Annotated in this window: 38 protein-coding genes and 1 pseudogene (1 of these 39 only partly in view); 18 read left to right on the top strand and 21 right to left on the bottom strand. The window is 58.1% G+C overall.

Annotated features, from left to right (window positions below; translation table 11 throughout):
• Both ACOTXI_RS08925 and ACOTXI_RS08920 read right to left on the bottom strand, forming a co-directional pair.
• Positions 1-531 carry the start of an oxidoreductase gene (locus tag ACOTXI_RS08925; protein ID WP_103786767.1) on the bottom strand. Its footprint begins 537 nt before the window's first position, so only the first 531 of its 1,068 coding nucleotides appear in the window; it begins with the start codon at positions 529-531; its stop codon lies off the left edge, out of view.
• 13 nt (positions 532-544) lie between these two features.
• The gene (locus ACOTXI_RS08920) at positions 545-1,288 is read right to left on the bottom strand and encodes a DeoR/GlpR family DNA-binding transcription regulator (RefSeq protein ID WP_058653744.1); all 744 of its coding nucleotides are present in this window, start codon (positions 1,286-1,288) and stop codon (positions 545-547) included.
• Positions 1,289-2,026: 738 nt separating this feature from the next.
• Between ACOTXI_RS08920 and ACOTXI_RS08915 the strand changes: the two genes are divergently transcribed.
• The 4 genes from ACOTXI_RS08915 (at position 2,027) to ACOTXI_RS08900 (ending at position 24,916) form a co-directional block, all read left to right on the top strand.
• On the top strand, positions 2,027-3,364 hold the full coding sequence (locus ACOTXI_RS08915; protein ID WP_008502300.1) for a TolC family outer membrane protein: 1,338 nt from the start codon (positions 2,027-2,029) through the stop codon (positions 3,362-3,364).
• Positions 3,365-3,485: 121 nt separating this feature from the next.
• Positions 3,486-21,491 (top strand): Ig-like domain-containing protein, encoded by an 18,006-nt coding sequence (locus tag ACOTXI_RS08910; protein ID WP_058653743.1) that lies wholly within the window; start codon positions 3,486-3,488, stop codon positions 21,489-21,491.
• A 72-nt stretch (positions 21,492-21,563) separates the two neighbouring features.
• Positions 21,564-23,744, top strand: coding sequence for a type I secretion system permease/ATPase (locus ACOTXI_RS08905; RefSeq protein WP_058653742.1), 2,181 nt, complete (start codon positions 21,564-21,566; stop codon positions 23,742-23,744).
• Positions 23,741-24,916, top strand: coding sequence for an HlyD family type I secretion periplasmic adaptor subunit (locus ACOTXI_RS08900; protein WP_008502297.1), 1,176 nt, complete (start codon positions 23,741-23,743; stop codon positions 24,914-24,916). The genes ACOTXI_RS08905 and ACOTXI_RS08900 overlap by 4 nt, the downstream gene beginning before the upstream one ends.
• 35 nt (positions 24,917-24,951) lie before the next feature.
• Here ACOTXI_RS08900 and ACOTXI_RS08895 read toward each other — a convergent pair whose 3' ends face one another.
• On the bottom strand, positions 24,952-25,836 hold the full coding sequence (locus tag ACOTXI_RS08895) for a hypothetical protein (protein WP_032663545.1): 885 nt from the start codon (positions 25,834-25,836) through the stop codon (positions 24,952-24,954).
• A 276-nt stretch (positions 25,837-26,112) separates the two neighbouring features.
• On the opposite strand from ACOTXI_RS08895, the gene ACOTXI_RS08890 reads away from it, so the two are divergent.
• A complete protein-coding gene (locus ACOTXI_RS08890) occupies positions 26,113-27,576 on the top strand; it encodes an EAL domain-containing protein (RefSeq protein ID WP_058653741.1) in 1,464 nt (487 codons plus the stop codon).
• Between the two features lie 29 nt (positions 27,577-27,605).
• On the opposite strand, the gene ACOTXI_RS08885 is transcribed toward ACOTXI_RS08890, so the two are convergent.
• From ACOTXI_RS08885 to ACOTXI_RS08875, 3 genes are all read right to left on the bottom strand, one after another.
• The gene (locus ACOTXI_RS08885; RefSeq protein WP_008502294.1) at positions 27,606-27,878 is read right to left on the bottom strand and encodes a DUF883 family protein; all 273 of its coding nucleotides are present in this window, start codon (positions 27,876-27,878) and stop codon (positions 27,606-27,608) included.
• 119 nt (positions 27,879-27,997) lie between these two features.
• Entirely contained in the window at positions 27,998-28,666 is a 669-nt protein-coding gene (locus tag ACOTXI_RS08880) for an epoxyqueuosine reductase QueH (protein ID WP_008502293.1), read from the bottom strand.
• Between the two features lie 124 nt (positions 28,667-28,790).
• Complete coding sequence (locus ACOTXI_RS08875) at positions 28,791-29,267, bottom strand: GNAT family N-acetyltransferase (protein ID WP_008502292.1); 477 nt, start codon at positions 29,265-29,267, stop codon at positions 28,791-28,793.
• Between the two features lie 90 nt (positions 29,268-29,357).
• Between ACOTXI_RS08875 and ACOTXI_RS08870 the strand changes: the two genes are divergently transcribed.
• A complete protein-coding gene (locus tag ACOTXI_RS08870; protein ID WP_032622995.1) occupies positions 29,358-30,287 on the top strand; it encodes a LysR family transcriptional regulator in 930 nt (309 codons plus the stop codon).
• A gap of 149 nt (positions 30,288-30,436) precedes the next feature.
• Here ACOTXI_RS08870 and ACOTXI_RS08865 read toward each other — a convergent pair whose 3' ends face one another.
• Together ACOTXI_RS08865 and ACOTXI_RS08860 are read right to left on the bottom strand one after the other, a co-directional pair.
• Positions 30,437-30,934: a surface-adhesin E family protein gene (locus tag ACOTXI_RS08865; RefSeq protein WP_008502290.1), complete on the bottom strand. Its 498-nt coding sequence runs from the start codon at positions 30,932-30,934 to the stop codon at positions 30,437-30,439.
• On the bottom strand, positions 30,931-31,554 hold the full coding sequence (locus ACOTXI_RS08860) for a hypothetical protein (protein ID WP_008502289.1): 624 nt from the start codon (positions 31,552-31,554) through the stop codon (positions 30,931-30,933). Before ACOTXI_RS08860 ends, ACOTXI_RS08865 begins: the two co-directional genes overlap by 4 nt.
• A 199-nt stretch (positions 31,555-31,753) precedes the next feature.
• Between ACOTXI_RS08860 and ACOTXI_RS08855 the strand changes: the two genes are divergently transcribed.
• The 3 genes from ACOTXI_RS08855 to ACOTXI_RS08845 all read left to right on the top strand — a co-directional run bounded on the left by ACOTXI_RS08855 (position 31,754) and on the right by ACOTXI_RS08845 (position 35,030).
• A complete protein-coding gene (locus ACOTXI_RS08855) occupies positions 31,754-32,029 on the top strand; it encodes a metal/formaldehyde-sensitive transcriptional repressor (protein ID WP_008502288.1) in 276 nt (91 codons plus the stop codon).
• A gap of 30 nt (positions 32,030-32,059) precedes the next feature.
• On the top strand, positions 32,060-33,178 hold the full coding sequence (locus ACOTXI_RS08850; RefSeq protein WP_008502287.1) for an S-(hydroxymethyl)glutathione dehydrogenase/class III alcohol dehydrogenase: 1,119 nt from the start codon (positions 32,060-32,062) through the stop codon (positions 33,176-33,178).
• Positions 33,179-33,338: 160 nt separating this feature from the next.
• The gene (locus ACOTXI_RS08845) at positions 33,339-35,030 is read left to right on the top strand and encodes a methyl-accepting chemotaxis protein (RefSeq protein WP_058653739.1); all 1,692 of its coding nucleotides are present in this window, start codon (positions 33,339-33,341) and stop codon (positions 35,028-35,030) included.
• Positions 35,031-35,149: 119 nt separating this feature from the next.
• Here the strand turns inward: ACOTXI_RS08845 and ACOTXI_RS08840 are convergent, their stop codons facing one another.
• The 4 genes from ACOTXI_RS08840 to ACOTXI_RS08825 all read right to left on the bottom strand — a co-directional run bounded on the left by ACOTXI_RS08840 (position 35,150) and on the right by ACOTXI_RS08825 (position 40,224).
• Entirely contained in the window at positions 35,150-37,531 is a 2,382-nt protein-coding gene (locus ACOTXI_RS08840; protein WP_058653738.1) for a glucose/quinate/shikimate family membrane-bound PQQ-dependent dehydrogenase, read from the bottom strand.
• A gap of 250 nt (positions 37,532-37,781) precedes the next feature.
• Positions 37,782-38,705, bottom strand: a complete 924-nt coding sequence (locus ACOTXI_RS08835; RefSeq protein ID WP_045335826.1) for a LysR substrate-binding domain-containing protein — start codon at positions 38,703-38,705, stop codon at positions 37,782-37,784.
• A 180-nt stretch (positions 38,706-38,885) separates the two neighbouring features.
• Positions 38,886-39,770 (bottom strand): SDR family oxidoreductase, encoded by an 885-nt coding sequence (locus tag ACOTXI_RS08830; RefSeq protein ID WP_058653737.1) that lies wholly within the window; start codon positions 39,768-39,770, stop codon positions 38,886-38,888.
• Between the two features lie 64 nt (positions 39,771-39,834).
• Positions 39,835-40,224, bottom strand: coding sequence for a YdeI family stress tolerance OB fold protein (locus ACOTXI_RS08825; RefSeq protein WP_008502282.1), 390 nt, complete (start codon positions 40,222-40,224; stop codon positions 39,835-39,837).
• A 138-nt stretch (positions 40,225-40,362) separates the two neighbouring features.
• On the opposite strand from ACOTXI_RS08825, the gene ACOTXI_RS08820 reads away from it, so the two are divergent.
• The 4 genes from ACOTXI_RS08820 to ACOTXI_RS08805 are packed head-to-tail and all read left to right on the top strand — an operon-like array spanning position 40,363 to position 42,857.
• Positions 40,363-40,866 (top strand): hypothetical protein, encoded by a 504-nt coding sequence (locus ACOTXI_RS08820; RefSeq protein ID WP_058654788.1) that lies wholly within the window; start codon positions 40,363-40,365, stop codon positions 40,864-40,866.
• A 9-nt stretch (positions 40,867-40,875) separates the two neighbouring features.
• Positions 40,876-41,322 (top strand): DUF421 domain-containing protein, encoded by a 447-nt coding sequence (locus tag ACOTXI_RS08815; protein WP_023327438.1) that lies wholly within the window; start codon positions 40,876-40,878, stop codon positions 41,320-41,322.
• Positions 41,323-41,333: 11 nt separating this feature from the next.
• On the top strand, positions 41,334-41,852 hold the full coding sequence (locus ACOTXI_RS08810) for a 2-oxo-tetronate isomerase (protein ID WP_058654783.1): 519 nt from the start codon (positions 41,334-41,336) through the stop codon (positions 41,850-41,852).
• Between the two features lie 18 nt (positions 41,853-41,870).
• Positions 41,871-42,857 (top strand): SDR family oxidoreductase, encoded by a 987-nt coding sequence (locus ACOTXI_RS08805; RefSeq protein ID WP_103786765.1) that lies wholly within the window; start codon positions 41,871-41,873, stop codon positions 42,855-42,857.
• Here the strand turns inward: ACOTXI_RS08805 and ACOTXI_RS08800 are convergent, their stop codons facing one another.
• The 8 genes from ACOTXI_RS08800 to ACOTXI_RS08765 all read right to left on the bottom strand — a co-directional run bounded on the left by ACOTXI_RS08800 (position 42,858) and on the right by ACOTXI_RS08765 (position 49,396).
• Positions 42,858-44,483 (bottom strand): alpha-amylase family protein, encoded by a 1,626-nt coding sequence (locus tag ACOTXI_RS08800; protein ID WP_058654785.1) that lies wholly within the window; start codon positions 44,481-44,483, stop codon positions 42,858-42,860.
• Positions 44,484-44,491: 8 nt separating this feature from the next.
• A complete protein-coding gene (gene cydB, locus ACOTXI_RS08795) occupies positions 44,492-45,502 on the bottom strand; it encodes a cytochrome d ubiquinol oxidase subunit II (protein ID WP_008502276.1) in 1,011 nt (336 codons plus the stop codon).
• Positions 45,502-46,905 (bottom strand): cytochrome ubiquinol oxidase subunit I, encoded by a 1,404-nt coding sequence (locus ACOTXI_RS08790; protein WP_058654787.1) that lies wholly within the window; start codon positions 46,903-46,905, stop codon positions 45,502-45,504. Before ACOTXI_RS08790 ends, cydB begins: the two co-directional genes overlap by 1 nt.
• Positions 46,906-46,972: 67 nt before the next feature.
• A complete protein-coding gene (locus tag ACOTXI_RS08785; protein ID WP_008502274.1) occupies positions 46,973-47,845 on the bottom strand; it encodes a manganese catalase family protein in 873 nt (290 codons plus the stop codon).
• A 17-nt stretch (positions 47,846-47,862) separates the two neighbouring features.
• Entirely contained in the window at positions 47,863-48,369 is a 507-nt protein-coding gene (locus ACOTXI_RS08780) for a ferritin-like domain-containing protein (protein WP_014883791.1), read from the bottom strand.
• 25 nt (positions 48,370-48,394) lie between these two features.
• Positions 48,395-48,598 (bottom strand): hypothetical protein, encoded by a 204-nt coding sequence (locus ACOTXI_RS08775; RefSeq protein ID WP_008502273.1) that lies wholly within the window; start codon positions 48,596-48,598, stop codon positions 48,395-48,397.
• Between the two features lie 23 nt (positions 48,599-48,621).
• Positions 48,622-49,116, bottom strand: coding sequence for a ferritin-like domain-containing protein (locus ACOTXI_RS08770; RefSeq protein WP_008502272.1), 495 nt, complete (start codon positions 49,114-49,116; stop codon positions 48,622-48,624).
• A gap of 94 nt (positions 49,117-49,210) precedes the next feature.
• Positions 49,211-49,396 carry a general stress protein gene (locus ACOTXI_RS08765; RefSeq protein WP_004150795.1) on the bottom strand — a complete coding sequence of 62 codons (186 nt, stop codon included), beginning with the start codon at positions 49,394-49,396 and terminating at the stop codon, positions 49,211-49,213.
• 528 nt (positions 49,397-49,924) lie between these two features.
• Between ACOTXI_RS08765 and hglS the strand changes: the two genes are divergently transcribed.
• Together hglS and ACOTXI_RS08755 are read left to right on the top strand one after the other, a co-directional pair.
• A complete protein-coding gene (gene hglS / locus ACOTXI_RS08760) occupies positions 49,925-51,268 on the top strand; it encodes a 2-oxoadipate dioxygenase/decarboxylase HglS (protein ID WP_049120464.1) in 1,344 nt (447 codons plus the stop codon).
• Positions 51,171-52,812: pseudogene (locus ACOTXI_RS08755) on the top strand (carboxylesterase/lipase family protein). The gene hglS and the pseudogene ACOTXI_RS08755 overlap by 98 nt, the downstream one beginning before the upstream one ends.
• Here ACOTXI_RS08755 and ACOTXI_RS08750 read toward each other — a convergent pair.
• Positions 52,799-53,641: a LysR family transcriptional regulator gene (locus tag ACOTXI_RS08750; protein ID WP_058654809.1), complete on the bottom strand. Its 843-nt coding sequence runs from the start codon at positions 53,639-53,641 to the stop codon at positions 52,799-52,801. The pseudogene ACOTXI_RS08755 and the gene ACOTXI_RS08750 sit on opposite strands and share 14 nt — an antisense overlap.
• 114 nt (positions 53,642-53,755) lie before the next feature.
• Between ACOTXI_RS08750 and ACOTXI_RS08745 the strand changes: the two genes are divergently transcribed.
• The 3 genes from ACOTXI_RS08745 to ACOTXI_RS08735 all read left to right on the top strand — a co-directional run bounded on the left by ACOTXI_RS08745 (position 53,756) and on the right by ACOTXI_RS08735 (position 57,607).
• A complete protein-coding gene (locus ACOTXI_RS08745; protein WP_058654807.1) occupies positions 53,756-54,925 on the top strand; it encodes a pyridoxal phosphate-dependent aminotransferase in 1,170 nt (389 codons plus the stop codon).
• Between the two features lie 10 nt (positions 54,926-54,935).
• Entirely contained in the window at positions 54,936-55,709 is a 774-nt protein-coding gene (locus ACOTXI_RS08740) for a transporter substrate-binding domain-containing protein (protein ID WP_021242531.1), read from the top strand.
• 242 nt (positions 55,710-55,951) lie between these two features.
• The gene (locus ACOTXI_RS08735) at positions 55,952-57,607 is read left to right on the top strand and encodes a glucan biosynthesis protein D (RefSeq protein ID WP_058654805.1); all 1,656 of its coding nucleotides are present in this window, start codon (positions 55,952-55,954) and stop codon (positions 57,605-57,607) included.
• Positions 57,608-57,671: the final 64 nt, after the last annotated feature.

The raw sequence follows: 57,671 nt of genomic DNA, 5'->3' as shown, positions 1-57,671 counted from the left end.
AAACCATAAGCCACTTCCGGGGACGTTCTGCTCGCGCCAGCGCACGCGCACTTCCGGGCGGAAGCGGTCGATATGCGACTCCAGGTGTTTGACCTTGCCGAGCGTGCCCTGCTCAATAACCTGCTTAATGCCGAGGAAATCGCTGTCCCAGCGGCGGTTGTGGAAGACGGAGAGCAGACGCTGCTTTTCCTCCGCCAGCGCAATCAGGTCGCGGGCTTCCTGCATGTCGAGGGTGAAAGGCTTATCCACCACGACATGCTTGCCGGCGTTCAGAGCCAGCGTCGCCAGCGGGGCGTGCGTGGCGTTGGGGGAGGCAATCACCACCAGATCAACATCCGGATGCTGAATAGCCTCTTCAGGGGTGGCGACCACCTCTACGTCCGGCAGATCGCGTTTAACCTTCTCTTCATCACGAGAAGAGACCACGGCCAGCTTAAGCCCATCCACAGACTGGATTAACGGGGCATGGAAGGTTTTGCCCACAAATCCATACCCGATCAGCGCAATGTTAATTGTTCGAACTGTACTCATGAACTTCTCCACGTTAATTCGCGCACACCGTGACCTGCAATGCGCCAGGGTCCCCAAGCTCAGGCCAGGGACGATCTAAAAAGAGTTGTTGAATGTTGGATAACCCGGAAACCAGATACGGCTCGCAGCGGTTGACTTTCAGGTGGTCGGCAACAATCCAGTGCGCATGGCTTGCGTCAAGCATCGCGCGCTTAACCTCGGCATCCGCTTCTTTACCGGCGCTCAAACCGAGTTCGGCATGAATGGCGCACGCCCCGAGGATGGCGATATCTGCCCGATAACGGGACAGCAACGACAACGTGGCGCTTCCGGCAAACAGGCGCTGCTGGTGGTCCCATTTCCCCCCGAGCAGGATCAGTTCAACGTCTTCCCGGTCGCTAAAATGCTGGGCGATATCCAGCGACGTGGTTATGACGGTGAGCGGCCCGCGAAGAAAGGAGGCGACAGCCATCAGCGTGCTGCCCGCATCCAGAAACAGGGTAGAACCCGCAGGGACCTGCAGGGCGACCTGTTTTCCGAGGCGCTGTTTGGTTTCCGGCAGCAGCGTATTGCGGCCATGACGGTTCATGGCGGAGAGATTCAGCGCGATGGCTCCGCCGTGGTTCTTCTGCGCCAGGCCCTGGTTCTCCAGGTCGGTCAGATCCCGACGGATGGTATCGGCTGAAACCTGCAGCTTTTCTGCCAGTTCGGTGATGCTGGCCTGGCCTTGCTCGCTCAGGATATCCAGAACGTGGCGCTGTCGTGCAGTTTTGTGCATCGGTTACATTCCTGCAAAATATCGCAATAGTTTGCATAATACAGCATTTTAACGCAGAGAGAAGGGCAACGTGGTTTTGATGTCGGGGAGTGAGGTGATGATTCAGATGCGTGATTATTAAAATTTTATTAAACAGGTATAAGCAAGCCGTTTTGAATGTTAATCATAATGTTATTGTTATGTTTTATTTAACGGTTTGGATTATGTAACCAGTGCAACACCATTGTCTGGAGTTAAGTTTCGACAAAATAGATATTTATAGATATTAATTGCTTTAATTAGTTTTTTAATAGCGATAAATCCCAATTCATCCTGTTTGGCTACTTAAATTGACACTTCTTTGAAAATCTTTGTGTCTGACCCGCGCGGAAATTAACGCAAAAATGTGCAGGGAGCAAATTAAGAATTTTCCTTAAATAACAGACGGTTTATATGTTTCATCTGAAAGGTCATTTTAAGACTTTTGTCCAGAAACCCCATCTTTTTTCTTAATTGTAACACCGCATTAACATTGTGGGTGTAGTGGCCTATAACACATTTTGTTATGCTGCTAACCACTTTAGGAAATAAGTAAATTCTTAATTAAATAAGACGCAGGCAGATCTCATCTCCAGGGGGAAATGGGTATGGGGAGTTTTACCTAAAATTCGGCAAGGATGCTAAAAAAGATATTTGTCTAATTATCTATACCTCTTTTTGGGTAATTGCTTCAGTGTCACTCAGAGTCAGGGAGATAAAATGACGATATTACGAAAGCCAATGTTACGCCGATTTACAGCAGCGCTGGCATTCATTTCATTAGCCATAAATACGGCGTACGCCAATAGTAATCAGGTGGGTATTGCCCCGGTTGCCAGGACCACCTTAAAAGAAAGTATTCTTTTTGCTATCGATCGCGATCCGTCTATTAGTCAGCAGGCCGCGCAGCTCGGTATTGGTCAGGCACAAATAGATGAAGCGCGCAGCGGCTGGATGCCGCAAATATCGCTGAACGGGAGCACGGGCCATAGCCAGACCACCGATTCCAGCGGGTCGCTGAAGAATTCAGCCGCCTGGGGACTGAGCCTGACGCAGCTGATCTATGATTTTGGCAAGACCAATAACAGCATCAGCCAGTCTTCCGCCCAGCGCGATAGCTATCGCTACCAGCTGATGAGCACGCTCTCTGACGTGGCGGAAAAAACGGCGCTGAGCTATGTCGAGGTCAAACGCTATGCCGATCTGCTGCAGGCAGCAAAGGAGAACGTTCAGGCCCTGAAAAATGTTGAGCAGCTGGCAAAGCTGCGCGCCGACGCGGGCGTGAGCTCGACCTCCGATGAGCTCCAGACCCGCACGCGTATTGCCGGTATGCAGGCAACGGTCGCGCAGTATCAGGCCGCCTTAAACAGCGCCCGCGCAAGGCTTGCGGTATTAACCGGCATGCAGGCAGAAAACTATTCGCCTGTACCCGCAAACCTCGCGGTTGAACCTGATTCGCTCAACCGCATTGATTATTCGCTGATACCGGCGGTCATGGCCGCGCAAAACATGGAGCGCTCTGCCCAGTATGGCGTGGAGACGGCGAAGTCCCAGCACTGGCCGACCCTAAGCCTGAAGGGCGGACGTACCCGTTACGAGTCGGACAACCGTTCGTACTGGGACGACCAGATCCAACTCAACATTGACGCACCGCTTTATCAGGGCGGCGCGGTCTCTGCACGCGTGCGGCAGGCTGAAGGCGCGCGGGCGATGGCCTCCTCTCAGGTCGATCAGGCGCGTTTCGACGTCCTGCAAAAAGCCTCCGTCGCGCAGGCGGACTGGACCGGCGCGCGGGGAAGAATGGAGGCCGGGAAACAGCAGCTGGAAAATGCGCTGCGCGCCCGTGATGTTTATAAAAATGAGTACACCCTGAGCAAGCGGAGCATTAACGATCTGCTCAGCGTTGAGCAGGATGTCTGGCAGGCCACCTCGGCGAAAATAATCGCTGAGTATGATGGCTGGAGTTCAGCAATTAATTATGCTTCCGCGGTTGATAATTTAATGCCGCTTATTGGAATAGAGAAAAACGCTGCCGCAAAACTACCCGATTTGAGTTAAAAAAAGACGCGTATTGTCGCGCAAAATAAGTCTGAAAATAATGGGTGTTTTTTCCCAGGGATAGCTACATCCGTCTGGTGGACATATCCACAGGAATCCGCACACCTGCAAGGAGAGAAATATGAGTAACATAAAGGTTGTTGATGTCATCATTCGCAAAACGGCGGAGAAAACGAAATTAACCGGCGAAGGAAATTTGTCGGTCTCTATTTCCTCCCCGAGCGTGATTGAAATCCAGGGTTCTGCTCAGGATGTGGTGCGATATGTCCGCCAGGGTAAAGACCTCCTCATTTATATGAAAGATGGCAGCGTGATTCGCTGCAATAACTATTTTGTTGAAGATCCTGATACGCACAACCAGTCAGAGCTGGTGTTCAACGATCGTCAGGAACTGACGCATATTTCTTTTGCCGATACCGGGGAAGCGTCAGGCGTGGCGGTGACCGAGCTAACCGCGCAGGCCACACCGATTAGCAGCATTCAACCTTTCCTCGAGCAGGGTAGCGTCTTAAGCGACGCCCCGTGGGGCTGGATTGCGGGAGCTGCATTAGGCGGCGGTGCCATCGGGGCGCTGCTGGCAAACGGCGGCGACGGCGAGACTAAAACAAAAGTTATTGATAATACGAAAGAGGTGGAAAGCGCCACGCCAACCTTCCTGCTGTCGGATAAAGCGGGCGACAAGCAGGGCGTGCTGACAGCAAACGCGATCACGGACGACAACACGCCAACCTTTAGCGGCACCGGCCAGCCGGGCGCGACCATCCAGATCAAAGACAGCAGCGGCAGCACCATCGCCAGCGCCATGGTCGGTAAAGAGGGCACCTGGACGGTAAAATTACCGACCCAGACGGACGGGGAACACACCTGGTCGGTGGTGCAGATCGACGGCAGTAAAACCACCGATGCGGGCAACATTACCGTAACGGTCTCGACCGCCGAGGCTGCCATTACGCTGGCCACCACAGCGGGCGACAACGTGCTTAACGCCAGCGAGCAATCCGCGGGCTTTACGCTCTCCGGTGCCAGCAAGAATCTGGCGCAGGGTACCGCACTCACCGTGACGCTGAACGGTAAAACCTATACGACGGAAGTGGGGGCTGACGGGACGTGGAGTGTTAACGTGCCCGCGGCTGACGCGCAGGCGTCGGGCGATGGCACCTGGACGGTCAACGTCAGCGGCAAAGACGCGGCGGGTAACACCGTGAGCGGCAGCCAGACAATCGGCGTGGATAGCGTCGCGCCAACCCTCTCTGTCGATACCCTCGCGCAGGACAACATCATTAATGCCGCCGAGCACAGCCAGCCGCTGACGCTGACCGGCAAAACGACTGCGGAAGCCGGTCAGATCGTCACGGTCACGCTGAACGGTAAAAACTACAACGCCACGGTGGGCAGCGACGGTACCTGGTCCGTCACGCTTGCTGCGGACGACGTGCAGGCGCTCAACGAGGGTAATCACACCCTGACGGTGAACGTCAGCGACAAAGCGGGCAACGGTTCGTCTGTCACCGCAGATTTCACGGTGGATACCACCGCGCCGGTGGTCACCATCGATACCGTGGCGGGCGACGACATACTGAACACCAGCGAACAGGGCCAGGCGCAGATTATTTCCGGGCAGACGAGCGGCGCGTCGGCAGGCGATGTGGTCACCGTGACCGTTGGCGGCCAGTCCTTCACCGGCGTGGTGCTGGCGGACGGCAGCTGGAGCGTGGGCGTTCCGGCATCCGTGCTGGGCGCGCTGGGTGAAGGCAACCACACGATTTCAGTATCCGTGACCGACGCGGCGGGCAACACCGGCAGCGCCACGCACGGCATTACGCTGAGCGGCAACCCGCCAGAATTTACGATTGACGCCATTAGCCAGGACAACGTGCTGAATGCCCAGGAGGCGATGCAGCCGCTGAGCCTGACCGGTACCAGCAACCTGCCTGACGGCAGCGCCATTACCGTGACGCTGAACAACGTCAGCTATCAGGCCACCGTTGAAAACGGCATCTGGGCGGTCCAGGTGCCGGTTTCCGACGTGCTGAATCTGGCGAACACCCTCTACACCGTCAGCGTCAGCGGCACTGACAGCGTGGGTAACAGCGGCTCTGCCGGGGCGACGCTGCTGGTGGATACCGTGCTGCCGCAGGTGGTCATCAACACCTTTGCGGGCGACAACCTGGTCAATAACGCCGAAGCGGGTGTCGATCAAACCCTCAGCGGTCGCGTTACCGGCGCGGCGGCGGGCGATACCGTTTCTGTCACCGTGGGCGGCAAGAGCTACACCGCCACGGTGGGCAGCGATCTGACCTGGAGCGTGAAAATCCCGTCAGCGGATCTTAAGGCGTTCGGCGACGGCGATTTAACCTTCACCGCGTCGGTGACCAATTCGCACGGCAATACCGGTACCGGCGAGCGCGATATCAACATCAACGCACAGCTGCCGGGCCTGCGTGTGAACACCATTTCCGGCGACGACGTGGTCAACGCCATCGAACAGCAGCAGGATCTGACCGTCACCGGCGCCAGCACCCACCTGGCCGCGGGCACGCCGATCGTCGTCACCATCAACAACGTCGAATATAACGCCGTGGTTACCGCCAGCGGCGGCTGGAGCATTGGCGTTCCTGCTGCGGACCTGCAGGCCTGGACCGCGGGAGAGGTGACGGTTAGCGTCAGCGCAAAAGATGCCTGGGGCAATACCGTTGCGGCTGAACACCCGATTGAACTCGATCTCAACGCCGTGGCGGTCACCATTGATACCGTCTCCGGCGATGACCTGCTGAATGCGGCAGAAAAAGGTGCCGATTTAACTCTCTCCGGAAAGACGCAGGGCGTGGAGGCGGGGCAGACCGTGGTGGTGAAATTCGCCGACCAGACCTTTACCGCCCAGGTGCAGCAGGATGGCTCCTGGAGCCTGACCGTGCCCGCCAGCGCCATGGAAACCCTGATCGACGGGCGGGCGCAGGTGAGCGTCAGCGTCACGAACGTCAACGGTAACAGTGCCGACGCGTCGCGCGTGGTCACGGTGGATACGCTGCCGCCGGCGATTACCCTCGATAACCTCACCAGCGATAACATCATCAATGCGGCAGAGGCGCAGCAGGATTTAGCCTTAAGCGGCACCAGTACTGCGGAGCCGGGCCAGACGGTCACCGTGACGCTGAACGGCAAAACGTATCAGACCACGGTCCAGACGGACGGAACCTGGCAGCTGATCGTACCGGCGGCTGACGTCGGTGCCCTCAACGATGGCATCGTGACCGTGACGGCCACCGTAAGCGACGTGGCGGGCAACAGCAGCAGCGCCGACCGCGTTGGGCTGGTGGACGCGACTGTGCCGCAGGTGACCATCAACCACTTCGTCACCGACACCAATACCGTTAACCAGCTCGCCCATGCACAGGCGCAGATCCTGAGCGGCTCCGTCACCGGGGCGGCAGCGGGCGATCGGGTGACTATCACTATTAACAGCGTCGATTACACCACCGTGGTGGATGCGGCGGGGAACTGGAGCCTTGGCCTGCCCGCGTCTGTCGTGCAGGGGCTGACGGACGGCACCTGGACCATCGACGTCTCCGTGACCGACCGATCCGGCAATACCGGAAGCAGTTCACTGGATGTGGTGGTGAATACCGTGACGCCTGTCATCGGTGTCAACACGCTGGCGGCGGACGACGTGATCAACGCGGCAGAGAAAGGCGAAGATCTGCAGATTTCCGGCACCAGCAACCAGCCGGAAGGCACGACCATTACGGTGACCCTGAACGGCATTCACTACACGGCTACCGCTGACGCGAGCGGAAACTGGAGCGTAACCGTTCCGGCGGCAAACGTCTCGGCGCTGGGCGAAGCGAATTACACCGTGACGGCGAACGTCACCGATAGCGTCGGCAACAGCGCTTCAACCTCGCACGACGTGCTGGTGGACAGCTCGCTGCCGGTAGTAACGATCGACACGCTGGCGGGCGACAATATCGTTAACGCGGCGGAAGTGGCGGCAGGGCAAACCCTGACCGGTAAGGTGACAAATGCGGCGCCAGGTGACACTGTCACGATTACCCTGGGCGGCCAGACCTTTACTGCCACCGTACAGGACGATCTCACCTGGAGCCTGCCGTTAACCCAGAGCCAGTTGACCGCGCTGGGCAACGGCGATCTCACCGTATCGGCCAGCGTCACCAACGCACACGGCAATACCGGTTCTACTTCGCTCGACTTCACCATCAACGCCCAGCTTCCGGGGCTGCGTATTGATACGGTCGCGGGCGACGACGTGATCAACGTGATTGAGCACGCTCAGAACCTGATAGTGTCCGGCACCAGCACCGATCTGGCGGCGGGCAGCGCCGTCACCGTGACCATCAACGGAAAAGCGTATTCCGCAACGGTGCTGGCGGACGGCACCTGGCAGGCGGCGGTACCGGCGGCGGACGTGTCCCAGTGGGCAGATGGCTCGCTGGATATCAAGGCAAGCGCGCAGGATGCCTCCGGCAACCCGGTGGCTATCGGGACCGTCGTGGACGTCGATCTCGCGCCGGTTGCCATCACCATCAGCAGCGTGACCGACGACAACGTCCTTAACGCGGCGGAAAAAGGCCAGGATCTGGTGCTGTCCGGCACGTCATCTAACGTTGAAGCGGGCCAGACCGTCACCATTACCTTCGCAGGAAAAACGTACACCGCGACGGTGGATGCCAACGGCGACTGGACCTGGACCGTTCCGGCTGCCGATCTGAGCGGCCTGAAAGACGGCGACGCCAGCGTGCAGGTCAGCGTCACCAACGTGAACGGCAACGCCGCGTCTTCGGCGCAGGCATTCAGCGTCGACACCACCGCGCCGACGGTGACCATCAACACCATCAGCGGCGATAACATGCTGAATGCGGCAGAGGCAGCGCAGGATCTGACCCTGAGCGGGACCTCTACTGCCGAAGCGGGCCAGACGGTCACCGTGACCTTTAACGGCAATCAGTACACTGCGCAGGTGCAGGCGGACGGCAGCTGGACGCTCGACGTGCCTGCGGCGGATCTGGCAGGCATCACCGACGGCAACGCGGCGGTCACGGCGACCGTGTCCGATAAAGCAGGTAACCCGGCCAGCGCGGGCTCCTCGGTGCTGGTGGACACCACCGTACCGCAGATTAGCTTCAACATCGTCGCGGGCGACGACATCGTGAATATTGCCGAGCACGGCCAGGCGCTGATCGTCTCCGGTAAGGTGACGGGCGCGCAGGCGGGCGACGTGATTACCGTGACCCTGAACGGTAAAGATTACACCGCCATGCTGGACGCGTCCGGCAGCTGGAGCGTGGGCGTTCCGGCGGCGGACGTGGGCGCGCTGGTCAACGGCGACCAGACGATCTCCGCGACCCTCACCGACAAAGCCGGTAACAGCGCCACTGCGACGCACGAATTTGACGTCTCCCTGACCGCGCCGGTGGTCGCCATCAATACCCTGGCGGCTGACGACGTGATCAATGCGGCCGAGAAAGGTCAGGATCTGCAGGTGTCCGGCACCAGCAACCAGCCGGAAGGAACCGCCATTACGGTGACCCTGAACGGGATTAACTATACGGCCACCACCGACGCGAGCGGGAACTGGAGCGTGACCGTTCCGGCGGCACACGTCTCGGCGCTGGGCGAAGCGAGCTACGCCGTGACGGCGAGCGTAACTGACGCCGCGGGCAACAGCGCGAGCACCGGCCACAGCGTGCTGGTTGACAGCGCGCTGCCGCAGGTCACCATCAATCCGGTCGCGACGGACGACGTGATTAACGCGGCGGAAGTGGCTGCCGGACAGACCCTGAGCGGGAAAGTGAGCGGTGCGGCGAGCGGTGACACTGTCACTATTACCCTCGGCGGCAATACGTATACCGCGACGGTTCAGGACGATCTGAGCTGGTCGGTCAACGTGCCGTCCTCGGTCTTAACCGCCATCGGTAACGGCGATCTGACGGTGTCAGCCAGCGTCACTAACGGCCACGGCAACACCGGCACCGGCGAGCGCGACATCACCATTGATGCCAACCTGCCGGGCCTGCGCGTCGATACCGTGGCGGGCGACGATGTGATCAATAGCATTGAACACGCTCAAAATCTGATTATCACCGGTTCCAGCGACGGTCTGGCAACGGGCGCGGCGCTGACCGTCACCGTCAACGGCAAAACCTACGCGGCCACCGTACTGGCGGACGGCACCTGGACGGCGGCCATTCCGGCGGCCGACGTCAGCGCGCTCGGCGCGGGCACGGTTACCGTGAAGGTTGAAGGTCATAGCGCGGCGGGCAACCCGGTTTCCATCAGCCATGACGTGAAGGTGGATCTGGCGACAGTCGCCATCAGCATTAACCCGATTGCCTCTGACGACGTGATTAACGCGGCGGAGAAAGGCGCGGACCTGGTGCTGTCCGGCTCCACCACCAACGTGGAAGAAAACCAGACCGTCACCATCACCTTCGGCGGCAAGTCGTACACCGCGACCGTGGATGCCAGCGGCAACTGGACGGCGACCGTACCGTCTGCCGATTTGGGCAGCCTGAAGGACGGCGATGCCAGCGTGCAGGTGAGCGTCACCAACGTGAACGGCAACAGCGCGTCGGCGGGCCGCGAGTACAGCGTGGACGCGACCGCGCCGACGGTGTCTATTGAAATCATCAGCGACAACAACATCATCAATGCGGCCGAAGCGCAGCAGGATCTGGTCGTTAATGGTGTAACCAACGCCGAAGCGGGCCAGACCGTCACCGTGACCCTGAACGGCGTGGACTACACCACCACCGTGCAGGCAAACGGCAGCTGGAGCGTGACCGTGCCTTCCGTGGATCTGAACGGTATTACCGACGGGAACTACACCGTTAGTGCCGCCGTATCGGACAAGGCGGGCAACCCGGCCTCCGCGGATCGCGACGTGGTGGTCGATACCACCGTCCCGCAGCTGACCATTCACACCGTGTCCGACGACAACGTGATCAACAGCGCCGAGCACGTGCAGGCATTGATTGTCACGGGCTCCGTGACCGGCGCGGCGGCGGGCGACGTGGTCACCGTCACCCTCAACGGCAAATCGTACACCGCCACCCTGGATGCCTCCGGCAACTGGAGCGTGGGCGTGCCTGCGGCAGACGTTACCGCGCTGGCCGCCGGGGATTACACTATTACCGCGGCGCTGACCGATAAAGCGGGCAACAGCAACAGCGCCACGCACGGTGTGGCGGTGAACCTGACCGCGCCGGGGCTGACCATTGACACCGTTTCCGGTGACGATGTGATCAACAGCACCGAGAAAACCCAGGATCTGACGATCTCCGGTACGGCGTCCGGCCTGGCGGCAGGCGCGGTAGTGACCGTGATGTTGAACGGCAAAGCGTACAGCGCGATGGTCGACAGCAACGGGAAATGGACCACCACCGTTCCGGCGGATCAGGTCGGCGCGTTGGGTGAAGCGTTGTACACCGTTACCGCATCGGCAACGGACAGCGTCGGCAACAGCACCAGCACGTCGCACACCGTGAACGTGGAATCCGTTCTGCCGGGCGTGATTATCAACACCATTGCAGGTGACGACGTCATTAACGCGGCGGAGCTGGCAGCCGGCCAGACCATCAGCGGTAAGGTGGTGAATGCCGAAGCGGGCAACACCGTGACCGTGACCATTGGCGGCAACCGCTACACCGCAACGGTGCAGAACGATCTCACCTGGTCCGTCGATGTGCCTGAATCTGTGCTGACGGCGCTGGGCAACGGCGATTTGACGGTGACCGCCAGCGTGACCAACGGCGTCGGCAACAGCGGATCCGCTGAGCGCGATATCACGATCGACGCTAACCTGCCGGGCCTGCGCGTGGATACCATGGCGGGCGACGACGTGATCAACAGCATCGAGCACGGGCAGAATCTGATTGTGACCGGATCCAGCGATGGCCTGACCGCAGGTACCACCTTGACCGTCACCGTAAACGGCAAAACCTACCCGGCCACCGTGCTGGCCGACGGCACCTGGCGTGCGGCCATCCCGGCTGCGGATGTGGGTGCCCTGGCAGCAGGTACGGTCACCGTGACCGTTGCAGGCCAGAGCAGCGCCGGTAACTCGGTTTCCATCAGCCACGATGTGACGGTAGATCTGGCGACCGTTGCCATCAGCATCGATGCGATTGCTTCAGACGACGTGATTAACGCCGCCGAGAAGGGCGCGGATCTGGTGCTCTCCGGGGCGACCTCGAACGTTGAGGAAAACCAGACCGTTACCATCACCTTCGGCGGCAAGAGCTACACCGCGACCGTCGGCGCCGACGGCAAATGGACGGCCACGGTGCCAGCCGCCGACCTGGCGGGTCTGAAAGACGGCGACGCCAGCGTGCAGGTGAGCGTCACCAACGTGAACGGCAACAGCGCCTCGGCGGGACGTGAGTACAGCGTGGATGCCACCGCGCCGACCGTCACGATTAACACCCTGGCGACGGATGATATTCTGAACGCCGCCGAAGCGAAGAGCGATCTGACGGTTTCCGGTACCAGCACCGCCGAAGCGGGCCAGACGGTCACCGTGTCGCTGAACGGCAAAGACTACACCACCACCGTCAGCGCAGACGGCAGCTGGACGCTGAACGTTCCGGCGGCCGATCTGGCAGGATTAACCGACGGCAGCGTCACCGTGACCGCATCGGTCAGCGACAAGGCGGGTAACCCGGCCTCCGTGGACCACAACCTGACGGTGGATGTGACCGTTCCTGCGGTCACTATCAACACCATCGCGGGTGACGATGTGATTAACGTGGCTGAACACAGCCAGGCACACGTTATCAGCGGCACCGCTACCGGCGCGGCCGCGGGCGATAAGGTGACCGTCACCATCGGCGGTCAGACCTACACCACCGTGCTGGACGCGGCGGGGAACTGGAGCGTGGGCGTCCCGGCGAGCGTGATTTCCGGCCTCAGCGACGGTACCGTGACCGTCACGGCGTCCGTCACCGACGCGGCGGGCAACACCGGCACCGGCAGCCATAACGTGACCGTCGATACCGGTCTGCCATCGGTCAGCTTCAACGCCATCAGCGACGATAACGTGCTGAACGCGGTGGAAAAAGGTCAGGATCTGAGCGTGAGCGGCACCAGCGCCAACCTGGCGGAAGGCACCGTGGTGACCGTGACCCTGAACGGCAAAAACTACACGGCGACGACGGCGGCAGACGGTACCTGGAGCCTGACGGTTCCGGCGGCGGATCTGGCCGGTCTGGGTCAGGCCAACTACACCCTGAACGCGACCGCCACCAACGGCGTGGGCAACGGCGTCAGCAACACCGCGAACCTGCTGGTGGACACCGCGCTGCCGACCGTCACCATCAACACCGTGGCGGGCGATAACGTCATTAATGCGGCGGAAGTGGCCGCAGGCCAGACCCTGAGCGGCACCGTGGCGAATGCCGAAGCGGGCAACACCGTGACCGTGACCATTGGCGGCAACCGCTACACCGCAACGGTGCAGAACGATCTGACCTGGTCCGTCAACGTGCCGTCTGACGTGCTGACGGCGCTGGGTAACGGCAGCCTGAGCGTGACGGCGACCGTTACCAACGGCCACGGTAACACCGGGACCGGCGAGCGCGAGATCGCTATCGACGCTAACCTGCCGGGTCTGCGCGTCGATACCGTGGCGGGCGACAACGTGGTCAACAGCATCGAACATACTCAAAACCTGATCGTCAGCGGATCCAGCGACGGGCTGGCACCAGGTACGGCCCTGACCGTCACCATCAACGGTAAAGACTATGCGGCCACGGTGCTGGCGGACGGCAGCTGGAGCGCGGCTGTTCCATCAGCGGAAGTGAGCGCGTGGCCGGAAGGTACCGTCAAAATCAGCGTTACCGGCGACAGCTCAGCGGGTAACCCGATTACCATCAGCCACGATGTGACGGTAGATCTGGCGACCGTTGCCATCAGCATCAATCCGATTGCGACCGACGACGTGATTAACGCGGCGGAGAAAGGGGCGGATCTGGTGCTGTCAGGCGCGACCACCAACGTGGAAGCCGGGCAGACCGTGACCATCAGCCTGAACGGCAAAATCTATAGTGCGACAGTAGACGACAGCGGCAACTGGACCTGGACCGTACCGTCTGCGGATCTGGCTGGCCTGAAGGACGGCGATGCCAGCGTGCAGGTGAGCGTCACCAACGTGAACGGCAACAGCGCCTCGGCGGGCCGCGAGTACAGCGTGGATGCGACCGCGCCGAGCGTGACCATCAACACTCTGGCGACGGACGACATTCTGAATGCCGCTGAAGCGAAGAGCGAACTGACCGTGTCCGGCACCAGCACCGCCGAAGCGGGCCAGACGGTCACCGTGTCGCTGAACGGCAAAGACTACACCACCACCGTCAGCGCGGACGGCAGCTGGACGCTGAACGTTCCGGCGTCCGATGTTGCGGCCCTGACGGACGGCAGCGTGACCGTGACCGCATCGGTCAGCGACAAGGCGGGTAACCCGGCGTCGGTTGATCACACTCTGACGGTGGATGTGACCGTTCCGGCGGTGACCATCAACACCGTGGCGGGCGACGATGTCATTAACCTCGCAGAACACAGCCAGGCGCATATCATCAGCGGCACCGCCACCGGCGCGGCCGCGGGCGATAAGGTGACCGTCACCATCGGCGGTCAGACGTACACCACCGTGCTGGACGCGGCGGGCAACTGGAGCGTGGGCGTCCCGGCGAGCGTGATTTCCGGCCTCAGCGACGGCAGCGTGACCGTCAGGGCATCGGTTACCGACGCGGCGGGCAATACCGGCACCGGCACGCATAACGTGACCGTCGATACCGGTCTGCCTTCGGTCAGCTTCAACGCCATCAGCGATGACAACGTGCTGAACGCGGTAGAGAAGGGTCAGGATCTGCGCGTCAGCGGCACCAGCGCCAACCTGGCAGAAGGCACCGTGGTGGCCGTGACCCTCAACGGCAAAAACTACACGGCCACGACGGCGGCAGACGGTACCTGGAGCCTGACCGTTCCGGCGGCGGATCTGGCGGGTCTGGGCGAAGCGAATTACACCCTGAGCGCGACCGCCACCAACGGCGTGGGCAACAGCGTGAGCAACACCGCGAACCTGCTGGTGGATACCGCGCTGCCAACCGTCACCATCAACACCGTGGCGGGCGATAACGTCATCAACGCGGCGGAAGTGGCTGCGGGCCAGACCCTCAGCGGCAAGGTCGCGAACGCGGAGGCGGGCAATACCGTCACTGTGACCATTGGCGGCAACACCTACACCGCAACAGTGCAGAGCGATCTGACCTGGTCCGTGAACGTGCCGGAATCCGTCCTGACGGCGCTGGGCAACGGCGACCTGACGGTGTCTGCGACTGTGACCAACGGCCACGGCAACACGGGAACGGGCGAGCGCGAAATCGTTATAGACGCCAGCCTGCCGGGCCTGCGCGTCGATACGGTAGCGGGCGACGATGTGATCAACAGCATCGAACATACTCAAAACCTGATCGTCTCCGGCACCAGCGACGGGCTGGCGGCAGGCACAACGCTCACCGTGACCGTCAATGGCAAAACCTATGCGGCCTCCGTGCTGGCAGACGGTTCCTGGAGCGCGGCGATCCCGGCGGCAGACGTCGCGGCCTTCGCAGCAGGTACGGTCACCGTGACCGTTGCAGGCCAGAGCGCGGCGGGCAACCCGGTGACCATCAGCCATGACGTGACCGTCGATCTGGCGGCGGTGGCTATCAGCATCGATGCGATTGCCACCGACGACGTGATTAACGCGGCGGAGAAAGGCGCGGATCTGGTGCTCTCCGGCAGCACCTCGAACGTGGAGGAAAACCAGACCGTTACCGTTACCTTCGGCGGCAAGACGTACACCGCGAAGGTGGATGCTGACGGTCACTGGACGGCCACCGTGCCTTCCGCCGATCTCGCGGGCCTGAAGGACGGTGACGCCAGCGTGCAGGTGAGCGTCACCAACGCGCACGGCAACAGCGCCACGGCGGGCCGCGAGTACAGCGTGGACGCGACTGCGCCAACCGTGACCATTGATACGGTTGCAGGCGATAACGTGATTAACGGCAGCGAAGCGGCTGCGGGCGTGGCTATCTCCGGCACCACCACGGCGGAAGCCGGGCAGACGGTCACCGTGACGCTGGGCGGGAAGAGCTATACCGCGCAGGTGCAGCAGGGCGGCGTCTGGAGCGTGAACGTGCCGGGCAGCGATCTGACCGCACTGGCGGATAACGGCTACACCGTGCAGGTGAGCGTGAGCGACGCCGCGGGTAACCCGGGCAGCGCGGGCAAGACGATTGCGCTTGACACCACGCCGCCGACCGTCAGCTTTAACGTGGTGGCGGGCGATGACGTGATTAACAGCGTGGAGCACGGCCAGGCGCAGATCGTCAGCGGGTCGGCAACCGGCGCGAACGTCGGTGATAAAGTGGTTATCACCCTCGGTTCGCACCAGTACACCACCACCGTTGACGCCAGCGGCAACTGGAGCGTGGGCGTTCCGGCCAGCGTGATTTCCGCGCTGACCGACGGCACCGTGACCCTCAGCGCGACCATTACCGACAGCGCGGGTAACAGCAGCACCCAGACCCATGACGTGGTGGTCAACACCGCCTCCGTGGCGCTGACGGTGAACACCGTTAGCGGTGACGACGTCATCAACGCGGCTGAAGCCGGTTCGTCACTGGTGATTAACGGTTCCAGCGCGCAGTTCGCCAGCGGGACCCAGGTCACCGTGACCCTGAACGGCAAGACCTATACGGCTACGATCCAGAGCGACGGCACCTGGACGACCACCGTACCGGCCGCCGACGTGGGTGCTCTGGCCGATGGCGCACGCTATCAGGTATCGGTGTCGGCACAGGACAGCGCGGGCAACAGCGCGTCGGCAACGCACGGCATCAGCGTGGATACCACTGCGCCGGTGGTGAGCATCGGGACGCTGTCGGTTGACGACATGCTGAACGCCTCGGAAGCGCAGCAGCCGCTGACCGTGCACGGATCTTCCAGCGCGGAGGCGGGGCAGACCGTTACCGTGACGCTGGGAGGAAAAACCTACACTGCGCTTGTCGGCAGTGACGGCACCTGGACGCTCGACGTGCCGGCAGCCGACCTGGCCGCCCTGAGCCAGGGCGCGCTGACGGTCACCGCCTCGGTCAACGACAAAGCCGGTAACAGCGGCCAGACCGCGCACACCTTAACGGTGGATACCGTTGCGCCAACCGTGACCATCAGCACCGTGGCCGATGACGATATCGTCAACAACGCGGAGCAGCTGGCGGGCCAGACCATCCGCGGCACCACCACGGCGGAACAGGGCCAGACGGTGACCGTCTCCTTCAACGGGCATAGCTATCAGGCGACCGTCGGGGCGGACGGATCGTGGTCGGTCTTCGTACCGGGCCGTGATTTCCTCGGCCTGAGCGACGGGGAGTACACCATCACCGCGTCGGTAAGCGACAGGGCGGGCAACCCGGGCAGCGCAACGCACGACGTGACGCTGAACGGCGATGTCCCAACCATCACCATTAACACCTTTGCGCAGGACGACATCGTCAACGCCGCCGAGCACGGCACGCCGCTGGTCGTCAGCGGTACCACCGACGCCCCGGCGGGCCAGACGGTGACCCTCACGCTGAACGGCAAAACCTATGCGGCTACCGTTCAGAATGACGGCACCTGGAGCTACACGGTCAGCAGCGCTGACGTGGCCGCGCTGGCAGACGGCGGTTCTTACGTCATTAACGCGCAGGTGAGCAACACCATCGGCAACAGCGCCAGCGATAACCATACCGTCACGGTGGATCTCACCGCGCCGTCGATGGGGATCAGCATTGATTCGCTGCAAAACGACACCGGCCTGAGCGCAACGGATTTCATCACTAACGACAGCCAGGTCGTCGTCAACGGCTCGCTGACCGCGCAGCTCGGCAATAACGAGAAGGCGCAGATCAGCCTCGACGGCGGCGTCACCTGGATCGATCTGACCGTGACCGGCACCGCCTGGCGCTACGCCGATGGCCGCACCCTGACGGACGGGACGTATCAGTACCAGGTCCGCGTGATTGATAACGCGGGCAACGTGGGGGCCACGGACAGCCAGGACGTGGTGATTGATCTGACGAAGCCTGCGGCAACCACCATTACCGTGGATTCCATTACGCAGGATACCGGCCTGTCCGGCAGCGACTTTATCACCAGCGACAACCAGATCAGCCTCAAAGGCACGCTCGGCGCGGCGCTGGGCAGCGGCGACCACGCGCAGATCAGCCTGGACGGCGGCGTCACCTGGATCGACGTCAGCGTCAGCGGCCTGAGCTGGACGTACGTCGATGGGCGCAAGCTGGCCGACGGGGATTACAACTACCAGCTGCGCGTGATTGACGATGCGGGCAACATCAGCGCCACCGCCTCTCAGGTGGTGACCATTGATACGGTTGCACCGGACGCCAGCAAAACGATCGCCATCGACAGCATCAGCGACGATACCGGCCTGAGCAGCAGCGACTTTATCACTCGCGACACGTCCCTGACGCTGCACGGCTCGCTCGGCGCGACGCTGGCCGACGGCGAATACGCCCAGATCAGCATCGACGGCGGCGTCACCTGGCAGAACGTGATCGTCACCGGCAACAGCTGGTACTACGTCGATAGCCGCACGCTGGGTAACCAGACCTATGACTACTACGTTCGCGTGGTGGATGCCGCCGGTAACGTGGGAGCCAGCGCCCATCAGCAGGTGACCGTCGATACGATTGCTCCGGATGCGGCGATCACGGTGTCGGTGGATAACATCACCGTGGATACCGGCTTCGACAATAACGACTTCCTGACCAGTTCGACCTCGTACACCCTGCACGGAACGCTCGGCGCTGAACTCGGCGTGGGCGACTACGTGCAGGTGAGCATGGACGGCGGCACGACCTGGGTGTACGCCACCGTCAGCGGCACCCAGTGGAGCTACAGCGATACGCGTACCCTGACCGACGGCAGCCATAACTATCAGGTGCGGGTGGTTGACCAGGCGGGGAACGTCGGGGCCACCACCTCGCAGGCGGTGACGGTGGACACGCAGGCGCCGCAGTACGGCGTTACCATCGACAGCATCAGCGACGATACCGGCCAGTCCGGGAGTGATTTCATCACCATGGACACCACGCTGACCATCAACGGTTCGCTGGGCAGCGCGCTGGCAAACGACGAGCGCGTACAGATCAGCCTGGACGGTGGGAATACCTGGCTCGATACCACGGTCACCAACCAGCGCTGGAGCTACACCGATACCCGCGATCTGCCTGATGGAGACTACACCTACCAGGTGCGGATTATCGACCAGGCGGGCAACGTGGGTTCCACCGCGTCTCAGGTCGTCACGGTAGACACCACGCCGCCGACCACGGTTGGCACGGTCGTGAGCTACACCGACGGCGAAGGCGAGCGTCAGGGCACCTTTGGCAGCGCGGTGGCAACGGACGATAACTCGCCGCTGATCAACGGGACGCTTAACCGTGCCCCGGACGACGGCGAGATCGTGCAGCTTTACCGTGACGGGGTTCTGCTCGGCCAGGTGACCATGAACGGCAGCGCAAGCTGGTCCTTCCAGGACAACGGCCTGAGCGACGGGAATCACACCTACATCGTGCGCGTCACCGACAGGGCCGGAAACTACACGGAATCGGACGGCTTTGTGCTGAACGTCGATACCAGCATTCCGACCACAACGGCGGCGATTACCGCGCAGACCACGTCGGATACCACGCCGATCGTCAGCGGTACCGTCTCCGCTGACCTGGTGAACGGTGAATACCTGGTGGTGACGGTGAACGGCAAAACCTACACCTCCCAGACGGGCGGTGCGGTGGTGGTCGACCCGGATCACAACACCTGGTATCTGCAGATCCCGGACGGCGATGCGCTGAGCGTGGCGAGCTACAGCGTGACCGCGCAGGTGAAGAGCAGCGCGGGTAACGGCAATACCACCGGTACGGCGACCGGCAGCCTGGTGATTGATACCACCTCGGTGAACACCGACTGGGCAACCACGGCGGGGAACAGCAACAACTCCACCATGACCCTCGGCATGAACAGCAGCGGTCTGTGGAATATCATCGCTAACGGCCAGTCTTACTCCAGCAGCGATAGCTCGACCTATGCCGGCAATACGCTGACCAACACCCGTAACTACTACGTGGTGAGCCAGACTGCCGCCGACTTTGACCGTAACGGCACGCAGGATGTTTTCGCCACGGAGACCACCTACTCAGGATCCACGCAGGTGATGTGGACCTACGATGGCAGCACCTATAACGCCAGCCAGCTGGCAATGGGCACCACCATCTGGTTCGGCGGCGTGATTGCCTACGATAAAACCGGGGATGGGTATCTGGATCTGGCGTACGGTGACTCCGGCGCGGACTCCATTACCTATCTGATCAACAACAACGGGGTACTCTCGCCTGACGGCACCTACGGCGGCGCGGGATTCTGGGGACAGTTCACCACCATGCGTGAAATCTCCGGCGTCGATATTAACAATGACGGCACCGTGGATGTGGTTCAGCACACCAACCGCAGCGGCGCGTACTCGTTAACCGTGATCAACAACAACGGCAACGGCACGCTCTCCATCGGTCAGAACCTGACGAACGTGTTTGTGCCCAACGCCTCGAATACCACCACGGCGGCGTCCATGACGTGGGCGGACTTCAACGGCGATGGCTACATGGATCTGTACCTGGGCAGCAGCTACAACAACAACGGCGGGGTGATCTACTACAACGACGGTACCGGGAAGCTCTCGGCCACCAAGAGCGCGGTGGAGGCCTCTAACGCAGCGGCGGGCTATCTGTCGGTGGCGGTGGACTGGAACGGCGACGGGCAGATGGACATCGTCAAGCTCAGCACCTACGGCGGCTCGCAGACGGCGACGCTGTTCACCAACAACGGCTACGGCTCCACCTGGACCGCCAGCCAGCTGGCGTCCGGCATTGCTTACGCCACCGGCGTGGCGGCAGTGGACTACAACTGGGACGGTGCGCAGGACCTGCTGGTCTCTCAGCAGAACGGCAAGGTGGTGCTGGTACAAAACAGCAAAACCATTGCTGACGGCACCGCGATGCATCTGCACATTGTTGACAGCGAGGGCATTAACGCCTACTACGGCAATACGGTCAATCTGTACAACGCCGCGGGCGTGCTGGTGGCCTCGCAGATCATCAACGCCCAGTCCGGTATCGGGTCGAACGATACGTCCGCGCTGGTGAGCTTCTACGGGCTGGATCCGAATGAAACCTATTCGGCCGAGATCCTGAAGATCACCAACGGCGTGTCGGATAACGTCACCTGGAGCGGTCTGGAGGCGGGCAACGGCAAAGAGGGCTACGTCCTGACGGCCGAAGCGGCCACCGGCGGCCACAGCGGAACCATTACCGGAACCGGGTATAACGACACCTTTATCGCCGAAAATGGCACGTATACCTACAACGGTTCCGGCGGCTGGACTACCCATTCCGACCATGACACCTGGAGCAACACCGGCGGGATGGACGTGGTGGATTACCGCAATGCGACCTCTGGCGTGACCGTTGACCTGCGCCTCTCAACCGCGCAGGACACCGGCTTCGGCACCACGCGTCTGCTGAACATTGAAGGGATTAACGGCTCGGATTACGACGACGTCATCACCGGCAACAGCGGTGATAACCGGTTCGAAGGTCGCGGCGGAAACGACACCTTCAACATCGGCAGCGGCGGCCACGATACGCTGCTCTGCAATCTGATCAACGCTTCGGATGCCACGGGCGGTAACGGTCACGACGTGGTGAACGGCTTTACGGTCGGCACCTGGGAAGGGACGGCGGACACGGATCGTATTGACCTGCGCGATCTGCTTTCCGGCAGCGGCTATACCGGCACGGGCTCGGCGAGCTACGTGAACGGCGTGGCCACGCTGGACAGCGGCGCGGGGAATATCAGCGATTACATCCGCGTGGTGCAGAACGGCAGCAATACCGAGATCCAGGTTGACCTGGACGGTACCGGCGGTCAGTTCTCGCCAACCACCCTGGTGACGCTGAACGGCGTGCAGACGGATCTGGCGACGCTGCTGGCGAACCATCAACTGTTAATTGCGTAAAACAACGCCGCGGGGAGCGATCCCCGCGGCCTTTTGGCGTTTCTTTAGACGAATTGCGTTACCCCGGAGATTATGAAGACACATCCACAGTACGAACCCTGGCTGCAGGGCATGCTCATCATCGCGAAGCACTACCGGCTGGACTTTTCGGTGGAGCACGTTCGGGTCACGATTAACCATGAAAGCCAGTCGCCGCGCCAGCTGGTGCTGGAGGAGATGGCGCGCCAGCTTGGGCTGGGGATGCGCGTGGTGGCGGCAGAAGCGGCATCCCTCGATCCGTGGCGCCTGCCGCTGCTGGCGGAATTCACCGGCGGGCAGATTGCGGTGATCAACCGCATGGACAACGAAGGCAACGTCAGCCTGCAGTTCAGCGGCGACGGCGGCCTGGAGACGACGCTGACGCGCGAGGCGCTCGGGTCGCGATTAAAGGGCCTGATGGTGCTGCGCCCGCTCGAGTCCACGCCGGATGCCCGCGTGGATGACTACATCAAACCGTATGAGAAAAACTGGTTCTGGCAGCTGGCGCTGAAGGACTGGCGACGCTACGGCGACATTATGCTGGTGGCGCTGGTCGCCAACGTGCTGGCGCTTTCCGGCATGGTCTTCTCCATGCAGGTCTACGACAGGGTGGTACCGTCGCAGTCAGAAGCCACGCTGTGGGTGCTGTTTGGCGGCGTGATGATTGCCATCGTGTTCGAATTCATCATGCGCATGCTGCGCGTGCACATTTCCGACGTGGTGGGGAAGCGCGCCGATCTGCGCATCTCTGAACGCGTCTTTGCCCACGCGCTGCGGATTAAAAACGGCGCACGCTCAAAATCAACCGGATCGTTTATCGCGCAGATCCGCGAGCTGGAGTCGGTGCGCGAGCTGATCACCTCGACGACCATTGCGGCCCTCTCCGATCTGCCATTCTTCCTGCTGTTCGTCTTCATTCTGTGGATCATTGGCGGTCCGCTGGTGCTGGTGGTCCTGCTCGCCGTGCCGCTGTTGCTTATTCCGGGCCTGCTGGTGCAGCGCCCGCTGGGGAAACTCTCCAGCGAAGGGATGCGTGAATCCGCCATTCGTAACGCCACGCTGGTGGAAGCGGTGCAGGGCATTGAAGACATCAAGCTGATGCGCGCCGAGCAGCGTTTCCAGAACCAGTGGAATAACACCAACGACGTCGCCGCCAGCGTCGGCATGAAGCAGCGCTGGCTGACGGGCCTGCTGCTCACCTGGACGCAGGAGGTGCAGTCGATTGTTTACGCGGTGGTGCTGCTGGTCGGCTGTTACCTGGTCATCAGCGGCGACATGACCACCGGTGCGCTGGTGGGCACCTCGATTCTGGCGTCGCGGACCATTGCGCCGCTGTCGCAGATCTCAGGCGTGCTCTCGCGCTGGCAGTCGGCAAAAGTGGCCCGCAAGGGGCTGGACGACCTGATGCAGCGGCCGATTGACGATCCGCAGCACGGCAAGAAGGTGCACAAAGCCCACCTGCGCGGCGACTATGCGCTTGAGGACGTCGGGTTTTATTACGACGAGGAAGAGAAACTCACCGTGCTCAACATCAGCAAGCTGCAGATCCGCGCCGGAGAACGCGTGGCGGTGCTCGGGCGCAATGGCTCCGGCAAAAGCACGCTCCTACAGCTTCTGGCGGGCATGCAGGAGCCGCAGCAGGGCAGCATTCTGCTGGACGATATTGCCCTTAACCATCTCGACCCGGCCGACGTGCGTCGCGACATGCAGCTGCTGAGCCAGCAGGCCCGTCTGTTCTTTGGCTCCGTGCGGGACAACATCCTGATGGGCAACCCGCTGGCGACCGACGATGAGATTCACCAGGCGCTGGTCAACAGCGGCGCGCTGGAGTTTGTGCGCAAACAGAAAATGGGGTTGAACACTATCATCAACGAGGGCGGAACGGGCCTCTCCGGCGGTCAGCGTCAGGCGCTTTTGCTGGCGCGCGCCCTGATCACCTCGCCGACTATCCTGCTGCTGGACGAGCCTACCGCGTGGCTGGACGAAATGAGCGAGAAGCAGTTTATTCAGCATCTTCACACATGGCTGGGTAAACGCCGGACGCTGGTGGTGGCCACGCATCGCCTGCCGATTCTGGATCTGGTCGACCGCATCATCGTGCTGGAAAACGGCAAGGTGGTGATGGACGGCCCGCGCGACGCCATCCTGCACCAGCACGGCATGGTGCCGCAAAAGACAGCACAGCGCACCGTGACCATGAAACCGGCGGCGGTTGCAGAGGAGGGCGCGGCATGAATGATTTCTCCCGTTTTAATAGCCGACTGAAAGAGCCGCGCCTTCCGCGCGCCACGCTGGTGGCATGGTCGCTGTTCGCCCTGCTGGCGGCGTTTATCGCCTGGGCGAGCCTGTTCCATCTTGATGAGGTGACGACCGGCAGCGGTAAGGTGATACCGTCTTCTCATGAGCAGGTCATCCAGTCCCTGGAAGGCGGCATTATCCACAGCCTGATGGTGCGCGAAGGCGACATCGTCGAGCGCGGCCAGCAGCTCGCGCAGCTTGATCGGACAAAAACCGAGTCGAGCGTGCTGGAGAGCGAGTCGCGTCTGAATGCGGCGCTGGCCACGGCGGCACGCCTGAAGGCCGAAGTTAACGACACGGAGCTGACTTTTCCCGAGGAGCTGGATGACGACGTTGAGCTGGTTAAGCAGGAAACGGCGCTCTATCAGTCCCGTCGCGAGAGCCTTGAAAAGGGGCTGGCTGGTTTACGTCAGGGTGCCGAGCTGGTGCAACGCGAGCTGTCGTTGACCCGTCCGCTGGTGACCCAGGGGGCGGCCAGCAAGGTGGAGGTGCTGCGTCTTGAGCGTCAAAAAAATGAGCTTGAGAATAAAATCACCGAGATGAAAAACCAGTATTACGTCCGCGCTCGCGAAGAGCTGGCGAAAGCCAATGCGGAGATTGAAGCCCAGCGTTCGGTGATGAAGGGTCGGGAAGACTCCCTGACCCGACTGACCTTCAATGCGCCGGTTCGCGGGATCGTGAAGGATATTGACGTCACGACCGTGGGCGGCGTCATCCCGCCGAACGGCAAGCTGATGAGTCTGGTTCCGCTTGACGATCAGATGGTGATTGAGGCGAAAATTTCGCCGCGCGATGTGGCGTTTATCCATCCTGGCCAGAAGGCGCTGGTGAAAGTGACGGCCTATGACTACTCCATTTACGGCGGGCTGGAAGGGGAAGTGACCATGATTTCGCCGGACACCCTGCAGGATGAGGTGAAAAGAGATGTTTATTACTATCGCGTCTATATTCGTACCGACAGTAACCATCTGACCAATAAGCAGGGTCAGGAATTCCCGGTCTTTCCGGGCATGATTGCCACTGTTGATATTAAAACCGGCAGCAAAACCATTCTGGATTATCTGTTGAAACCGCTGAATAAGGCAAAAGAGGCGCTGCGGGAACGATAGGTGAAGGGCGTTCGGAACACCGAACGCCTGGTGAATTATACGGTTGACGTCACGTTGTGAGCGTGGCGTCGCTCTTTAGGAACCACGTTGATGTAATGCGTGACATACGCAAAATATAATCCGGCATAATTTTCGACGAGTTCGATAAACGCCGGATAGACCGATAGCCGACCATCACCCCGATCTTTCAGATAGCCCGCCTCCTGAGCTGATTTGATAATCCGGTTGACGTGGATGCGCGATACAAAAAATTCTTTTGCGAGCGTGCTGGCTGAATAGTCAATAACGGCACCATGGGCGGATTTGTTTTTCATAGCCTGCAGGTAAAGATAAAGCATAATCATACGGCCACCATCTTTATCAATAAATAATCCTACTTCAGGCAAAACCTTTCTGAACGTTAATCCCCGAAAAAGATATTCTGCCGCGCGGCGGAAGAAGTTACTTCTCAAAATATCATTGTCCAGCAGGTTTACATTAATATTAAATGTCGGATAAAGAATGCTGACGGGCAAAAAAGCGCCGGACATATAACGCTTTAGTTCATTCAGGCCTTTTTCGGTTGGCGCGATTCTCGTCTTTCGTCTGTCTTCCGTACAGCGCCAGGTTCTGATGCGCCCGGTGGTTCTGAGTATCGTAATGATCGCAATAACGCTGTTGGGGCTGGCTATCTTATAGCGAGAACATAACTCTTTAATTTCAGAAACTGACTCGGCTTGATTGCCAAAAATAAAACAACACATGGAGAGGATAATGTTGAACCGTGATTCCTGTAGCATTGTCTTGTAGAACAAAGGTTGTTTTTTGTAGATGGTGTCATTAATTGTGTAGTGCTCTAATATTGCCTCACCGAATCGTGGATTGCTCTTTATGACATCCCTTCGATGTAGCAAGGCCCTGGATGAGATATGATTATCCATAGCATTTTTCTCGTATTTGAATGAGCCGATAGATGAAGTGTCCAGTCTTCTTTTTCGGAATTTTCATTATACCCTGAGAATAAAACATTTGCCGTGGTTATTTGAAAAGAAAAGTATAGTTAAACGTTTGTGATTAACGCAAAGATGTTCCGGTGAATTAGGCTGATAACAGTTTCTTAACCCTGGGTGCTACTGTAAAATTATAGTTAGCAACACATGCAATAAATTTTATGCATACTCAAACAGAAATGGCGCTTTGGTGCCCAGGAGCAGGTTATGACCCAAAAAATGTCTCTCAAAAATGGGGTTTGCGATAAACATAAATTTGTCATCTCAGCCTGCGGCTTCACATTTCAGGGGTATTGTTCGATCCTCAATAAGTACGGGATCCACGCTTCCCAAATTCACTTTAACGGAGATGAGGCATCCCAACAGGATGTTGAAAATATCCTTAAAAATCAGGATGCCCATATCGTGGTGTTCCTCGGGAAAGGTGTCGTCAATCTCCTGGAAAGCCTGAAGCGACTGGCCTCGGTACTCAATGCACTCCCCGTTATTCGGCATGTCACCCTGTATGGTGATATTCCTGACGGCTGGCTGTACCGTACGCTGGGCAGTCTTTTAAATAACAGTTATCAATTATCATTGATTCGCGTTGCCAGCGTTTCGGATGTAGTAGGCTGTTTTAATACCCATTACAAAAGCTTTAAGGATCGTTCACGTGTATTACGCGAACGCTACATGGATATTGGCTCTGAAGAAAATCTAAAGTGGTTAACAAGAAGAGAGATTGACGTTTTATTAAATTTCTATCGTGGTATGTCCGTAAAGGAAATGTGCGATAGAATGGGATTGTCGAATAAAACGGTTTATACCCACCGAAAGGAAGGAGTGCTTAAATTACGTTTAATTAAGCGCTGGTTACACGATCCGCACAATTTTAAAGCAGAGAAACCAGATAAACACCCGCGTCAAAAAGTGGGGTTCACGGAAAAAGAAGCCGAAATTTTTAATGCGTTACGTAATCGGGAAATATTCCCGGCATATCAGATTATTACCGATCGAGATAAAAAAGGGGTTGGGTTTGAAATCCTGATTCGCTGGAATAAAAACGGTAAAATTGTCAAGCCTGCCAGTTTTTTAACGGATGTTTCCAATCATGAAATCTGGCTGAAAATTACGGCGTTGGTCATCCATGCCGCCGTTTCAGGTATTAATAAATATAACGGGAAATATTATTTTTCAGTGAATATTCCGCCTCGACTGGCGTCCGGGAATGCTTTGCCTGATATGGCACGGAAAGCCATCGGCATGCTGCTCAAACCGCAGTGGGCTGAAAAGCTGGTTTTTGAATTTGCAGAAGATATTGACGTGACGAAGGACAAAAGGATCCCTGAAACCATGCGGCATTTACGCAATACGGGGTGTCGATTGTTCCTGGATGACTGCTTCTCTAACCATCAAACCATGTTCCCGGTGCGCCAGGTGCATTTCGATGGGCTTAAGCTGGATCGGGACATCGTTGAGCATTTTGTGGCAAACGACAATGACTATAATTTGATTAAAGCGATACAGGTTTACAGCGACATGACCGGAACGGACTGTATTGCAGAGGGGGTTGATAGTGAAGAAAAGTTTGAGAAATTAGTCGAGCTGGGCATCAAGAACTTTCAGGGATATTATTTATCGCGCGCCGTGAAAGAGGAGGAGTTAGACCGCATGGTCAGATTGTTTAGTTAAGAAAAAATAAAGCCCCGAAGGGCCCTGGGTTATTTCCGGCCCAGCAACAAGCCGAGAACTATACCGATTGCACCCGCGGCAACGAGGCCGGTGAGGGGATTATTTCTGACGGCTTCAGTGACATCGGAAACGGCATCGCTGGCCTGAGCGGCATATTTTTTAGCAGCACCTTTAACCTGATGTTTTGGTGAATCAACGAATTCACCAAACTGCTGCTGCGCTGAACCTGCAAGTTCATCAAATTTATTTTTTGCTTTGTCTTCAGCAAACTGGGTGTTTTTATCAGTACCGAAATCAGACATTTTTGCCTCCTTTTGTTGATAGTTAAAGGATAGCCGCTCTTTGTGGATACGGCAGGCGAAAGGCTAAATTCGGCACCTGAAAGGGCGGTTTTCGGATATATCTCTATACCCGGAACCCGTTATTTCTCATTGTCATCCTGACCGTAAAACAGTTTCCCAATGCGGATTAGCGGGCGGCCCTGTGACTTACGGTGCAGGTTACTGTCCCTGAGCGAATAAACGCAGCCGCAGTATTCCTGCTGGTAAAACTGTTCTCGCTTGCTGATCTCAATCATGCGCGAGGAGCCGCCCTGTTTACGCCAGTTATAGTCCCAGTACACCATACCCGGATAGCGCGCCGCCGCACGCTGGCCGCAGTCATTTATCTGCTGCATGTTCTTCCAGCGGGAGATCCCCAGCGAGCTGCTGATGACGCTGAATCCATTTTCTGCCGCATAGAGCGCCGTACGCTCGAAACGCATATCGAAGCACATGGTGCAGCGGACGCCGCGCTCGGGTTCCCATTCCATACCTTTTGCGCGCTCAAACCAGTTATCGGTGTCGTAATCGGCATCAACAAACGGCACGCCGTGCTTTTCCGCAAAGCGAATATTTTCCTCCTTACGAATGAGGTATTCCTTTTGCGGATGGATATTGGGGTTATAGAAGAAAATGGTGTACTCAATGCCCGACGCCTGGATAGCCTCCATCACTTCACCGGAGCAGGGGGCGCAGCAGGAGTGCAGCAGCAGTTTGTCAGCGCCGTTTGGCAGGGTGAGTTGAGGGCGGATAAAAGGGGCTGTCGTCATGGCGTTCTGCACTATGTTTATGAAATTTATGGAAGGGTAGCATAAATTCATAATCTGTTGAGACGGGATCGACGCAGGAAAGCGCGATCCCGCGGGGCGGGATCTTCTCGGGGATGACGTGCCGCTATTCGGCAAATTTGAGCAACGCTTCTCCGTCAAGACGGTAGCGCACCCATTCGGACTGCGGCAGCGCGCCAATGCTCAGATAAAAATCGATGGCGGGCTGGTTCCAGTCCAGCACGCTCCATTCAAGGCGACCGCACTGCCGTTGTACGGCGAGCTGGGCGATATGTTTCAGCAGTGCTTTTCCCGCCCCTAGGCCGCGATAAGCTGGGGAAACATACAGATCTTCCATATAAATCCCGTTGCGGCCAAGCCAGGTTGAATAGCTGGTGAAGAACACGGCATAGCCAGCGATCTTGCCTTCACACTCCGCGATCAGCGCTTCGGTTTTAGTACCTGCGCCAAAGAGCGTTTCCCGGATCTCCTCCGGTGTGGTAACCACTTCTTCCGGGGCTTTTTCATACACCGCCAGCTCATAAATCATGGCGTAAATGGCTGCCGCATCTTCGGGGCGTGCCTGACGAAGGGTGATGCTCATTGTTTTTCCTGCTTTTTAGCGTGCGTCTTGATTGATGGCGTTAAGCATACGGCGTATTGTCTGAAGAATTAAGTGCAATGAAATCAACAAATGATGAATACTATGCATCCGGCCCTGAGACGTCTTGATTTAAACCTGCTGCCCGTTTTCGACGCGATTTACCGCCACCGCTCCGTTCGCCTGGCCGCTGACGAGCTGGCGATGAGCACATCCGCGCTCAGCCATGCGCTGTCGCGTCTGCGTGCCACCCTGAATGACCCGCTGTTTTTCCGCGAAGGGCACCGCATGTCCCCCAGCGTGTATGCCTCTCAGCTTGCGCCTTCCATTGCTTCCGCACTGTCGTTCCTGAATCATGAGCTGACTCCGCAGCCGGAGTTTGATGCAGCCAGCAGTTCGGAGTGCTTACAAATTGCGATAACGGACTTTACCGCGCTGTGCATTTTCCCGGCGCTAATGCACAGGCTGCAGCTTGCGGCCCCGGGTTTGCGTTTCGAATTGCGCTATCTGCCGCACAGCCCGGCGCTGACGGAACTGCTGGCGGGTGAAGTGGATCTCGCGCTGGGGTTCAGCACTCAGGATGATATCCGGCACCCGGAGCTGGAAGAGATCGACTGGTTTGAAGATGAGTATGTGGTCATCAGCAACGCGCGCCGGACGCGTCTCACGCTGGAGGAGTATCTCGCGGCCCGACACCTGGTGGTGACGCCATGGAATGAGAAGCAGGGCGTTCTTGACGTACGGCTTGAGCAGCTGGGCTATACCCGACAAATCGCGATCAAAACGCCGTCAATGCTCAGCGCACCGTTTATCGTAGCGGAAAGCGACCTGCTGATGGCCATCCCTCGATACGCCGCTGAGAAGCTGGTTGCGGCAGCAGGCCTGAGGATTTTTCCTTTACCGTTCTCGATACGCACGTTTGAAGTGAAAATTTACTCGCATAAACGCAGCGGCCAGCGGGGCGCAACGCGCTGGCTGAAGGAGGAACTGCAAACGCTGGCGCAGGCTGCCAGGGGACGGTAGGCCGGGTAAGCGCAGTGCCGCCCGGCAGAAAGGACGGTCAGTAACGGATCGTCAATTTAACGGCAGGCTATTTGTTAGCGGACAGCCCAACCCGCGCTTTCATGTAGAGCAGAGTGAGTCTGTCCATAGAAGCTTAGGTCCGGAAGATTTTATTCATCCAGTAACGGTTTTCGATTATCTTTCGCTGGCTCTGGCTTGAGTTTTTCAACGGGAATACTGCACATGCTTTCCGCTATTATCCCAAAAAGAGAGTCTTTCGGATAACTTTCCCATTGTCCCACATCCTGTGTCACATGTACGACATCGCCTTCCGCGAACGGTTTCGAAAAATAGGTTCGCGCCATAACGGCACGCTGGTTTTTGTCGCAGTTAATCACGTCGATTGCCCGTGAGCTCGCTATGTAGACGGGAGGATTTTTTATAATGAGTGTCTGCTCGGCGTAGTTATTGATGAAATAAAAGCGGCGTAAGTGGTCGTTACCCTGATAAGTTGAAATCACCCGAAAATCGATATACGAAGCAATTTTCTTATCTTCAAGGATTTTTATGACGCCTGCCGGTGGCTTGGGGGTAGACTGCGGCTGGGGTTTACTTGTCCCGGTACAACCTGTCAGCATAAGTAATACCAGCCATGTTAGCTTTTTCATTTCGCATCCCCTGCGGATAAATCAGGTCGTAATGTCGTCAGCATGTCAGGCGTTACATTTCCCTGAACGGTACAGAGCAATAATGTCCCGTCTTTGCTTTTGCTGAGCATTAACAGCTTTTCGGTACTTTCTTTTGCCGGAGCAATACCTGACACCGCCTGCGCGTTGTCTTCCCAGTCACTGTTTGGGTTGATTTTAATCATCGTCTGAGAAACATAATCATCTCCCGCCTTTTTCCAGGACAAATGATCAAGTCTGGACATCACTTCTTCTTGTGACTCTTTGAAAATGAGTCCCCAGTAATAGTACTTACCGTAATTGATTTCATCGAGATTGCTGGTTTGCAGGTAATATCCCGATACCGTCAGATTTAATTCATGCAGCGGTTGAGCAAACCAGATGGTGCGATTGCCGTCTTCAGGGGCTTTGAACCAGGCCTGCGAATGCTTGTTGAGCGTTAAGGGGGCTACGCGGCTGAGTTTGGCTCGCTGATGATAAATCTCGTTGAAAAAGGTTGAGTCGCAGCGGGTCAACGTTTGTGTCAACGTGCTGGCGTGAACCGCGGGTGTGGCTACAGCCATACCTGCTATGAGCCCAATGGAGGAGATGAGTTTACGCATGTAATATCCCTATATTAAAAAAAGACCCTGTTTTTATCGGCTTATCAGAATGAGACTTTACGCTTTTTATTTTGCTTTGTTATCTGGCGTATTCAATGCCTCCCCCGAGTTTTGTACAAAACCTCAACCCTCTCATCTTTAGGTTTACACAGCGGTAACAAAATAGGTACCATACCCCCCTATAGTATCAGGAGGGCGTATGCCGCATTCACCCGAAGATAAAAAACGTATTCTTACCCGCGTCCGCCGCATTCGGGGCCAGGTTGATGCCCTGGAACGCGCGCTGGAGTCGGGCGACCCCTGTCTGGCCATCCTGCAGCAAATTGCCGCCGTGCGCGGGGCTGCCAATGGCCTGATGGGCGAAATGGTTGAAATTCACCTCAAAGATGAGCTGGTAGCGGGGGACACCACGCCGGATCAGCGTGCCGTTCGCATGGCGGAAGTCGGCCATTTACTGCGCTCTTATCTAAAATAAATCCACATACCTGACAAGAAGGGAAGACATATGAAATCTCGCGCTGCAGTTGCATTTGGCCCCGGCCAGCCGCTCAAAATCGTTGAAATTGACGTGGCACCGCCGAAAAAAGGCGAAGTGCTGATCAAAATCACCCATACCGGCGTATGTCATACCGATGCGTTTACCCTCTCGGGCGACGACCCGGAAGGTGTCTTCCCGGCGGTGCTCGGCCATGAAGGCGGCGGGATTGTGGTAGAAGTGGGCGAGGGCGTGACCAGCCTGAAGCCGGGCGATCACGTGATCCCGCTGTACACTGCGGAATGTGGCGAGTGTAAGTTCTGTAAATCCGGCAAAACTAACCTCTGCCAGGCCGTTCGCGCCACCCAGGGGAAAGGGCTGATGCCCGACGGGACGACCCGTTTCTCCTACAACGGCGAGCCGGTTTATCACTACATGGGCACCAGCACCTTCAGCGAATACACCGTTTGCGCGGAGATCTCGCTGGCGAAGGTGAACCCTCAGGCGCCGCTGGATAAAGTCTGCCTGCTGGGCTGCGGCGTGACCACCGGTATTGGCGCGGTGCATAACACCGCAAAAGTCAAAGAGGGCGATACCGTGGCGGTGTTCGGTCTCGGCGGCATTGGTCTGGCGGTGATTCAGGGCGCGGTGCAGGCGAAGGCCGGTCGTATCATTGCGGTCGATACCAACCCGGAGAAATTCAGGCTGGCGGGTGAAATGGGCGCGACCGATTTTGTGAACCCGAAAGATCACGAGAAGCCGATTCAGGACGTCATCGTCGAGATGACCGACGGCGGCGTGGACTTCAGCTTCGAGTGTATCGGCAACGTCAACGTGATGCGTTCCGCGCTGGAGTGCTGCCACAAAGGCTGGGGCGAGAGCATCATCATTGGCGTGGCCGGTGCGGGTCAGGAGATTAAAACCCGTCCATTCCAGCTGGTCACCGGGCGCGTATGGCGCGGTTCCGCGTTTGGCGGCGTGAAGGGCCGTACCCAGCTTCCGGGTATTGTTGAAGATGCGATGGTCGGCAAGATTCAGCTCGATCCGTTCATTACCCACCGCTTACCGCTGGAGCAGATCAACGAGGCGTTTGATCTGATGCACGAAGGAAAATCCATCCGTACCGTTATCCATTTCGGCGACAAGTAACTCTTCTGCCAGCGGTTTTTCGCCGCTGGCATTTCTTTAATAATCTTCTCTAAAGTGTGACCAGTGCGGCGTTTTTAGCCGTAATCTAAATCTCTGCCGTGCCGATGACTATTTAACAGGCGTGTTTTTACGCATCTTACCTACAAGAGAGTCGACGGTCATGGACAACACTACTTCGATGCTGGCGCAGCGCAGGCTGGGCTTCTTGCATCACATCAGGCTGGTTCCGCTGTTTTCCTCCATTCTCGGTGGCATTATTCTTCTGTTTGCCTTGAGCTCGGGTCTGGCAGGGTATTTCCTGCTGCAGGCCGATAACGATCAGCAGGATGTCACAGCTGAAATTCAGGTGCGTATGGGGCTGTCGAACAGCTCAAACCATCTGCGAACCGCGCGTATCAATCTGATCCACGCCGGTGCGGCAAGCCGTATCGCAGAGATGGATGCGATGAAGCAGAACATCAGCGAGGCGGAAACGCGCATTAAGCAGTCTCAGGAGAGCTTTACCGCCTACATGAATCGCGCCGTGCGTACCGCCGAGGGCGCAGCGCTGGATGCGGAGCTTAAGACCCGGTATGACGCCTATATCGCGGGCATGCAGCCGATGGTCAAATTCGCCAATAACGGCATGTTCGAGGCGATCATCAACCACGAAAACGAAACGGCGCGTCCGCTGGACGACGCTTACAACGCCGTACTGCTGAAGGCGATTAAGATCCGTACCGACCGTGCCAATGCGCTAACGGCGCAGGCGCACAGCCGCACGCAGCTGGGCCTGATGTTTATGGTGGGCGCGTTTGCGCTGGCGCTGGTGCTGACGGCGATGACCTTTGTCGTGCTGCGCCGCACGGTAATCAATCCGCTGCAGCGGGCAGCGAAACGTATCGAGAATATCGCTAAGGGCGACCTGACGATGCCGGACGACGTGGCCGGGCGCAGCGAAATTGGCCGCCTGACGCGGGATCTGCAAACCATGCAGCACTCGCTTGAAAAAACGGTCGGCACCGTGCGTCAGGGGGCGGAGGAGATTTACCGCGGCACCAGCGAGATCTCTGCCGGTAACACCGATCTCTCTTCCCGCACCGAGCAGCAGGCTGCCGCCATCGAGCAGACCGCCGCCAGCATGGAACAGCTTACTGCGACGGTGAAACAGAACGCCGATAACGCCCATCATGCCAGCAAGCTGGCGGAAGATGCCTCCGGGAAAGCCACCCGCGGCGGCCAGATGGTCTCCGGCGTGGTGAAAACCATGGGCAATATCTCCAGCAGCTCGAAGAAGATCTCTGAAATCACCGCCGTGATTAACAGCATTGCCTTCCAGACCAATATCCTGGCGCTTAACGCGGCGGTAGAAGCGGCGCGGGCGGGTGAACAGGGGCGCGGATTTGCCGTGGTGGCCAGTGAAGTGCGCACCCTGGCAAGCCGCAGTGCGAATGCCGCAAAAGAGATCGAAAGCCTGATCAACGAATCGGTTTCGCTGATCGACCAGGGGTCCGGTGAAGTTGTTGCCGCCGGTAACACCATGAATGAGATCGTCGACGCGGTGAAGCGCGTCACCGACATCATGCTGGAGATCGCCGCGGCGTCCGATGAGCAGAGTCGCGGTATCGTCCAGGTGAGCCAGGCGATTTCGGAGATGGATAAAGTGACCCAGCAGAACGCCTCGCTGGTGGAAGAAGCCTCCGCGGCGGCGGCGTCTCTGGAAGAACAGGGCGCGCGTCTGACCGAGGCGGTTGGGGCGTTTCGTCTGAGCGGTGCGAAGCCGAACCGCGCGGTGGCGTCAGCGCCAGTGGCGACGAGCGCGCCGTTGCGCCCGGCGGCGACAGTTTCGGGGGATAACTGGGAGACGTTCTGAGTCGCGTGTTTTGTCGGGTGGCGGCTTCGCCTTACCCGACCTACTTGTATTTGTAGGCCCGCGTAAGCGAAGCGCCACCGGGCAAAAAAAAGGGACCAAAAGGTCCCTTTGTTCATCGGTTATTTCTTATCAGGTAACGCGTACGCGATAACGTAATCACCGCGATCCGGCGACTGGCGGGCACCACCGGCGTTAATGATGATGTACTGCTTACCGGTTTTCGGCGACACGTAGGTCATCGGCCCGGACTGGCTGCCGACCGGCAGGCGGTCTTTCCAGATCTCTTTCCCGGTGGCGGTATCAAACGCGCGCAGGTAGAAATCCTGGGTGCCGGCAAAGAACAGCAGGCCGGACTGGGTCGAGAGCGATGCCCCAAGCGTCGGCATGCCGATTGGGATTGGCATGTGCATGCGAATGCCCAGCGGGCCGGTATCTTCCACCGTACCAACAGGAACCTGCCACACCAGCTTGCCGGTTTTCAGGTCAACGGCCGACATGGTGCCAAACGGCGGCTTCTGGCACGGAATGCCCAGCGGCGACAGGAAGCGTTCACGCATCGCACCGAAGGGCGTGCCGTCCATCGGGACAATCCCCATCTCGATGCCGCTGGCATTTTTCGCCACGTTCGCGCGCGGCACCATATAGTTTGCCAGACCCAGGCGCATATCGTTGACGAACATCAGGCTGTTGTTCGGGTCAACGGAGACGCTGCCCCAGTTCATCCCGCCGAGTGAGCCCGGGAACTGCAGGGAACGATCGAGACCAGGCGGGGTAAAGACGCCCTGATGACGCATCTCTTTAAACTGAATGCGGCACAGCAGCAGGTCGACTGGCGTCGCGCCCCACATGTCGGACTCGGTCAGCGTCTGGTTGCCAATCATCGGCATGCCTACGGAGTACGGCTGGGTTGGGGAGTAGCGTTCACCTTCAACGTTACCCGCCGGGACAGGGCGTTCCTCGACCTTCGCCACCGGCTTGCCGGTTTCACGGTTAAGCATGAAGATCATGCCCTGCTTGCTGGTCTGCACCAGCACAGGCGTGGTGCCGCCCTTGCCGTCAGGCAGGTCGTACAGCAGCGGCTGGGAAGGCAGGTCAAAGTCCCACAGGTCATGGTGGGTGGTCTGGAAATGCCAGCGGACCTGGCCGGTGGCCGCGTCGACGGCGACGATGGAGGAACTGTACTTATCGTCCAGCGCGGTACGCTCGCCCGCCCAGAAGTCTGGCGTGGCGTTGCCGGTTGGCAGGTAGATCAGGTTCAGTTTGGCGTCGTAGGACATCGCAGACCAGACGTTCGGCGTACCGCGGGTGTAGGTCTGGCCTTCCGGCGGCAGGCCGGTCAGGTTCGGATTACCCGGATCCCACGCCCAGGCCAGCTTACCGGTGTGAACGTCGTAGGCGCGGACCACGCCCGGCGGCTCGCCGGTCGAGTAGTTATCCGCGACGCGACCGCCGACGACAACAACGTTTCCGGCCACCAGCGGCGTGGAGGTCTGCTGATAATATCCGGGCTTAATCTCACCCATGCCGACGCTCAGATCCACGGTGCCATGGTCGCCAAAGTCGTCGCAGACCTTGCCGTTATCCGCGTTAATGGCAATCAGACGGGCGTCGGTGGTGGGCAGGAACAGGCGGCGAGGGCATGCCGCAGGCTGTGTTTCTGCCTGTGACGTTGTCACGGTGGAGTGGTCTTCAAAATAGCCCAGACCGCGACAGCGCTGCCAGTTAGGGGCCGTGGCTTTGGAATCGTAGCGCCATTTTTCTTTACCGGAATCCACGTCCAGCGCCAGCACTTTACTGTACGGCGTACAGACATACAGCGTGTCGCCAACCTGCAGCGGCGTGTTCTGATCTTCCGCACCCGAGCCGTTGCTCTGCGGAATATCGCCGGTGTGCGCAACCCACGCGACTTTCAGCGAGCTGACGTTTTGCTTGTTAATCTGGTCCAGCGCGGCGAAGCGGTCGCCGTGGGTGGTGTTGCCCCAGTGCTCCCAGTTCTTTTGCTGCTCGCCGGGTGCGACGGGTTTCACCGGCACGGGCTCGTTCGCTGCCACAAGGGTTTGCGGCTTAAACATCCAGCCGAGGCTGACCAGCATGGCCACCGCGAGCAGCGCCGCGACGCCAAAAGCGGGAGCTTTGTTCGGTGCAGTGTGGTTTGCCGCACGCAGGAAGGGCCAGACGATGGCGCACAGGAACGCCAGCACGGCAAAGGTAAACAGGCGGGAGAAGAGCGGCCAGAAATCCCAGCCCGCATCGCTTACCGCCCAGAACAGCGAGGCAATAAACGCGATGCCGTAAAGCAGGATCCCGCTGGTGCGGTTGAGGAAAATCAGGATCGCGGCAATCACCATTGCCACGCCCATTATCAGGAAGTAACTACTCCCGCCTACGGTGGCGAGCTTAAAGCCCAACCCGCCGACCGCCAGACCGATGAGCATCATCAGTCCGGCAAGAAGCCACTGCAGAATACGCGGTATTCCACGTGGCGCGCTGCCAAATGCCATTTCTCTCTCCTTTAGATCCCGCCGCCGTGTCGGGTATGTACCAGTTGGGTAATAAATGCGGTGGGATTGATGATTAGTACGGGTGAATTCGTTTATATCAAACTGCTTGTGAACCATTTGGTGAATTCACGGCTATGATAAAACTGTTAAATTGTTTTACGCAATTGTTAATGAATGATTTCGCATTATTTGATTAACGCGCAGGTCTGTTCCCTCGCCCCTTTAGGGGAGAGGGTTAGGGTGAGGGGTATTAAACCGGCATCGATTTACGGATGGCGCTCAGCAGCGTCTGCGCGCCCGAGGAAAGCGGGGTATCTACCCGGGTCAAAATGCCGATAGGTTCACCGGCGCCGGGGGCCGTTACGGGGAGAGCGGTCAGCGTGCCCTGGCGCAAATCATCTTTTACCGCGCCGGAGGGAACGAACCAGACGTAGTCATAGTCGAGGGTGAGCTGGCGTGAAAGCGAGGCTGACAGCGTTTCGATACACCCTGAGGGCAGCGTACACCCCTGCATTTGCAGCAAGGTTTCGGCGGTCTGACGTGGGACGGTCCCTTTCGGGCACACCACCACCGGCCACTCCATGACGCGGCTTAACGTCACCGTGTCCTGCAGCAGCGGATGATCAGGACGAACCACCAGCTTCAGGGATTCCAGGAACAGCAGCTCGTAATTGAGACCGCCCATCAGTTCAGGGTCGGACATGCGGCCAATCCCGATATCCAGCTCGCCCGATTTCAGCCCTGCAAGCAGCATGGTGTTATTCATGGTGGCAACCTGGATCGTGGTATGCCGTTGCTGCTTGTGGAACTGGCCAATCACCGGCGGAAGAATGCCCAGCGCGGCGGTGGGCAGGGCCCCAACGCGGACGACCTCGCTGGTGTGTTCTTCTTTTCGATGCAGCGACTGGCCTGCGGTATTGAGCGCATCCAGCACCTTAACGGCATGCGTAAGGAACTGTTCGCCCACGATGGTAAGCTGCGCCCCCAGCCGACCCCGGTCAAAAAGACGGGCGCCGGTCAGCTGTTCGAGCTCGTTGAGGGTTTTCGAGAGCGCAGGCTGGCTCAGGTTAAGAGTTTCAGCCGCACGCCCCAGCGTTCCCTGTTGAGCGACGGCCACAAATGTATGCAAATGGCGCAAGCGTATGCGCTGACTGAACAGACCATTTTTTTCCATAGGCGATGTTAAAAACAGAGCGATGCGGGTGACAAGCTAAGTTGTTTAATTTTGATAACTTGATAGCAAAATATTTTTAACATTTGATCTGTTTGAGTTACAACATGTTTTTCGGCAGGGAAAGAAATGTGAACGTCCTTGTTCATTTATTGCTCATTGCAGAGAGGGAGGGTTAAGGGGTTAGATCACGCCGTCACCGCCGTCAGAACACCATACCTGGCCGGAGGTAAATGAACATTCATCCGAGGCCAGCGTGACGTACAGCGGGGCAATCTCGACGGGCTGACCCGGACGTCCCAGCGGGGTATCGCCGCCAAACTCCTTCACTTTTTCCATCGGCTGGCCACCGCTGGATTGCAGCACCGTCCAGTAAGGGCCAGGGGCGACCGCGTTGACGCGAATGCCTTTCGGACCCAGCTGCTTGGCTAAGGATTTGGTAAATACCGCCAGGCAGGCTTTGGTCTGGGCGTAGTCGAGCAGCACCGGGCTCGGCTTCACGGCCTGAACGGAGGAGGTATTAATGATAACGGACGAGGCTTTAAGGTGGCGCAGCGCCGCCTTCGTGATCCAGAAGGGGGCATAGACGTTGGTTTTAAACGTCGCGTCAAAATCTTCGGTGGTCAGCTCTTCAAGGGATTCATGGAACTGCTGACGACCGGCGTTATTGACCAGAATATCCAGCCCGCCCAGCTTCGAGACGGCTTCTTCGACCAGATTCTGGCAGAAGGTTTCGTCCCGAACGTCCCCCGGCAGCGCGACGGCGTTCCGGCCTTCGGCTTTGATCAGGTCGATGACCTCCGCGGCGTCTTTTTCCTCTTCAGGCAGGTAGTTAATGGCCACGTCTGCACCTTCACGGGCATAGGCGATGGCCACTGCGCGACCGATACCCGAGTCACCGCCGGTGATCAGCGCTTTTTTACCGGCCAGGCGGCCATGCCCTTTGTAGCTAGTTTCCCCGTGGTCGGGTACAGGTTGCATTTCGGATGCCAGTCCCGGTGGCGTTTGCGGCTGTTCCGGGAACGGGGGCTGCGGGTAAGCGTTCGTACGTTGTTGGGTATCACTCATAGCTGACTCCTTAAGCCAAGGGGTGAGATTTGATGGATAACTGCAGCGTTAACGCTTCGCTGAATTATTTCTGCAAACGATCGACACGGACGACGGCAGGAGATGATTTTTTATCAAGCGAACCGTTGATGCTGATCATCTGGTCGGGTTTTACCGTTCTGCCGTCGAAGACTGCCTGGGGAATAATAACGTCGATTTTTCCGGTTTTATCCTGAAATACAAACTTATCGCCGCTACCGTCAATAAGATTACCGCGTAATGAAATGGTCGCACCGTCGTGCAGTTGTTTTGCCTGATCGATGGTCATAATACGCGCGTCATCGGTTCCGCGATATCCGCTATCCAGGGCGTGGGGCGGCGGCGGGGCTTCACCTTTTTGTAACCCGCCGTTATTATCTGCCCATGCGGCCGGAACCAGAAATATCAAAAAAGCGGAAATAAGCGATAATTTCATCGGATATCCTTCATTTTGGGTGTCTTGACTTATTAAGTATTGTTGCTATTCCTTTATGTGGCAAATGTGATAAGTCCTAAAAACAATCGCGTTAGAAATCAAAATTATCGGATAATAAGCGAAACGGTGACTATGGCCATGAAGCGTGAAAATGAAAAGTTACCCGGGATTGAGGAAAGATATCGCTTGCTGACGTTTGAATACGCGTTTCGTCAGGTGGGGTTTATTGTTCTGTTAGGTATTATCGTTGCCGCCATTGCCGGTCTGTTTTCAAGCGGAATAGTCAGCGATACGGTAAAAACAAATTCCGCTAAGTCGCTGACCATAAACTATGAGCGCTTTGGGCGGCGTGAGACGGAGACACGGATTCAGCTTGCGTTTCCGGTGAAAACGGAGGGGGCCTATACCCTCAGCGTCACCAGCGAGAGTAGCGATGCGTATGATCCTGGCAGCGTCTGGCCCCAGCCGGACGCCATGTTCAGCCATGGAAACAGCCTCTATTTTGTTTATCACAACCTGAAAAAGACGGACAACTTTTCGGTATTACTCTTTACCACACCGTCCCGGGCCGGTAAATGGAACTCGGTCATCCGCGTAAACAACGAGCCGGAGCTCACCCTCTGGCAATTTATTTACCCCTAGGAGGCTGATATGGATATGGTCTTTCGTGCGCTGGCTATTTATCTGTTCCTCGTGGTGGTATTTAAAGTGGCCGGGCGACGCGCGCTGCTGCAGATGACCAGCTTTGATCTCATTCTTCTCCTGATAATTAGTGAAGCCACGCAGCAGGCACTTCTGGGGCAGGATTTTTCCGTCACCGGCGCGATGATTACGATTACCACCCTGGTGGTAGTGGATATTATTTTTGGCCTTATGAAAAAGTATTTTTCCCCGGTAGAGAATATTCTGGACGGCACTCCTGTGATTCTGGTGGAAAACGGCATTCCCCTGGCGGATAAACTCAAAAAGGTTGATGTCTCTTGCGATGATATTCTGGTTTCCGCGCGTCAGAATAATGGAATTACCGAAATAAGCCAAATTAAATATGCCATACTTGAGCGCAATGGACATATTTCAATCATTCCTTTCGAGAAATAAGAGGCGGCAAGATGAGCAATCTTTTGCACGATAACCATTACACCGTCGGTGAACTGACAAAAAAACTGGCGAGCAAGTTAATCGATGCCGGTCTGCGCTTAACCACGGCGGAATCCTGCACCGGGGGAAAGCTCTCGGTGGCGCTCTGCGCTGAAGAGAACACGGCCGATTTTTATGATGTCGGGCTGGTGGTGTTCAGCGATGCCGCGAAAGCGCGGATCCTCGGCGTGCGTCCTGAAACGCTGGCGCGCTATACCGCCGTCAGCGAACAGACGGTGACCGAGATGGCCGCCAGCATCCGCGACATTGCCCAGGCGGATATCAGCATCGCCATCAGCGGATACGCTGGTCCGGAAGGGGGCGACGACGGCACGGCGGCGGGGACGGTCTGTTTTGCGTGGAACATAGGTGGCGAGACGAAAACCCGTACCGTGCTTTTCTCCGGAGACTGTCAGGACGTGGTGGAAAAAGCGGTGCATTTTTCGCTGGCAGAGCTGGTGACAGCATTGTCGGACGGGCATAACGGTTGAAGTTCACGTGGAGGTTCTATGGCTGTCATAGTGATTACCGGTGGGACGGCGGGCGTGGGAAAAGCCACGGCGCTGCGCTTTGCAAAAGCAGGTTACGATGTGGGCCTCATCGCCCGTGATGAAGCCAGCCTGCACTCCACCCAGGAAGAGCTGCGCCGCTTCGGCGTAAATGCGCACGCCGTGCAGGCGGACGTCGCCGACAGTCAGGCGGTGGTGGATGCGGCTAACGAGATTGAGTATCGTCTCGGTGCGATTGATGTCTGGGTCAACAACGCCATGGGGGCCGTGCTGGCACCGTTTCGTACCCTTACGCCGGACGAGTTTCGGCGCGTGACCGAGGTGACATACCTCGGCTACGTGAACGGCACCCGCGCGGCGCTTGAGCTTATGGTTCCGCGCGACAGGGGCGTGATTATTCAGGTAGGGTCCGCGCTGGCCTACCGTTCCATTCCCCTGCAGTCCGCCTACTGCGGGGCCAAAGCGGCGATCCGCGGGTTTACCGATGCGGTGCGCACCGAGCTGATGCATGAGAACAGCCGGGTTCAGCTTTCGATGGTGCAGATGCCGGGGCTCAATACGCCGCAGTTCGAATGGGCAAGGAACAAGTTCGCGTGGGCGATGCGGCCGGTACCGCCGGTGTTCGAGCCTGAAGTCGCCGCCAGCGCCATCTTCAGGGTGGCGCAAAAGTCGGTGCGCGAGCTGTGGGTAGGCAGCAGCACCATTCAGTCGATTGTCGGGCAGTTCCTCTTCCCGGGTTTTCTGGACAGGCTGATGGTGAAGAAAGCCTGGGAAGGTCAGATGACCGACGATCTGAACGCGCCGGACCGCCGGGATTATCTCGAACAGCCGGTTAACGACCTGCACAAAATCCATGGCCGTTTCACTGACGAAGCGAAAACCCGCGCGACGTCCGTCACCTCCGGTATGCCGGGCAAAGTGGCGTTAGGGGCCCTTGCGGTGGCGGGTATTGTGTTGACGCGTTTGATAACCCGCCGGAAACCGTAATCAGCGCAGCGCGCTGCGGTGCGTCCAGAACCAGCGATAGCCATAGCCGCCAAGGCTAAGCTCAACGGTTTTACCGCAAACCAGCGCGTCATCGTAGCGTTTGTCCGCAAGACAGGCGGTCCAGGTGGCGTTGCGGATCCCCTTCACGGTGAACCGTACCGGCTGGTCGCTGAAGTTAACAAAGGTCAGGATGCTGCGTTCTTCGGTCTCGTAATAGATCCCCAGCACCGCGTCACTATCGATCGTGAGGAGCCGAAAGGGCGCAACGGCGATTTCGGGGAACTCCGAGCGGGTATTGGCGATATCAATGATCCGGTGCAGAAGCGAGTTGCGGTGGAGCAGCGAATCGGCGACGTTGATTTTCTGATAGCGATAAGGGCCGCGGTCGATAATCGGCGCGATAAATTTTTCCGGGTCGGCTGCCGAAAAACCGCCGCCTTGCGATCCCGCCCACTGCATGGGGGTGCGCACAGCGTAGCGCTCCTCCAGATCGAGGTCATCCCCCATGCCGATCTCATCGCCATAGCGCATCACCGGAACGCCGGGCAGGGAAAACAGTACCGCGTGGCAGAACGCCAGCCGCTTCAGATCGCCGTTGAGCATCGGCGCCAGGCGGCGGCGGATCCCGCGCTGGTAGACGTTCATCTCCTCATCAGGGGCGAAGGTATCGAGGACAAACTGTTTGTCTTTCTGGCTGATGCCCTCCAGATCCAGCTCGTCGTGATTGCGCAGCCAGTTGGCAAAACAGCATGAATCGGGCGGGACGATCATCTTCTTCACCGCGTTGCGCAGCGGACGGGCGCTTTTGCGGGCCAGGCTAACGTAAAAATATTTGTTGAGCCAGAAATTGAGCACCAGATTCAGGCGGTCATTATTGCCAAAGTAGTCCTGATAGGCCTCCACCTCGACGTCCACTTCACCCAGCAGGATCGCGTCCGGATTATGTTCCTCAATCAGACGGCGCATGTGTTCGAGGATCCACAGGCCCTTTTTTTCATCACCGTTTCCCGCCTGCGTGGTCAGGTGGGAGGCGGCATCCAGGCGGAACCCCGACACGCCCAGCTTGAGCCAGAAGAGGATGATGTTCTCGATCTCTTTCAGCACCGCGGGCGAGGTCAGGTTCAGGTCCGGTTCGTGGCGATAGAACATGTGCCGGTAGTATTGTCCCGCTTCGTCATCCCAGGTCCAGATGCTCTCCTCCACGCCGGGAAACATGGGGGGCGTATCGTCGTCGTCACTATCTGACCAGAGGTAGTAATCCCGATAGGGTGACGCCGGGTTACGGCGGGCCTGCTGGAACCAGGGATGCGCGTCAGAGGTGTGCTGGATCAGCAGTTCAATAATGACCTGCATGCCCAGCTCGCGGGCCTGTTCAATAAAGGCGATGATATCGGCCAGCTTTCCGAAGCGGGGATCCACCTGGAGATGGTCGCTGACGTCATAGCCTTCATCGAGAAAGGGCGTGAGGTAAAACGGGGTGATCCAGATAACCGTCGCCCCCATGCGGCGAATGTACCGCAGCTTGGCCGCTATCCCGGCGATGTCCCCGCAGCCATCGCCGTTCAAATCATAAAAGAGTGCGGTATCAATCTGGTAAATAATGGCCCGTGTATGCCAGTCCGTCATAGCGTGCCTCAGTGATAGCCTTCAGTATCCGAAACCTTGCCCCGGAACACGTAGTAGCTCCAGGCGGTGTACACCAGGATCACCGGAATAATCAGTAACGTCCCGACCAGCATAAACAGCTGGCTGGCAGGCGGGGCCGCGGCCTCCCACAGAGTGATACGCGGCGGAATAATGTTCGGCCAGAGGCTGATACCCAGACCGCTGAACCCGAGGAAGATCAGCCCCAGCGTCAGCAGGAAAGGGCGCGCGTGGCTGGCCGGGTTGCGCGTCAGGCGCCAGATCAGCACGCTGAAGATCCCGACCAGCAGCGGAACCGGCAGGAACCAGAAGAAGTTGGGCAGGGTAAACCAGCGGTCGGCGACGTACTGCCAGCCGAGCGGCGTCCAGACGCTGACCACCGCGATAACCACCATCAGCGCCAGCAGCACGTGGCGGGTCAGTTCGCGCATGCGTTGTTGCAGCGCGCCTTCGCTTTTCATGATGAGCCAGGTGGTGCCCAGCAGCGTGTAGGCAACGACCAGACCGATGCCGCAGAAGAGGTTGAAAGGCGTGAGCCAGTCCAGCGAAGAGCCGACAAAACGTCGGCCCTCCACGTCAAAGCCGTTGATCACGGCGCCCACCACCACGCCCTGGCTGAAGGTGGCGAGCAGGGAGCCGCCGGCAAAGGAGTAGTCCCAGAATTTGCGGTGTGAAGGGGTGGCTTTGAAGCGGAACTCAAAGGCAACGCCGCGAAAGATGAGGCCGATCAGCATCGCGGTGAGGGGGATGGTCAGCGCATCAATGATCACCGCATAGGCCAGCGGAAACGCGCCGAACAGCCCCGCGCCGCCGAGCACCAGCCAGGTCTCGTTGCCGTCCCAGACGGGCGCCACGCTATTGACCATCACATCGCGCTCTTTGGCATCGCCCACGAAGTTAAACAGCAGGCCAATCCCCAGATCGAAGCCGTCCATAATGATATACATCAGCGTGGCAAACACGATGATGGCAAACCAAATCACTGAGATATCGACGCCCATCAGATTCTCTCCTCTTCCGGAACAGACTCCGCGGCTGACAGCGGACGGGCAGGCGTGCCCGAGGTGTTTGACGTCAGCGTATCAACGGGCTGAGGACCTTTCTTAATCAGCCGGATGAGATAAACATAGCCCACGCCAAATACGGATGAGTAGACGACGAAGAACGCCAGCAGGCTAATGCTCATCTGCAGGGTGCTGTGCAGCGATACCGCGTCGATGGTGCGCAGGTAGCCATAGACAACCCACGGCTGACGGCCTACTTCGGTGGTCACCCAGCCGGCAAGCAGCGCGACCAGCCCCGCAGGCCCCATGCAGAGGGCAAACCACTGGAACGGACGCGAGTGGTAAAGTCGATGGCGATAGCGTAGCCAGAGGCTGAGCAGACCGAGGGTAATCATCAGCAGACCCATCCCCACCATAATGCGGAACGACCAGAAAACGATGGTCGAGTTGGGTCGATCCTCTTTCGGGAAGTCTTTCAGGGCCGGGACCTGTTTATCCAGGCTGTGCGTCAGAATCAGGCTGCCGAGCGCGGGGATCTCCAGGCCGTATTTGGTGCGCTCTTCCTTCATATCCGGCAGACCAAACAGCAGCAGCGGGGTGGCCTCGCCGGGCGGATTTTCCCAGTGACCCTCAATAGCGGCGATTTTGGCTGGCTGATGCTCAAGCGTGTTCAGGCCGTGCATATCGCCCACCACCGCCTGGATAGGGGCGACCAGCAGCGCCATCCACATCGCCATCGAAAACATGGTGCGAACGGCAGGCGTATCGTTACCGCGCAGCAGATGCCAGGCGGCCGACGCGCCGACAAACAGCGCGCTGCTCAGGAACGCGGCGATAGCCATATGAATAAGACGGTACGGGAAGGAGGGGTTAAAGACGATTGCCAGCCAGTCCTGCGGGATAACCTGCCCGTTTTCGATAGTGAAACCCTGCGGCGTATGCATCCAGCTGTTGGAGGCGAGGATCCAGAAGGTCGACATCAGCGTGCCGAGCGCCACCATGCAGGTCGAAAAGAAGTGCAGCCCCGGGCCGACCTTGTTCCAGCCGAACATCATGACGCCGAGGAATCCGGCCTCCAGGAAGAAGGCGGTTAATACCTCGTAGGTCAAAAGCGGGCCGGTAATGCTGCCCGCGAACTGGGAGAACCCGCTCCAGTTGGTGCCAAACTGGTACGCCATCACCAGCCCGGAAACGACGCCCATGCCGAAGTTAACGGCAAATATCTTTAGCCAGAAGTGGTACAACGATCGCCAGACGTCGTTTTTGGTGCGCAGCCACATGCCCTCCAGCACCACCAGGTAGCTGGCGAGACCGATGGTGATCGCAGGAAACAGGATGTGGAACGAGACGGTAAAAGCGAACTGAATTCTGGCCAGATGAAACGCATCGAGTTCGAACATGGTCCGTACCTCTGAGACGATGGGGCACGCGAATTGCCGGGCAGGTCAGGCCTGCCCGGCAAACCGATTACGGTTTAGTCTTACCGGCACCCAGCTCGGCACCGGTCAGCGGGTCGGAATGTGGATCGGACTTCGTGCGGGCAGACATCGCCTTAACCAGGGTTGCCTGCTCGGTTGTGAGCGTCACGCTGGCACTGCCATCGCCGCCATCCACCGCAGGCTGGGGGGACTCAACGTAATCGAAATGTTTATCGCTGTTCCAGCTTCCGCGAACCTCTCCACCTTCAGACATATTGTAGTACTTGTTGGTGAATTCCTCGATTGGCGGCAGTTTTCCCGGCGGGAAATTATTACGGATGGACTGCAGCGCCTTCTCAAAGGAGAGCTGATGCGCCGCCTCACGCGTCATCAGAAACGCCAGGGCATCTTTAACGCCGGGATCGTCAGTCACGTTGATCAGCCGTTCATAGATGATTTTGGCTCTGGCCTCGGCCGCCACGTTCGAACGCAGATCCGCCGTCGGCTCGCCAATGGTGTCGACGTAGGCCGCCGTCCAGGGTACGCCCGCTGAGTTAGTTAGCGGGGTTCCGCCGCCGTAGAGCAGGGAGGTGATGTGGCTGTCATTCCCGTTTTCGGTCATGGAGCGATACAGCTCGGCCTCATTTTCCACCCCTTCCGCCAGCGCGCCCTTGGCACCTTTATTCAGCATACCGACCAGGGTACCGATGATTTCGAGGTGGCTTAACTCCTCGGTCGCGATATCCATCAGCATGTCTTTACGGCCCGGATCGTCATCGCTCAACCCTTGCGTAAAGTAGCGGCAGGCGGCGGCCAGTTCACCCTGCGGTCCGCCAAATTGTTCCAGTAAAAGGTTGGCCAGGCCGGGATTCGGTTCGGCGACGCGAACCGTGTATTGCAGCTGTTTGACGTGTCGAAACATGCTCACTCTCCTGTGGGTTATTTTTTCGCTTCGACACCCGACGCGTCTGAACGCAGCAGGAACTGTTCCGTCGTTTGCGGGATATGACGAATCAGCCAGTCGGCCATTTCGCGCTCTTCGGCGAGGATCGTCTCAATAGCGGGTATCGAGGCGGTGTCACCCGCTTTTTTGGCCGCCGCCAGCAGGGAGGTATAGCAGGCGATTTCAAACTGTTCGAAAACATAGCCGCTGATCGAGCCCTTCACGATTTCGTCAGAAGGGAACATGCCGCCGATGGATTGTCCCAGCGCCGCCATTTTGCTCATCGAGTCTTTTAAGACCGAACGAGAAATATCATTACGGTCGAGGATTTCCTCCAGCAATGTGATTTGCCGTTTTGTCTCATTAATATGTTGCTCAATTCTGGCGCGAACATCAGGATAATTATCGATACGGCTGGCCATGGATTCCAGCATAGATTCGGCTTGCTTTTCCATTGCATGGGCATCGCGTAGCCAGTCATGGTAGTGTTCTACGTGATTCATCATTGTATCCTCATTAGGGGTTCGCTTATTTGGTCTCACTTTCAGCAGCCTGATCGGCACGTGCGGCACTGTAGCCAGATAAATGGCCGACAATATTGGCATAAATACTGATGATAATGACCCATAGCACGCTGTTCTTCCACCAGATGACGGAAGGGATAGCGAGAATGAACCATATTATCGCTGCCGCTAAATGGCACCGTTTAATTGTCCTGGGACTGATGCTCATTTTATTTAACCTGTATTATCGCGTCATTTCTGCGCTTTTTGGTTAATATTGCCAACGGCCAGGTCGGTGAGTTTAAGGTCGGTCTCTTTCTCTTCTTCCAGCGTTTCGGCAAGAAGCTTAACGGCTTTTTTATAGCCGAGTTGTTCTGCCAGAGTGGCAAGGGTACCGTAGCTGGCTATTTCGTAATGCTCTACTTTTTGCGCAGCGGCAATTAATGCGGCATCACGGACTTCATTTTTTTCCGTGCTTTCGATGACTTCATTAGCTTCTTCAATTAAGCCTTCCATTGCGACGCATTTCATGCGCTTGAGCTTGATGCCGTCTTCCTGTTCCACGATCTGGTCGATACGTTCGATCTGACCTTGCGTCTCTTCAAGGTGTGCGGTAAAGGCGGCGCTCAGCTTCTCGCTGGAGGCGGCGCGGGCAAGTTTGCTTAACGCTCGGGTAAGCTGCTTTTCTGCGCTGTAGGTATCCGACAGAAGATGAATAAATACATCCTCTACACTTTTCATATTCATAATTATTACGCTCCGGTAAAATAAAGAAAGGGTACTGCGAGCTTTTCAGCCCGCAGCATGCTCTCTGGTTTTATTAAAAGAGTACTAAATAAGATCAGGAGTTATCAGATTTACGGCCTCCGCCGTGACTGTTCTGTCCCCCTTTCTTACCCGCTTCAGATGCGCGTTGCGGATCGTTTTTAAAATTACCACCGCTGTGCTGGCCACCTTTACGTCCAGCTTCTGATGCTTTTTCACGGTCTTCAGCGAAATTACCGGAACCACCACGATGCTCTGCCATATTAAACCTCATAGTCATATATTGGTTATGTCAGTACGATACGAAAATATTCCGTATCACTCGTCGTTCGAGTAATAACTCTAGTCGCTGTGTGCGATCCGTCAAATGCGTTTTGCTATTTGCGGTTGCGTTATTTTTAAATATTTGTAAATTTGCGCTTCGCTTGCGTTGGAAATATGGATAGACAGGAAGGACTTGTAAACAACTGTTCAGATTATTCCTAGCTTTGAGCTAAAAATTTGAAAGCTGAGGATAAAAATAATGACGCCCTCAAAATGGTTAATTTGCAGTCAGGGGAAAATAAAAAATACTCCTTTATGGCTAGAAAGCGAAACCATAAATAATTATAAGGAAAATCCTGGATAAAAAGCGACAGGCGCGAAAGGGCGGTTTCGTTAAGGCTTGTTCAGAGGCCAGTCGCACACGGTTTGACCACTGTCGTCTTAAGATCACAAATCAGAAATCTTTCCCCCCGGAAGGAACGGGTTTCTCTACACTCCAGGTAATATTCACTGGAGGCATGACATCATGGCGAACACCATCACGGCTGATGACATTCGGGAACACTTTTCGCAGGCTATGTCGGCGATGTACCAGCAGGAAGTTCCGCAGTACGGCACCTTGCTTGAACTGGTAGCGGACGTAAACCTGGCGGTGCTGGAAAATGATCCACTATTACATGAACAACTGGCAAACGCCGATGAGCTTGCGCGTCTGAACGTCGAGCGTCACGGGGCCATCCGCGTCGGCAGTGCGCAGGAACTTTCAACCCTGCGCCGTATGTTTGCCATTATGGGGATGTACCCGGTCAGCTATTACGATCTCTCCCAGGCGGGGGTGCCGGTCCACTCAACGGCATTTCGGCCGATTGATGATGCGGCGCTGTGCCGTAATCCGTTCCGCATTTTTACTTCGCTGCTGCGCCTTGAGCTGATTGAAAACGTCGCGCTGCGCGAACGTGCGGCGGAAATTCTGTCTCACCGAAACATCTTCACCCCGCGCTGTCTGGCGCTTCTCGATCTGTATGAATCGGAAGGGCAGTTTACCGTCGAGCAGGCGCAGGAGTTTGTGCAGGAAGCGCTGGAAACCTTCCGCTGGCACCGTCATGCGACGGTCGATCAGGAAACCTATCAGGCGCTGCATAACGAGCACCGGCTGATCGCCGATGTGGTCTGCTTCCCGGGCTGCCATATCAACCACCTCACGCCTCGGACGCTGGATATTGACCGGGTGCAGGAGCTGATGCCGAAGTACGGTATCGAGCCGAAAATTTTGATTGAAGGGCCGCCGCGTCGCGAGGTGCCCGTCCTGCTGCGTCAAACCAGTTTCAAGGCGCTGGAAGAGCCGGTGCTGTTTGCCGGTGAACACAAAGGCACCCACACCGCGCGCTTCGGTGAGATTGAGCAGCGCGGCGTGGCGCTGACCCCGAAAGGCCGGGAACTGTACGATAGCCTCCTTGCCCAGGCCGGTACCGGCAAAGATAACCTGACGCACCAGCTGCATCTGCAGGAGATCTTTAGCGCCTTCCCTGACAGCGAACTGTTAATGCGCCGTCAGGAGCTGGCGTATTTCCGCTACCGTCTGACGCCAGCGGGTGAAGCGCATCGCCATGCGTTCCGGCCGGGCGACGATCCGCAGCCGCTGATCGAGCGCGGATGGGTCGTCGCACAGCCGATCACCTACGAAGATTTCCTCCCGGTCAGCGCCGCGGGGATTTTCCAGTCCAATCTCGGGAATGAAACCCAGGCCCGCAGCCACGGTAACGCCAGCCGCGATGCGTTTGAAGCGGCCCTCGGCTGCCCGGTGTATGACGAATTTACCCTCTATGAGGAGGCTGAAACGCGCAGCAAACAGCGTTGCGGTTTGCTCTGAAAGCGTTACTCTGCTGGGGTGTGATGGAAAAAATAAGGTCGTTATGCAAAATCCTTCCGCCCCTGTGGTTGAAACGCGCCAGGGCGCACTGTCTGGTTTAACCGATGAAAATGTCCACGTCTGGTGCGGTATTCCTTATGCCGCACCGCCCGTTGGCGAGTGGCGCTGGCGCTCCCCGCGGCATCCTGAGCCGTGGGATGGCGTTCGCGAGGCTACCGCTTTTTCGGCCTCAAGCTGGCAAAGCAGCGAATATTGCCAGGAGCTGGGCGGGGGCGATCCCGGTCAGTTCTCGGAAGACTGCCTCTATCTGAACGTCTGGTCTCCCACAGAGCGCGCCGGGCCGCTTCCGGTTATGGTCTGGCTGCACGGCGGCGGCTTTACCATCGGTGCGGGTGGCTTACCGCCCTATAACGGCAAAGCGCTGGCCACGCGCGGCGTGGTTGTGGTGACGATCAACTACCGTCTCGGTCATCTTGGTTTTTTTGCCCATCCCGCGCTGGAAGGCGAAGAAGATCGCGTGGTGCATAATTTTGCCCTGCTGGATCAGATCGCCGCCCTCGAATGGGTAAGGGACAATATCGCCGCATTTGGTGGCGACCCCGCTAACGTGACCCTGTTTGGCGAATCCGCGGGCGCGCGTGCTCTCTCTGCTGGCCTCTCCGCTTGCAGAAGGATTGTTCCATAAGGCGATTGTGCAAAGCGGGTACACCTTGCCGGACACGCCGCGAGAGCAGGCGTTGCAAAAAGGGGAGGCGCTGGCCGCCCATTTTGGCCTGGAAAAGGCGACAGCCGAACAACTGCGCGCCATTCCGCCGGAGGCGTTCTGGCCGCTCACCGCGCCGCTGAACATTGCTCCGGCCCCCATCGTCGGGGATTGCGTTCTGCCTGAAGCGATGCTGGACGTCTTTTTCGCCGCTCGCCAGCACCCCGTGCCGGTAATGATCGGCTCGAACAGAGATGAGGCCAGCGTGATGGCGGTGTTTGGCATCGATCTCGCCGGGCAAATCCAGAAGCTTCGCCGGGAGCGACGCTTCGGGCTGGGGCTGATTAAGCTGCTCTATCCGGGCGTCAAAGGCGATGAGGAGCTGGGCAGGCAGGTGTGCCGCGACATGGCGTTCACTACGATGGGCTACGTCGTGATGCAGGCGCAGCAGCGCGTCGGCGGATTGTGCTGGCGTTACTGGTTTGACTATGTTGCGGAAGCGGAACATGCCACCTATATCAACGGCGCGTGGCACGGCAATGAAGTGCCTTACGTCTTTGATACCCTCGGCCAGGTGGAGCCTTCACGCCAGTATGTCAACGAACGGGATGTGCAGTTTGCTGCTCAGGTGGCCGATTACTGGGTGAGCTTTGCGCGAGACGCAGGACCTCACGAGATCCTGCCCGGGCCGACGCACTGGCCCGCATGCCGAAAAGGGCGGGACGTTTTGTTACGCATTGGCGTGAATAAACATGCAGGTTTCAGGCTTGAAAACCGCTTTATGCGCGCCCGGATGAGCCTCTTCAAACGGGTGATGAAGCACCACGTCAGCCTCGATTAAGCAAACAGGCGCGAAACGCCGCCAGCCCATTTTCCTCCCCTGGCGTTTCGCGCAGCACCAGCCGGTAGCTCGCGCCGGTTTTTATGCTGGTTTCATAAGGCCGTATCAGTCTTCCCGCGCGGACATCTTCGGCCACCAGCGTTTCGTCGGCAATGGCGACGCCCAGCCCCTGAATGGCGGCCGTGATGGCGAGATCCATCGTGTCGAAGTGTTGATTTTTGTGCATGGCAAAGCCCGGACCTTCCTGTTTCGTCAGCCACAGCGACCAGTCTGTTTTATCCCTTGTCGGGTGCAGGAACGTCAGCGATCCCAGCGCTGCACCCGCCCGCACCGGGCTTATCACCGGGGTGAGCGCCTCTTCGAACAGCAGGTCGCCTGCGCTCATGTGCGTGCCGAACACGATGGCCGCGTCGTAAGATTCGGTTTTGAAATTGACGTTATGATCGGTGGTGGTGGTCAGGGCGATCTGCAGATCCGGCTGCTCACGCTCCACCTCCAGCAGGCGCGGCACCAGCCAGCGCATGGCGCAGGTGGGCGCCTTGAGCCGTATCACGGTTTGCTGGCTGCGGGCCTGGTCGGCCACGGTCAGCAAGTGTTCGAACGCAGACTGCAGTTCCGGGAGCAGGGCGCAGCCCTGTGAAGAGAGGCGCAGGCCGCGCGCGTGGCGTTCAAAAAGCGGAAAGCCAAACCAGGCCTCGAGGGAGGCTATCTTGCGGCTCACGGCCCCCTGCGTCAGACAAAGCTCTGCGGCAGCATGGGTGAGATTCAGGTGACGCGCGGTGACTAAAAATGCGTCGATGGCATTGAGCGGGAGCGAACGGCGCGACATGAAAACACCTCAGCTATGCATTTTTCTCATGGCTATTATGACAACAATTCGATTGTCCCGACAACAGAGATGTTGTTTGAATAGTTATGCAATGTCCATGAGAAGGGAAAGAGGATGACTTTACAAACGCCTGTGCAAACGCGCTCCAAACTGCCCGATGTGGGCACCACGATCTTTACCGTTATCGGCCAGCTCTCGGCGCAGCATAACGCGATAAACCTTTCTCAGGGCGCACCGAATTTTTCCTGCGACCCGAAGCTTGTTGCGGGCGTCACCCGCGCGATGGAGGCAGGGCATAACCAGTACGCGTCGATGACCGGCCTGCAGACGCTCAAAGAGCGCATTGCCGATAAAATTGCCACGCTTTACGGCACGCAGTATGACCCGGGCCGCGAGGTGCTGGTGACCGCCAGCGCCAGCGAAGGGCTCTACTCGGCAATCAGCGGGCTGGTGCACCCGGGCGATGAGGTGATCTATTTTGAGCCGTCCTTTGACAGCTACGCGCCGATTGTCCGCCTGCAGGGGGCAACGCCGGTTGCCATCAAGCTCACCGTGCCGGATTTTGCCGTCAACTGGGACGAGGTTCGCGCCGCGATCACCCCGCGCACGCGCATGATCATCATCAATACGCCGCACAACCCGAGCGGTCAGGTCTTCTCCGCCGACGATCTGCAGCAGCTGGCGGCGCTGACCCGCAATACTGACATCATTATTTTGTCTGACGAAGTGTACGAACACGTGGTGTTTGACGGTGAGCCGCACCACGGGATGGCTACGCACCCGCAGCTGGCGGAGCGAAGCGTGATTATTTCTTCTTTCGGAAAAACGTATCACGTCACCGGCTGGCGCGTGGGTTACTGTGTTGCACCGGCGGTACTGATGGACGAGATTTGTAAAGTCCATCAATTTTTAATGTTCTCTGCCGATACGCCAATGCAGCACGCGTTTGCTGAACATATGGTCGACCCGCAAACCTGGCTGTCGCTGTCGGCGTTTTACCAGCGCAAGCGCGATTTGCTGCACAGTCTGCTGGCCGATTCGCCGTTTACGCTGCTGCCAAGCGCCGGCTCGTTCTTCATGCTGGCGGACTACAGCCAGTTCAGCGACGAGCGCGACAGCGAGCTGGTGAAACGGCTGATCGTTGAGTGCGGTGTTGCCACCATTCCGCTGTCGGCGTTTTATGCGGACGGTACGGATAATAAATTGATTCGTCTCTCTTTTGCGAAAGATGAGGCGACGTTACGGGCAGGTGCCCAGGCCCTGTGTCGGGTTAAACCACGCTAAGGAGTTTGAGATGAAATTACGCGCGCTAGTTGTCGGCATGGGATTGCTGTGTACCTTTTCCTCCTTCGCAGCGTCCGAGCTGCGTTACGGTCTGGAAGCCGAATATCCGCCGTTTGAAAGCCGCAATGCGGCAGGCGAACTGGAAGGATTTGACGTTGAGCTGGGGAATGCCATCTGCAAAGCGGCAGCGCTGAAGTGCAGCTGGGTGGAAACCTCGTTTGATGCGCTGATCCCGGGGCTGGTGGCGAAGAAGTTTGACGCCATCAACTCGGCGATGAATATCACCGAGCAGCGCCGCAAGAGCATTGATTTTACCCAGCCGATCTACCGTATTCCGTCGCAGCTGGTCGGCAAGGCCGGGACGGCGGTCGAGGCGACGCCTGAAGGGCTGAAGGGGAAAACCATCGGCGTGCTGCAGGGCTCCATTCAGGAAACCTATGCCAAAGAGCACTGGGAAAAGCAGGGTGTCACCGTGGTGTCGTATAAAGATCAGAATATGGCCTGGGGCGATCTGCTGAATGGCCGTATCGACGCCTCGCTGGTCATGTCCGCGGCCGGGCAGGCAGGTTTCCTCAGCAAGCCGCAGGGAAAAGGGTTTGGCTTCATCGGCAAACCGGTGTCTGACGACACCATCCTCGGCAGTGGGATCGGTTTTGGGTTGCGCAAAGGTGACGAGGCCACCAAAAAGCAGCTTGATGCCGCAATTGATAAGGTACGTGCCGACGGCACGATCGCCAAACTCGCTGATAAGTACTTCCCGGGTATCGATGTCAGCGTAAAATAACCGCCTCATTGGCCCCGTCAGCTGATGTCCTGACGGGGCATTTTTATACACATTTTCCAGGCTTTCTTTACACCACTTTCGGGCCGTTCTGGTCGACAGAAAATATTTCTCACTTTGTTCATATAATCACCGGCCAACAATTGGATTCTTAACCATTTTTGTTTAGGCTGTGCGTTCTTTCTTGCCGTCATTTCGCCGAGCGCGGAACACATTCACACGACCATAAGGACGTTTTTCCAGGCATGAATCGCAGACGTTTTCTAAAAGGCTCGCTGGCAGTGGCAGCCCTGAGCGGCACATCCGGCCTTGCTTCCCTGTTTTCCAAAGCGGCATACGCTGCCGACTCTGACATTGCTGACGGCCAGAGCCGTCGTTTTGACTTCTCCGTACTGCAATCCATGGCGCATGACCTGGCGAAAACCCCGTGGGGTGGCGCGCCGCGTCCGCTGCCGGAGACGCTGGCAACCATGACGCCGCAGGCGTACAACGCCATTCGCTACGACGAAAAGCAGTCTCTGTGGAACAACATTGAAGGACGTCAGCTGGACGTGCAGTTCTTCCACATGGGAATGGGGTTCCGCCGCCGCGTGCGGATGTTCTCGCTGGACCAGTCGACCTCTATGGCGCGCGAGATCCACTTCCGTCCTGAGCTGTTCAGCTACGGTGAAACGGGCGTGGATACCAAACAGCTGGAAGGGCAAAGCGATCTCGGCTTTGCGGGCTTCCGCGCGTTTAAGGCGCCGGAGCTGGCGCGTCGCGATATCGTCTCTTTCCTGGGGGCCAGCTATTTCCGCGCGGTGGACGACACCTACCAGTACGGCCTTTCCGCCCGCGGTCTGGCGGTAGACACCTTTACCGACACGCCGGAAGAGTTCCCGGACTTTACCGCCTTCTGGTTTGAAACCGTCAAGCCCGGCGACACCACCTTTACCGTCTATACGCTGCTGGATAGCCCGAGCATCACCGGCGCCTATAAGTTCGTGATCCACTGCGAGAAGAGCCAGGTGATCATGGAGGTGGAAAACTACCTCTATGCGCGTAAGGACATCAAGCAGCTCGGCATTGCGCCGATGACCAGCATGTTCAGCTGCGGCAATAACGAACGCCGCATGTGCGACACCATTCACCCGCAAATACACGACTCCGACCGCCTGGCGATGTGGCGCGGCAACGGTGAGTGGATTTGTCGTCCGCTGAACAACCCGCAGAAGCTGCAGTTCAATGCCTATATGGATAAAAACCCGAAAGGGTTCGGGCTGCTGCAGCTCGATCGCGATTTCTCGCACTATCAGGACGTGATGGGATGGTACAACAAGCGCCCAAGCCTGTGGGTGGAACCGCGTAACGACTGGGGTAAAGGCGCGGTTGGCCTGATGGAGATCCCGACCACCGGTGAAACGCTGGATAACGTGGTCTGCTTCTGGCAGCCGGAAAAAGCCGTCAAAGCGGGCGACGAGCTGGACTTTAAATATCGCCTCTACTGGAGCGCGATGCCGCCGGTGCGCTCCCCGCTGGCGAACGTTTATGCGACCCGCACCGGCATGGGCGGCTTCCCGGAAGGCTGGGCTCCAGGGGAAAACTACCCGAAAGTGTGGGCCCGTCGCTTTGCAATTGACTTCGTCGGTGGCGACCTGAAGGCCGCTGCGCCAAAAGGCATCGAGCCGGTGATTACGCTCTCCAGCGGTGAAGCGAAGCAGGTAGAGATCCTCTACGTTGAGCCGTTTGACGGCTATCGCATTCTGTTTGACTGGTACCCGACGTCGGATTCGACGGAGCCGGTGGATATGCGCCTGTTCCTGCGCTGCCAGGGCGACGCCATCAGTGAAACCTGGCTGTACCAGTATTTCCCACCGGCGCCGGATAAACGTCAGTACGTTGACGACAGGGTAATGCGTTAACCCTTGTGGGATTGTGCCGGGTGGCGGCTTCGCCTTACCCGGCCTACAGTTTCGAAACGTAGGC

The sequence above is a fragment of the Enterobacter cloacae complex sp. BZL2005 genome, from assembly GCF_049238885.1.
GTDB classification, from domain to species: Bacteria; Pseudomonadota; Gammaproteobacteria; order Enterobacterales; family Enterobacteriaceae; genus Enterobacter; species Enterobacter roggenkampii.
The sequence above is the reverse complement of the archived record's forward strand: the minus strand, read 5'-3'. Positions and strand labels throughout refer to the sequence as shown.

Bases quoted from the DNA above. Each gene is read 5' to 3' on its own strand.
- ACOTXI_RS08895 (WP_032663545.1), bottom strand. From the start codon at position 25,836: ATGGATAATCATATCTCATCCAGGGCCTTGCTACATCGAAGGGATGTC.
- ACOTXI_RS08780 (WP_014883791.1), bottom strand. From the start codon at position 48,369: ATGAATCACGTAGAACACTACCATGACTGGCTACGCGATGCCCATGCA.
- ACOTXI_RS08890 (WP_058653741.1), top strand. From the start codon at position 26,113: ATGACCCAAAAAATGTCTCTCAAAAATGGGGTTTGCGATAAACATAAA.
- ACOTXI_RS08805 (WP_103786765.1), top strand. From the start codon at position 41,871: ATGGCTGTCATAGTGATTACCGGTGGGACGGCGGGCGTGGGAAAAGCC.
- cydB (WP_008502276.1), bottom strand. From the start codon at position 45,502: ATGGGCGTCGATATCTCAGTGATTTGGTTTGCCATCATCGTGTTTGCC.
- ACOTXI_RS08765 (WP_004150795.1), bottom strand. From the start codon at position 49,396: ATGGCAGAGCATCGTGGTGGTTCCGGTAATTTCGCTGAAGACCGTGAA.
- ACOTXI_RS08750 (WP_058654809.1), bottom strand. From the start codon at position 53,641: ATGTCGCGCCGTTCGCTCCCGCTCAATGCCATCGACGCATTTTTAGTC.
- ACOTXI_RS08775 (WP_008502273.1), bottom strand. From the start codon at position 48,598: ATGAGCATCAGTCCCAGGACAATTAAACGGTGCCATTTAGCGGCAGCG.
- ACOTXI_RS08870 (WP_032622995.1), top strand. From the start codon at position 29,358: ATGATGAATACTATGCATCCGGCCCTGAGACGTCTTGATTTAAACCTG.
- ACOTXI_RS08825 (WP_008502282.1), bottom strand. From the start codon at position 40,224: ATGAAATTATCGCTTATTTCCGCTTTTTTGATATTTCTGGTTCCGGCC.
- ACOTXI_RS08860 (WP_008502289.1), bottom strand. From the start codon at position 31,554: ATGCGTAAACTCATCTCCTCCATTGGGCTCATAGCAGGTATGGCTGTA.
- ACOTXI_RS08855 (WP_008502288.1), top strand. From the start codon at position 31,754: ATGCCGCATTCACCCGAAGATAAAAAACGTATTCTTACCCGCGTCCGC.
- ACOTXI_RS08905 (WP_058653742.1), top strand. From the start codon at position 21,564: ATGAAGACACATCCACAGTACGAACCCTGGCTGCAGGGCATGCTCATC.
- ACOTXI_RS08810 (WP_058654783.1), top strand. From the start codon at position 41,334: ATGAGCAATCTTTTGCACGATAACCATTACACCGTCGGTGAACTGACA.
- ACOTXI_RS08835 (WP_045335826.1), bottom strand. From the start codon at position 38,705: ATGGAAAAAAATGGTCTGTTCAGTCAGCGCATACGCTTGCGCCATTTG.
- ACOTXI_RS08915 (WP_008502300.1), top strand. From the start codon at position 2,027: ATGACGATATTACGAAAGCCAATGTTACGCCGATTTACAGCAGCGCTG.
- ACOTXI_RS08865 (WP_008502290.1), bottom strand. From the start codon at position 30,934: ATGAAAAAGCTAACATGGCTGGTATTACTTATGCTGACAGGTTGTACC.
- ACOTXI_RS08770 (WP_008502272.1), bottom strand. From the start codon at position 49,116: ATGAATATGAAAAGTGTAGAGGATGTATTTATTCATCTTCTGTCGGAT.
- ACOTXI_RS08745 (WP_058654807.1), top strand. From the start codon at position 53,756: ATGACTTTACAAACGCCTGTGCAAACGCGCTCCAAACTGCCCGATGTG.
- ACOTXI_RS08840 (WP_058653738.1), bottom strand. From the start codon at position 37,531: ATGGCATTTGGCAGCGCGCCACGTGGAATACCGCGTATTCTGCAGTGG.
- ACOTXI_RS08785 (WP_008502274.1), bottom strand. From the start codon at position 47,845: ATGTTTCGACACGTCAAACAGCTGCAATACACGGTTCGCGTCGCCGAA.
- ACOTXI_RS08880 (WP_008502293.1), bottom strand. From the start codon at position 28,666: ATGACGACAGCCCCTTTTATCCGCCCTCAACTCACCCTGCCAAACGGC.
- ACOTXI_RS08875 (WP_008502292.1), bottom strand. From the start codon at position 29,267: ATGAGCATCACCCTTCGTCAGGCACGCCCCGAAGATGCGGCAGCCATT.
- ACOTXI_RS08830 (WP_058653737.1), bottom strand. From the start codon at position 39,770: ATGAGTGATACCCAACAACGTACGAACGCTTACCCGCAGCCCCCGTTC.
- ACOTXI_RS08800 (WP_058654785.1), bottom strand. From the start codon at position 44,483: ATGACGGACTGGCATACACGGGCCATTATTTACCAGATTGATACCGCA.
- ACOTXI_RS08740 (WP_021242531.1), top strand. From the start codon at position 54,936: ATGAAATTACGCGCGCTAGTTGTCGGCATGGGATTGCTGTGTACCTTT.
- ACOTXI_RS08850 (WP_008502287.1), top strand. From the start codon at position 32,060: ATGAAATCTCGCGCTGCAGTTGCATTTGGCCCCGGCCAGCCGCTCAAA.
- ACOTXI_RS08820 (WP_058654788.1), top strand. From the start codon at position 40,363: ATGAAGCGTGAAAATGAAAAGTTACCCGGGATTGAGGAAAGATATCGC.
- ACOTXI_RS08790 (WP_058654787.1), bottom strand. From the start codon at position 46,905: ATGTTCGAACTCGATGCGTTTCATCTGGCCAGAATTCAGTTCGCTTTT.
- ACOTXI_RS08735 (WP_058654805.1), top strand. From the start codon at position 55,952: ATGAATCGCAGACGTTTTCTAAAAGGCTCGCTGGCAGTGGCAGCCCTG.
- ACOTXI_RS08845 (WP_058653739.1), top strand. From the start codon at position 33,339: ATGGACAACACTACTTCGATGCTGGCGCAGCGCAGGCTGGGCTTCTTG.
- ACOTXI_RS08885 (WP_008502294.1), bottom strand. From the start codon at position 27,878: ATGTCTGATTTCGGTACTGATAAAAACACCCAGTTTGCTGAAGACAAA.
- hglS (WP_049120464.1), top strand. From the start codon at position 49,925: ATGGCGAACACCATCACGGCTGATGACATTCGGGAACACTTTTCGCAG.
- ACOTXI_RS08815 (WP_023327438.1), top strand. From the start codon at position 40,876: ATGGATATGGTCTTTCGTGCGCTGGCTATTTATCTGTTCCTCGTGGTG.
- ACOTXI_RS08910 (WP_058653743.1), top strand. From the start codon at position 3,486: ATGAGTAACATAAAGGTTGTTGATGTCATCATTCGCAAAACGGCGGAG.
- ACOTXI_RS08920 (WP_058653744.1), bottom strand. From the start codon at position 1,288: ATGCACAAAACTGCACGACAGCGCCACGTTCTGGATATCCTGAGCGAG.
- ACOTXI_RS08900 (WP_008502297.1), top strand. From the start codon at position 23,741: ATGAATGATTTCTCCCGTTTTAATAGCCGACTGAAAGAGCCGCGCCTT.